We start from the raw sequence: 57671 nt of genomic DNA, 5'->3' as shown, positions 1-57671 counted from the left end.
CCTGCAAGAGGGTGATGGTCTGAACGTGACCGCGTTGCGCTCACGCGACCGCCCTCGCCAGCGCCTGCTGGTGCGCACATTGTGTCAGCAGGCGGGCTTGCCCACGCCGCCGCGAGAGCGTTTGGAAACCCTGCTTGATCAACTGATGGCCGGGCGCGACGCTCAGGTGCGCGTCACTTGGCCGGGGGCCGAAGCCCGGGTGTGGCGAGAGCGATTGTTTGTGATGCCGCCGTTAGAGAGCCCGCTACCCTGGCAAATCACCTGGAACGGTCAGCCGGGCATCGATACGCCGCTGGGTCCGCTTGCGCTGACGCTCGATACCGACCAGCCGGTGACGCTGCGCTGGCGCCAGGGAGGCGAGGTGATTCGACTGCCAAAGCGAGGCCGCCGGGCGGTAAAGCGGCTGTTGCAAGAAGCCCACTTGCCGCCCTGGCAGCGCGAGTGGATAGTCATGGTGATGCAAGAAGATGAATGTCTGGGCGTGATTCAGCCGCCCGCCACCATCTTGTGGCGGGCGGACGGCGTCAGGTTGGGCTAATGGGTTGCTCAACAAGATGCAGGCTGAACCCCGCCGTCTCCATGTAGCCTTGTTCCTGTTCCAGATCTGTGCTCAACAGTGTTGGCTCGTCGCTTTCAGGCAGCGTGATCGTCAATTGATCACCGTTGGCGCTTACCTCGGGGAGCGGCGGGGCGTGTTCAGGCCGTGAATGGTTGAACAACACCGCCAGCCGCAGTAGGCGCGCCAGCTTGGCGCTTTGTGCCTGCTGGCTTTTAGGCATCGCCTGCCACTCTTTTAGGGGGAATTTGCGCCGGTGGGCGCGGACTAAAAACGCCAGCAGTTGCTGTTCCGGGCGGGAAAAGCCGGCCAGATCCGAATGTTCAATCAGGTAAGCGCCGTGGCGGTGAAACTGGCTGTGGGAAATGGCCAGGCCAATTTCGTGTACGTGACTCGCCCAGCGTAAATAACGTCTGAGTGAGTCGTTCAGCGACCAGTCACCTTGGAGGGCATCAAATAATCGACTGGCGGTATCCGCCACGTTGTCTGCCTGCCGGTTATCCACGTCATAGGTGCGCTTTAGCACGTCGAGGCTTTTCGAGCGGGTATCTTCGGCGCTATTACGCCCCGCCATGTCATACAGCACTCCCTCGCGCAGGGCGCCGTCGGCAAAGCGCATCTGCTCAAGGTCGAAGGCTTCGAAAATAGCGCTCAATATGGCGATCCCGGCAGGAAACACCTTGGCGCGGTCAGACTTCAAACCGTCGAGCTCGACCTTATCGAGCCGTTTGCACTTGATAAGCCGTTCGCGCAGCTTTTTCAGGCCGCTGCGGGTAATCAGGCCCTCCTGAGTCGTGTCGCCATAGGCGAAGAGCACGCTGGCCGCTGCCTTGATCGTGCCGCTGGAGCCCACCGGGTCGTCCCAGCCCAGGCGCTGATAAGGTCGCTGAATATTGGCCAGCTCCGAAAGTGCCGCCAGCTCGGCACGGCGCATGCGCTTTTCGCTGAGCTCGCCTTCGGGGAAAAAGCGCCGCGAAAAGGTCACGCAGCCCATGCGCAGACTCTCCAGCGCTCTGGGCTCAAAGGCCTCGCCGATGATGAACTCGGTGGACCCACCGCCGATATCGACAATCAAGCGACGACCGTTTTCCGCCAGGGCATGGGCAGCACCCAGGTAGATCAGGCGGGCTTCTTCGCGGCCGGCAATTATCTCGATGGGGTGACCAAGCTGGGCCTCGGCGCGTTCGATAAAGGCCTGGCTGTTATGCGCATCGCGCAGCGCATTGGTTCCCACAATACGCAAATGTTGCTGGGTAATACCGGTAAGGAACGGTGCAAACCGTCCCAAACAATCCAACGCCCGTTGAATGGCGGCCTCACTGAGCTGGCCCTCCTCATCCAAACCGGCGGCAAGCTGGACCTTTTCGCCGAGGCGTGCCACGACTTGAAGGCGCTCATTCTGGTAGTTGGCCACCAGCAGATGAAAGCTGTTCGACCCCATGTCGATGGCCGCTAAACGTTGTGGTGCCCCGTTGTCGGCCGCTGCGTCAGCGGCATCAGTGGGGAGCGAAATGTCCTTGGGCATGAGCTATCCTTCGTGTTGACTGACCCAAGGTTGCGGTGGGCTTTATTTATTGTCAATTGCCAAAAGCTTGCGTTTGACGCGGGGGTTGACTAACATCGAGCTACTGGCTTGATACGACCGGATTTACCCATATATTACCCAGGTCGCCCCAGGCATCATTTAGCGCTGTAACTGGCGCAATTGCGCGGTGAAGCTTTTGACTATCGCGTCCAATGATGTCGGCCAGATGTCCAAGTCGTCAGATAGCCCGCTGGCCCAGCCGTTCCTGTGCTGACCAGACTTATCAGCACTAGCACCCTCGAACTGAGCCACCATTGATCATGTGGTTAACAAGTCTCAGTCTAGCCCCTTTATTCGAGTGAGTGCCTTCTTCGGGGTCTGAACGCATCACACGGCGCCTAGCCATATAATCAAGAGCTACGCCTCCTGTCCTATTTAGGCGCTTAGCGCCCAGCTTTCATGAGCAACTTTCTAATCACACCGATGAATCTCACTGAACTCAAGCAAAAAACCGTTCCCGAGCTGCTCGATATCGCCCGTGAAATGGGTATCGATAACTTGGCCCGTTCGCGCAAGCAGGACATCATCTTCGCCATCCTCAAGAAGCACGCCAAAAGCGGCGAGGATATCTACGGCGATGGGGTGCTGGAAATTCTTCAGGATGGCTTTGGCTTTTTGCGCAGCGCCGACAGCTCTTATCTCGCTGGGCCGGACGATATCTATGTCTCGCCCTCGCAAATCCGTCGCTTTAATCTGCGTAAAGGCGACTCCATCTCGGGCAAGATCCGGCCGCCCAAAGAGGGCGAGCGTTATTTTGCGCTGCTCAAGGTCAGCCAGATCAACTTTGACCGCCCGGAAAACGCCAAGCACAAGATTCTCTTCGAGAACCTGACGCCGCTGTTTCCGGACGATCGCCTGCGCATGGAAATCGGTAATGGTTCCACCGAGGATCTGACCTCGCGGATCATCGACCTGACAGCGCCGATCGGCAAAGGTCAGCGTGGCCTGCTGGTGTCACCCCCCAAAGCGGGTAAGACACTGATGTTGCAGAACATCGCCACCTCGATCACGCGCAATAACCCCGAATGTCATTTGATCGTCCTGTTGATCGATGAGCGCCCCGAGGAAGTGACCGAGATGTCGCGCACCGTGCGTGGCGAAGTGGTCGCCTCAACCTTCGATGAGCCGCCCGCCCGACATGTGCAGGTGGCCGAGATGGTCATCGAGAAAGCCAAGCGGCTGGTCGAGCACAAAAAGGACGTGGTGATTCTGCTTGATTCCATCACCCGCCTGGCGCGTGCTTACAACACCGTGGTGCCAAGCTCGGGTAAAGTGCTGACCGGCGGTGTGGATGCTCACGCGCTCGAGAAGCCCAAACGCTTCTTCGGTGCGGCGCGTAATATCGAAGAGGGCGGCAGCCTGACGATTATTGCCACGGCCCTGGTAGATACCGGTTCGAAAATGGACGAAGTCATTTTCGAGGAGTTCAAGGGCACCGGTAACATGGAAGCGCACCTGGACCGTAAACTGGCTGAAAAACGCGTCTTCCCGGCGATCAATATCCGTCGCAGCGGCACGCGTCGTGAAGACCTGCTGGCCTCCGAAGAAGAGATGCAGCGCATGTGGATATTGCGCAAGCTGTTGAATCCTATGGAGGACACCGCTGCCACCGAGTTCCTGATTGACCGCTTGAAAGATACCAAGACCAATCTGGAGTTTTTTGACGCGATGAAGCGCCGCTAAGGTTTCCTCAAACAGGCCTAGCGGCATGATGGCCAGCCAGGGAGTGTGCATTGAAGTACCATGATTTGCGCGAGTTCATCACGGCTCTTGAGGCCCAAGGCGAACTGAAGCGAATTACCGCTGAAGTTGATCCCTATCTGGAAATTACCGAAATCTGCGACCGCACGCTGCGTGCCGGTGGCCCGGCGCTGCTGTTCGAAAACGTCAAGGGTCACGACATGCCGCTGCTGGGCAACTTGTTCGGCACGCCCAAACGGGTAGCGCTGGGCATGGGGCAGGAGTCGGTCGAGGCGCTGCGCGAAGTTGGCAAGCTGCTGGCCTTTTTGAAAGAGCCCGACCCACCCAAGGGACTTAAAGACGCCTGGAGCAAGCTGCCCATCTTCAAGCAGGTGCTCAGCATGGGCCCCAAGCAGGTCAAGCGCGCGCCGGTGCAGGAGATTGTGTTCGAGGGAGATGAGGTCGACCTGGGTCGTCTGCCCATCCAGCACTGCTGGCCTGGCGACGCAGCGCCGCTGGTGACCTGGCCGTTGGTGATCACCCAGGGGCCGCATAAAAAGCGCCAGAACCTGGGGATCTACCGCCAGCAGAAGATCGCCAAAAATCGCCTGATCATGCGCTGGCTATCCCATCGCGGCGGAGCGCTGGATTTTCAGGAATTTCAAAAGGCGCACCCGGGCGAGCCGTTCCCTGTGGCGGTCGCCCTCGGCGCCGACCCGGCGACCATCCTGGGCGCAGTGACCCCGGTACCCGATACACTGTCCGAGTATGCCTTTGCCGGGTTGTTGCGTGGTTCGCGCACCGAGCTGGTGAAATGTGGTCACGCCGAACTGGACGTGCCTGCCTCGGCGGAAATTATCCTCGAAGGCTTCATCTATCCTGACGATATGGCGCCCGAAGGCCCCTACGGGGATCACACCGGGTATTATAACGAGGTCGACCACTTCCCGGTGTTTACCGTGACGCGCATGACCATGCGCCGTGACGCAATCTATCATTCGACCTACACCGGCAGGCCACCTGACGAGCCCGCCATCCTGGGCGTGGCGCTCAACGAAGTGTTTGTGCCCATTCTGCACAAGCAATTCCCTGAAATTATCGACTTCTACCTGCCCCCTGAAGGCTGTTCCTATCGCATGGCGGTGGTCACCATGAAGAAACAGTACCCCGGCCACGCCAAGCGCGTGATGATGGGGGTATGGAGTTTTTTACGCCAGTTCATGTACACCAAGTTTGTTATCGTGCTGGATGATGATGTGGACGCGCGTAATTGGGAAGATGTCATGTGGGCCATCACCACGCGTATGGATCCGGCCCGTGATACCGTCATGGTGGAAAACACCCCGATCGATTATCTCGATTTTGCGTCTCCCGTGTCGGGGCTGGGGTCGAAAATGGGCCTGGACGCCACCAACAAGTGGCCGGGGGAAACCGATCGTGAGTGGGGCACGCCCATCGTGATGGATGAAGATATCAAGGCCCGGGTCGATGCGCGTTGGGAAAGCCTGGGTATCGATATTCCCTTGCCGTCACCGCGCAAAGGCAGCAGCGCTTAGCCAGTATCCCGACTGATTTTTAACCAAAGAGGCTTTCATGAGTGCAAGGATGTTGACTTGCCAGGTCACGGCCGTCGAGGACCTCAATCCCGACGTATTCGGTGTCACCCTTGAAGGGCGCGCCGAGGCCATGCAGCACGCGCCAGGACAATATTTAGAGCTCAAGCTCGATGAGTCGACCTGGGTACCCTTTTCGATCGCCAGCGCCGAGCGTGGCGACGGTATCCTGGAGTTGCACATTCAGCACTGGCCTGAGCGAGAAAACTCGGCGCGTCTGCGGGAGCTTTTGCAGGTCGCCAATCAACTGACCGTGCGGCTCCCCGGTGGGGATTGCGTTCTGGATGCCCAAAGCACGCGCCCGCTATGGTTGATTGCGGCAGGTACCGGCTTCGCGCAAATGAAGGCAATCATTGAAGCATCGCTGAAAACCCAGCCTGAGCGCCGGATCTCGCTGTGGTGGGCGGTGCGTGAGCATCGCGATCTTTACGCCGAGGTGCTGGCCTGCGACTGGGCACAGCGTTATCCCAATGTCGACTTTCAGGCCGTCACCGAGTTTCCGCTGACGGAACCGATGGCCCCCGGCGAGCGCATTAGCCACCATCAGGGGCGTATAGACCTGGCGCTTGAACAGGCATCCATGACGCCCAGCGAATGGGACGTCTATATTTCCGGCTCGCCCGGTATGGTGTATGCCTGCATGGACGTGCTGGAGCGCAAGGGACTCGCTGAGGACCGGGTGTTCTCAGACGTGTTCTCCTACGCACCGCGCAACCAATAGCCCTTGGCGACGAGTTGCTATTCGCGGCGCATGCAGGCAAGATAAGTTCATAGATTGCAACATTCGGCCCGCATCCGGCCAATATTTCCATCGGGACGCTTTATGTCATCATCACGCGCTACATTAACGACTGATCGCCTGCCAGGAATGGCGGGTGGAAGCTGCGTGCAAGGCGTCCTTGGTTATGGCTATTGGTTTAGCGACGGTGTGCCGATGGCCGACGCCTAACGTCGCGCCTGCAGGCACACCCCAAGGGTTGCCTGCCGACTGCAAAGAAGCCCCGGCTGGTAACCCCACCGGGGCTTCTTGCGTTTCGAGCGTTCTTTCTTGTTCACAGGTATTTCATTAAGGAGCTGACCCATGACCTATCGCGATTTTGTCCACACCATGGTGAACCGCTATCCCGGCTACCGCTATGGCTGGCGATTTAGCGACGCGCGGTCGGTGACAGCTGCCACCTCCGACTGTGCCCTGGCAGGTGGCGCGCTGGATACACGATGTCATGGTCGATGTCAGACCCCTACGGAGAGTTAACCCAATGAACGCCACTGCAAGCTCGATGCTCAATACTGCTGCTACCTCTACTGCCATAAGCGAGTCCGCCGCGATGCTGCCGACGCCTCTCGAATTACGTCGCGACCTGCCGCTCGATGGCGCCCTTGACGAACAAATTGCCGACCAGCGCCGCGCTGTGCAGCGTATTCTTGCCGGTCAGGACGACCGTCTGCTGGTGGTTGTCGGCCCCTGCTCGGTGCATGACCCCGCTGCCGCGCTCGAGTACGCTGACCGCCTGGCCGCCTTGAGTGACGAGGTAAGCGACTACCTCCTGCCGGTGATGCGGGTGTATGTCGAAAAACCGCGTACTACCGTCGGCTGGAAAGGGCTGGCGTACGACCCGCATCTGGATGGCCGAGGCGATATGGCACAGGGGCTAGCGCTTTCCCGTGAGCTGATGCAGGGCGTGGCAAGGCGGGGCTTACCCGTCGCGACGGAACTGCTCCAGCCCATGCTGGCACCTTATCTACAGGATGTCCTCAGTTGGGTTGCCATCGGCGCGCGTACCACGGAATCGCAGCTGCACCGTGAGCTTGCCAGTGACCTGGCAGCGGCAGTCGGCTTCAAGAACGCCACGAGTGGCGATGTCCAGGTAGCGATCGACGCCATGCAGGCGGCAGCGCATTCGCATCAGCGGTTTGCCCTTGATGACGAGGGCCGTCCGGTCATGCAGCAAACGGCAGGCAACCCGCATACCCATGTGGTGCTGCGTGGCGGCCATGGCGAACCCAATTACCAGGCCCACCATGTACGTAAGGCGGTTAACACACTGCGTGAAGCCAGGCAGAACCCGCGTTTGATGGTTGACTGCAGCCATGCCAATGCGCGTAAGGACCACCGTCGCCAAAGCGAAGTCATGCTTGATGTGCTCGCCCAGCGCCAAGCGGGTGAGGCCAATCTGGTCGCGCTCATGCTGGAAAGCCATCTGTTTGAAGGCAAGCAGCCGTTAAAGCCTGGTGCCATGCGTTACGGCGTATCGGTTACCGATGCCTGTGTGGGCTGGGAAACCACCGAGCACCTGCTGAAAACCGCCGCGGAGCGGTTGGCATAGGTCCCTAACACAATGACTTGTTTGCCCTGGCCAGCCCCGTATCATGGGTGGATGTCACTCTTTTCCCGTTTGTGAGGTTGGCCATGGTGTTTACCCTAGAGCCCTACGATTCCCATACCTATCGCCGCAAGGCGCGTATGATCACTTTCATCATGGTCGGGCAACTGCTGATTTTTGGCCTGCTGTTTGCCATGCTGCTGACCGCCACCTTTGGTCAGAGTTTAGGGCTGAACGTATTAGGCGGCATACTGGGGCTGCTGGCCACCAGTGCCATGTTTGCAGCGCTGCGCGACCGGCCGTGGATGCAGGAAGTAGGCTATGTATGGCAGCTCAAGCAGCACCTGTCGCGGATCAACAGCCATCTGCCGGCACTACGTCAGGCGATGCAGGAAGATAACCGCACGGCGCTGGATATTCTGGCGTTTTATCATCAAGGGTTGGCGCAACTGGCCGAGTTCAATGGTCGTGCGCCCAGTGATGACGACGAACGCCAGCGAGTTAACGAGCGGCGCGAGGCTCTTGCCTTGCCACTCCAGGTCGAGCAGTTTGATCCTCAGGATTTACATGCCTTTAAACGCGGCTAATTTATCTATCCGTTACGTCAGGAGTGTACCGTCATGATGACACCGTCACGGTTTTTTGTATTAGGTTGTGCTTTTGTAGCGATCAGCGGTTGTGCTGCCATGGAGTCGCCTACGAGCGCCGAAAGGACGAAAGACAATGCTGGCGGGGATGCCAAAGCCCCCTTGTTCCCGTCAGCCCTGTTTTCCGGTCAGGCCGAACAGTTCGACGCCTGGCACTGTCGCCCGGCGAATCAGGATTTAATCACGGCGGTCGATGGTGACGTGCTACGGCTCTGGTCCTTGCACGGGGCCTGGCGCTTGCCGCAAGCGGTTGTCGCCAGTGGCGCCCGCTACCAAGATGGCGAGATCAGCTTCTGGAACCGCGGTGAACAGGCGCTGGTAGAAACGCCGCGCGGTCAACTCAAGTGTGACCTGGCCGCCCGACGGGAGGCTTCGACCCGTAGGGACCATCCCGGTGTCATGTTCCGTGGTCAGGGCAACGAGCCCGGCTGGACGGTCGAACTTGCCCATGACGCGCCCAAACTTACACTATCGACCGACTACGGCGAGAACGTTGAAACGCTGCCCTACATGGTCAGCGTGATGGATAACGACGCTGGGCGTGTAGTGCTTGAGAACGCCAATGCCGACGACTTTTTCCGGGTGCGTATTGAAGCCGGTGCCTGCTTCGACGGCATGAGCGGTCATCCTTTCCCGGCGCGGGTAACGCTCACCATGGATGGTGAGCAGTACAGTGGGTGTGGTCAGGGGATCGCACCGTCAGCCTAAGGGTTGTTGGATGACGCGCAAGGCAGTGCAAGAGGCTCGGGCTGCCATTTGGGCATGACAAAGGTAGTGGCGCAGAGCGCATCGCGATTGCCCACTGCGCGAGCTGCCAGGCGTGACAGCGTTGTGGCGTCTAGGTCTCGCTCGCTGGCAATTTCCACGCTGATGGCGACCGGCTGCCAGGCATTGTTCTGGCGGGTGGCGAGGCTGAAGTTGAACGGATGATACCCGGGAAAACCCAACCGAAGATCGGTGGCCAGCAGGGTGAGCTGACCATCTATGGAGCGCATCTCGTAGCGTAAAAACGGTCCGGCAAACCACGCCAGGCGCTGACCCGCCCGGCTATCAAGCGCAACGCTTTCCAGCGTCGCGCCCCGGCGCAGCGGTTCAAGTGTCGGGGGCGCGGCGCGATCAAAAACGCTCACCAGACTTTCATGGTAGCGATCACCGTCAACCACAGTGGCACGCCACAACAGAATATTGAACGGTGTCGGCTGTACCAGGATCGGCGCATCCTCAAGCCCCTGCTCAGCGAGTACGGGGGCAAGCCGATGCTCAACGGTCAGCTTTGCGCTGAAAGCCAGTAACAGGTAAATGCAGGATAGTCCCAGTCCCCAGGCGCACCAGTGCCGTACCCGGCGGGTAAGCAGGGCGATGACAAGGCAGGCGAGCAGAGTGAGCGAGTAAAAGGGGTCAATAATGAAGACAATCGGCCAGGCCACCGGTGGGGACTCAAGTGGCCAAAAAAGCTGCGTACCATAGGTGGTCAAGGCATCCAGAAGCGGGTGAGTGATCAGGACCAGACCGAAGAAAGCGCTCCATCGAGCAAGCGGTATATCGCTGGCGGGCGCAACGCGAGCACTGACGAGTGCCAGTAAACCGGCAAGTCCCGTGAGTACAAAAAGCGAATGACTGAAGCCGCGGTGCTCGGTGACGTTGGCGACTGCATCGCCGTAGTCGATCATCACATCGAGGTCGGGCAGGGTGCCTAGCAGAGCGCCGAGGATAACCGCTTTGCAGCCTAGCCGACGCCCTAAAACGGCGCCCCCAACGGTTGCACCCAGCGCTGCCTGTGTGACTGAATCCAAGGGTGTTTCTCCGTTATCATGTTGGTGTTACAAGCGTACTGTTAAAAGCAATATCTGTATAGATATTGTATAATTCATGGCGCTGATTCGTGGATTATGCCTAGCGCACATTGGCAGCCGCAAAAATGCGGTTGGAATGCTAAGCTGGGTGCGTTTGCATTAATTTCGTCACACGACGCAACAAGGAGAGATGGCATGCAATACCTGCACACAATGGTACGCGTCAGTGATCTTGACGCATCGCTGCACTTCTACTGTGAGCTGCTGGGACTCAAGGAAGTCCGTCGTAAAGAAAACGATAAGGGCCGTTTTACGCTGGTGTTTCTTGCCGCGCCGGAGGATGAAGCACGCTCTTCACGCCTCACCGCGCCGGAAATTGAACTGACTTACAACTGGGACCCCGAAGAATATACCGGCGGCCGCAACTTTGGTCACCTGGCCTACCGTGTGGACGATATCTATGCGCTTTGTCAGAAGCTCCAGGACAATGGGGTGACCATCAATCGCCCGCCCCGCGATGGCCACATGGCGTTCGTCAAGTCGCCGGACGGTATCTCGGTTGAGCTGTTGCAAAAAGGCGATGCGCTGGCACCGCAAGAGCCTTGGGCCTCCATGGAAAATACCGGCAGCTGGTAATTGAGCGATAAGGACAGATCATCATGACCATCAAAAACTGGCGGTTACTGCCATGGCTTGCTTCGGCAGCGCTATTGCTGAGTGCCTGTAGCAGCGCGCCGGGGCCAAGTTCCGCGCCAGACCCGGAACCAGGCGGAGACTCACTTTCCGGACCGGTCATCGAGCAGCGCTGGAACCTGCTACTGGTTGGCACCAACGAGCGGTTGTCGATGCCTGACACCCCGTTCTTTGAAATTAGCCGTGACGGTAGCGTGCGTGGCCACGATGGCTGCAATCGTTTTACCGGTGAAGCCACACTGGGTGGCAACCAGCGTATCGAGTTCAGCGAGCTGGCCACTACCCGTATGGCCTGTCCGCAAATGGGCGATGCAGAGAAGGTGACCGATATGCTGGAGACCGCTTATCGTTACCTGATCGACCATGACCGGCTGGTATTTTTCGGTCCGGACAGTCGCGTGCTGGGCGGCTGGCGCGAATCGAACTGATTTAATCAGTCCTCAAAAGGCGGGTTGAAGCGGGCGATAAAGCGCGCATCAATCCGCTTCTTCCAGTGCCATACCCACCTCCCGGAAACGCCCATGGCGCCCCGGCTGGCAATAGCCCGGCCACCACCGGTGCCGATCAGCGCCAGCACACGTTTGGGTGGCTGCCAGGCTGACAAGGTTTCTCCGCGGCATGCCGCACGCAGGTTACCTGCCAGGCGTGATCCCATACGTACTGCATAAACGCCCGCGTTGGGTAACGGCGGATCAAAGGCGGTGCAGTCGCCGGCCGCCAAGATGGTCGGGTGGCCGACCACTGCCAGGGTCTTTTCCACCTGAATAAACCCCTGCGTATCCAGCGGCAGTCGGGTATCAGAAAGCCAGCGGTGGCCGACAGCCCCGGTGGCCCAGAGCACGATATCCGCCTCGATGTGTTTGCCTTCGTGAGTCACTACGCCGCCGTCCACCAGCGCTTCGCCGCGTACGCGGGAGTGAATCCGAATGCCTGTCTTGGCTAACGCCCGTTGCATCAGCCAGCGTGGCAAGCGCCCAGCCTCGGGGAGCAGCTTTGGCGACGCGCTGAGCAGATGACCCTGCCAGCTAACGTCCGGGCGCTGATGGCGGAGTTGTTCCATCACGCTCATCAAGGTTTCGCAGCCCGCCGCGCCGCCGCCTACGCATACCACCCGCTGGCTTGCGCCGGGGGGCAGCTGTTCGACATCATCGCGCAATGACTGCCAGCGGTAATGGAGTGAGCTGAGCGGGCGCATGGCCAGCAGCTGGGGTAGGTGTTGGCCATGCTGCTCGGGGAGTGTCAGCGTCGACCCCACATTGAGCGAGGCTACGTCAAAGTGCAGTACATCGCCGTTGGCCAGGGTGACCTGACGTGCCGACGTGTCCAACGTCACCGCAGGAGAGTCGATAAAACGTGCCCCGGCCCGCTGGCAAAGTGCTGCCACGTCAATCTGTGTCTCGCGCAGTGTACATTCGCCAGCCAGCCAGGCCGGTACGCTACCGGAATAGGCCGCCAGCGGACTGTCGCTGACCACGGTGATGGCGAGCTTGGCTTCTGGCTGTTTGGCAAAGGCTTCCAGCACAAAGGCGTGGGCATGCCCCGCACCGATCAGTAAAAGATGCTGCATGCCAATGGCCCTCAAAACGCGAGTGTATTGAAACGATATGTTGTCTTAACAGATCATAACCTGATTTTTACCCGCTGTTTTAGCAAGATACATGCCCTTATCCACTCGCTCTAACAATTGACGGGGGTTCTCATCTGTTCGAATGGTCGTAAGCCCTGCACTGATGGTCACGGAATCCGGAATCGCAAACGAGTGTTGTTCGATATGACGGCGGAGTCGTTTGGCGATGCAAATCCCTTCGTTCAGTGTCACGTCAGCAATTATCACGATAAACTCTTCTCCGCCCCATCGGCCCAGGTGGTCGTTGCTGCGCAACGTTTGGGTCGCTAAACGTGCGATTTCTCGAAGTATGTCGTCTCCCGTGGGGTGGCCATAGGTATCGTTGATACGTTTGAAGTCATCAATATCAAACATCAACACCGCACAGGTCGCGTTGGAAGCGCACAATTCTTCAATAACGAACTCGGTATAGTAGCGATTCCAGCATCGAGTGAGCAGGTCGGTGTGAGCAAGGCTTTCCAGTCGCTGATTGGTTTTGCGCAACTGGCGGTTAACGTGTACGACGTCCAGGGCCGTAATCGCAACGGCCAGGTCATCGGCGAGCTCCAGCACCATGGACGCTTCAATCGGCAACCAGAAAGTGAGCTGGGCGATAGAGGTGACGTCACCGGGCGTCACCATGGCGTGTTGTCGGAAAATCAACAACCAACCCAGGTGGTTACTGGCCAGGTTTAAAGGGGCGGCAAGCCCTCCCTGGCAATCACCGTCTAATTCGATCGTGCTGTCCTGATCGGTTGTCGTATCCAGGTACCCCAGTTGCTGAAAAATCTGCTGGCGATCTGGGCATTCCCCGAAATAATAAAGCTCGCCCTTGTGGGTCAAGGCGATACCGCTTGCTTGAAAGATGTCACACCAGCCGTGACCATGACGCTGTAAAAAATCGGCAAGGCTCGTTAGCCGTTTTATGTCACGAGACAGTAGACGGCGGCGAGCTTTGAGCCCAAGCTGACGCTCGGCCATGTGTTTTGCCTTCAGCAGGTGCAGCCGCTGAGCGGCGATATCGATAAGGACGGTAACCCACTGCAAGGCGTCTTCCGGTGGGGCAGTCGGGAGTCCTATGTAACCCCAGACGTCATGCTCGCCTTTTAATTCATAATGGTGATAGTGAGACGTCCGTAATTCATCCTGTGAGCGAAAGGTAAGCAGTTGCCCGTGAGACGTCATGGTACTGGCTGCGAGGTAACAATAGGTCAGGCGAAGCTCTCCTGAATCTAATCGTCGGTAAAGCGCGATGGGTTGGTGGTCCGCCAACTCATGGAGCGTTTTAGTAAGCCTTTCAAAAAGCTCCTGAGGCGTTTTCGATGAGCTGATGAGGTCTAATGCGAGACATAGATCATCGTATGTACTGCCTGGTTTATTGGCTGGTATAGAAGGTACGCCACTCATACGGAATGACTCCTAAAGCACGGTGCCCCCCCTAACCGCCAGGTCGTGCCTTGGTATGGGTGAAACGATGGGCTGGAATTGAAGTAACGATTCAATCAAAAGGTTAACCGTTATTCAACTATTATTGAATAATCGCTTCACATTGGCGGCATGAATGAAAAACAGATGTTCGCCGAGCGATTGAAAAACGCCATGCAAGCTGCCGGGTACGATGTACGCTCCTCTGTTCTGGAGCGTGAATTCAACCTGCGCTATTGGGGAAAGCCGATTACGTATCAGGCGGTCAGACGCTGGCTGCGCGGCGATTCCATTCCCAGCCAGGAAAAACTTCAGGTATTGGCGCATTGGCTGGCCATTGATCCTCACCAATTACGCTATGGAGCTGGGGGACAAGCGTCCATCAAGGAGCCGTCTGGCGTTTGGGAGACCTCTTCCAGCAACGAAGAGCGGCGCTTATTAGCGTTATATCGCCGCTTGCCCTCCGAGCAACGTAAGGTCGTTCTAGAAGTGATGGATACGTTTGCGAAAGCCTATTCAACGACAGATAGCCCGACTAAATAGGTGGTGTCTTGAGCGATCTTCCGCTACGACTCACCGCGTCGCCAGTTGAAGTAGCGCTTTAACAAACTGAGCACCCGTTCGGGTTTGTGGGCGTTCTTCCACACGCCCGCCGTCGCCTTGGCGGCTTCGCCCAGGGTCGGGTAAGGGTGGATGGTGCCCAACAGCTTGTTTAGACCCAGGCCGTGTTTCATGGCGAGGGTGAACTCACCCACCCATTCGCCGGCATTTTCGGCCACGATGGTCGCGCCAAGAATCCTGTCTTTGCCCGGCACGGTGAGCACCTTGATAAACCCCTGGGTGGCGCCTTCGGCAATCGCCCGGTCACTGTCTGCCATGGCGTAGCGGGTTACCTCGAAGGCGATATTTTTCTCCCTGGCTTCCTTCTCGTTGAGGCCGACTCGCGCCACTTCGGGCTGGACGTAGGTGACGGCGGGCATAAAGCGGTAATCCACGGCAAAGCTTTTCAACTCGCCAAACAGCGCGTTTACCGCTGCGTGCCAGGCCTGGTGAGCGGCCGCGTGAGTCAACTGGTAGGGCCCGGCGAGATCCCCGCAGGCCCAGATATTCGGCAGTCGGGTTTGCAGTCGCTCGTTAAGCTCCAGTGTACCGGTAGGGGTTGTGGAGACGCCCAGTGCCTCAAGGCCCAGCCCTTCAATGTTGGCTTGGCGGCCGACACTCACCAGCAGATAGTCAAAGGCCAGTATCGAGCGCTCTCCCTGATGCTCCACGGCAAGCTGGTAGCCTGACGTGTCGTTGAGAACTTCCAGTGCCTTGGTGTCCGTCATCACCGTCACCCCTTCGTCCGTCAGGGTGTTTTCGACGGCTTCGCCGACCTCCTGGTCCTCCCGACCCAGCAACTGGTGCATGCCTTCTACCAGCGTGACCTGGCTGCCCAGGCGGGCGAAGCTCTGGCTAAGTTCACAGCCGATAGCGCCGCCACCGAGTACCACCAGGCGTTTAGGCAGTTCTGTCAGTGACCATAGGTTTTCAGAGGTGAGTACGGGCGCGTGCTCAATGCCCGGTAGCGGCGGCACCTTGGGGCGGGCGCCGGTGGCCAGCACGATATGGCGGGCAGTAACGGTTTGAGCACCGATTTGAACTTCCCAGGGCGACGTCAGAGTGGCGTGGTCCTGATACACCTCAACGCCCAGATCGGTGTAGCGCTCGACGCTGTCGTGGGGTTCGATATCGCGAATCGCCTGATGCACATGCCCCATGACCTTGGCGAAATCAATCTGCGGTTCGCTTGACGTCACGCCAAAGCGTGGTGCGGTGCGAATCTCGTGGGCGGCGCAGGCGGCCCGAATCAGTGCCTTGGACGGTACGCAGCCAGTATTCAGGCAGTCGCCACCCATCTTGTGTTTTTCAACCAATGCCACCCTGGCGTTGACGGCGCTGGCGATATAGCTGGTCACCAGGCCGGCCGAGCCGCCGCCAATCACGACAATGTCGTAGTCAAAATGCGCTGGCCGATTGAACTCTTTGTAGGCTTTTCGCTTCTGTACCAGCAGGACAATGCGCCGCGCGATCCAGGGAAAAATCGCCAGGAGCGCAAAGGACGCCAGCAGCGTTGGTGAAATAATGCCGCCGAGGCTCTCAAGCTCCCCCAACTGGCCGCCGGCATTGACGTAAATGGCAGTGCCGGGAAGCATGGCGACCTGGCTCACCCAATAAAACGTCACGGTCTTGATGCGCGTCAGGCCCATCACCAGGTTGATCATGAAAAACGGGAACACTGGCACCAGACGCAGGGTGAAAAGGTACAGGGCACCGTCCCGCTCGACCCCGCGGTTCACCGATTCGAACTGACGCGGAAAGCGCTTTTCAATCGCCTGGCGGAATAAAAAGCGCGACAGCAAAAACGCCAGCGTAGCGCCCAATGTGCTGGCAAAGGAGATGATCAATAGCCCCCAGCCGAGCCCGAACAGCGTGCCACCCAGTAGTGTCAGCAGGGTTGCCCCGGGCAGCGACAGCGCGGTCATCACCACATACACGGCGAAAAAGATGCCCGCTACCTGCCAGGGGGATTGACTGAACGCCGCCTGAAAGTCGCTCTGGTAGGCTTTGAGGGTATCGAGGGTGAACCACTGGTGGGCACCGGTCAGAAAGAAAGCCCCGATGGCCACGATCAGTAAGGCTGCCATCAGTATACGTTGTCGGGTCACGGTCATCTCCAGGAAAGCGTTTCAGGGTAGAGGTCAGTGGGCGTGCAGCGTGTTTCCTTACACTGGCGCGCGGGTAGCTTGCCAGCGCTGCCAGTCTTCCGGTCGGTCAACGTCCCATACGGTGGCGGGGTAACTGGCGTGAAGGCCGAGTGCTTCAATCCGTTGCCGGGTCGCGCTAAGCACCCTGTCATTGCCCCAGGGAATCAACTCAAACAGCCCCGGATAGTCGCGGTGGGTGCCGATCAGCCCATAGCCGCCGTCCTCGGCGGGCAGCATGACCACGTCATGCGTGTGGAGCTGCTGCGCACAGGCCGTGATCAGATCGCTGGTGATGCTCGGGCAGTCACTGCCCATCACCATGGCGGGGCCTGACGCGCTGTTCAGTGCGTGACGGATGCGTGTCCCTAAATTGCCCTCCGGCTGGGGGGCGAGCGTCACGCCAAAGTGTTCGTAAAGCTCGCCAAACAGTGGGTGAGTATGGTCGAGTGCCGTCCACAGCGTGATGTGGTCAGCAGATAGTGCTTTGCAGGCATTGGCCACACAGTGGCGGACCAGTTGCGCATGGGCATCCGCGGCACCCTCTGGGCCGAGCAACGGCGCCAGGCGTGTTTTAGCCCGCCCTGGCAGCGGCGCCTTGGCCAGCAGGTGCAGGTGGAGCGTTTCACCGGGCATCGCGATACTCCCTGGCCAGTTGGGTGGCGCTAACGCCGCGCCAGTAGCGATAGCGCAGCCGCCACATCAGGCGGATGGTCGACCAGGCACCGTGTTGGTCCCAGCGCCTGCCTGAGCTTATCACTTTGCTGCGTAGACAGGCAGGATGCGACAGCTGTTTGAGCCGTTTAGACAGCTCAATGTCTTCCATCAGCGGTTGATCGGGAAAACCGCCGACTGCCGTGAAGGTGCTCGCGCGCACAAAAATGCCTTGGTCGCCGGTGGCGATGCCAGTGAGCCGAGAACGCAGATTCATCATCGTGCTTACCACGGGCAGCCAGCGGCTGCGGCCTGAGAGGTTGATGGCGAAGTGTCCCCAGGCATGGCGGCCAAGCGCCTGGGTTATCTGCTCAACGGCGTTCCCGGGCAGTTGAGTATCTGCATGCAGGAACAGTAACGCCGGGGCGCTGGCATGCTGTGCGCCGAGATTCATTTGCCGCGCCCGCCCCGGTTGACTGGCTATCACTCTATTCGCCAGCGGCCGGGCGATGTGAACGCTTGCGTCGCTACTGCCGCCATCGACGACGATGACTTCAACACCTTGGTCGCCAAGCGATGACAGTGCCGTTAAATGGTCCGCCAAAGAGGCTCCCTCGTTGAGCACCGGGATGACGATGCTGAGGCGAGCGGTTGGGTCAGCCGAGTTCAATGATCGGCCCTCCCGCGGCGTCGGCATCGGCGTGGTCGTGGGTGACCAGCAGCGCGGGGAGGCCTGCGTCGCGCAATTGGCGGAATACCAACGAGCGCATTTCCTGGCGCAGGGCCATATCCAGCTTGGAAAATGGTTCGTCGAGCAGCACCGCGTGTGGCTGTGAGAGCAGCAGGCGCATCAAGGCCACGCGGGCTTGCTGACCGCCGGAAAGCGTTGCCGGGTCGCGCTCCTCATAGCCTGCGAGCCCCACCTGGTGAAGCGCCTGGGCCACCTTCGGCTGTTTGTTGGCGGTGTGTTGGGGAATGCCAAAGTGCAGATTGCCGCCCACGCTGAGGTGAGGAAACAGCAGTGGATCCTGAAATAACAGCCCGAGTCCGCGTTTTTCGGCAGGCAGGGTGTCCAGCCTTGTGTCGGCCAGAAAGATTTGCCCCTGGGCTTTGAAGGCAGGCGATATGAATCCTGCCAGGTAGGCCAGCAGGGTTGATTTACCCGAGCCGGAGGGGCCCATGACGGTGAGCACCTCGCCGGGGGCAATGGTCCGATCGATGGCCAGCAGCCTTTCGCCATTCAGGGTGATCTGTACCTGCTGAATGTGCAGCGTCGGGTTCAGTGTCATGCAACTCCTCGCATCTGGCGACGTTTGGCCCAGGCCAGGCGCGGTATCAGCAGCGCCAGACTAAAGCCGATAAAGGGGAGTAGTGCCTGGAGCAGCGCGAGGACGGCGATCAGCCGTCGGTTGCCCCCGGATGCCATGGCCACCGCTTCGGTGGTAATGGTGGGGACACGCCCGCCGCCGAGTAGCAGTGTGGGTAAGTATTGGCCGATACTCACGGCCAAACTGACCGCGCAGGCGGTGAGCAGTGGCGCCAGCAGCAGCGGCAGGCGTACCTGCCAAAAAGCCCGCCAAGGCGAGGCCCCCAGCGAATGGGCAACCTGCAGCCAGCGAGGGTCCAGGCGTCGATAGGCTTCGGAGAGTGACAGGTAGAGATAAGGCGCTACAAAAAGTAAATGGGCGGCCACCACTAGCGTTCGTTGCGGGCGAACGTTAATGCTTTCCGCCGCGACCACCAAGCCAAACAGAAAGGCGACCTGGGGAATGATCAGCGGTAGATACAGCAGCCACTGGGAGCGGCTGGCCGGACGACGCTGGCGCACCTCATTCTCAAGGACAGCCACCACCAGCGCAGCGGCAATCAGTGTCGCCGCCAGCCCCACGCTTAAGGTATTCAACAGTGGCGTTGCCAGGCTGGGGAGAAGACGTTGCCAATGATCGAGCGTAAAGGTGCCGGGCAAGGCATCAGGAAAACGCCAGAAACCGGCCACTGAAAAGATCACCAGCCCCCCGATCGCGCTGATGGCCAAGAGTGTCGTGGTCGCCAGCAATAGTCGGCCACCCATGGCGATCACTACCGACCCCGTACTTCTTGCGCCATTGACCAGCCAGCCTTGACTAACCCGCTTGACACACTGCTCGCCGAGCCACCAGGTCAACAGCGCGGCCAGGGTGACGCCAAGCTGAAGCACGGCGCCGGCAGACGCCATGAAACGACGGTTCAGATCGGGGTCATTGAACCAGCTCAGAATCGAGACGCTCAGTGTAGGCGGTAAGGTCGGGCCAAGAATCATGGCCATATCAACCACCGACGTGGCGTAGGCAATCACCGCGTAAACGGGCAACCGAATCAGCGGGTAGAGCGCCGGGAAGACACTTTTCAGCCAGGCAATACTCGGGGCGTAACCCAGTGAGCGCGACAGCATGACACGCTGATCGGGTTGAAGCTGAGGCAGTGCGGCAAGACACATCAGCAGTAGAAAGGGGACTTCCTTGAGCACCAGCCCGGCCATCAATGTAAGCCCTATGGCGTCGTTGACGATGAGCCAGTCGGGAGGCCGCTCCCAGCCCGTCAGCCCGGGAGAGAGAAAACGTGCCAATAACCCGGAGGGCGCGATAAGGAAGGCAAGGCCAAACGCCACGGCCGCATGAGGGATCGCCAGCAAGGGTGAAACCAGCCGCCGGATGCCGCGATCAAGCCAGGTGCCGCGGCTGGCAGCCAGAAAAAGCACCACCACCACCAGTGCCATGAGGGTGCTCAGCAATCCGCTGGCAAAGCTCACCGCTATCGAACGACCAAGCCCGGGTTGGGCGAACAGGCTTTGCCAGGGGGCCATGCTCACGGTGTTGCCGCCCAATGCAGGCAGATAGCCAAAGGCGGGCAGCAATACCATCAACAGGCCTGCCCCAACGGGCAGGACCAGTAGGGCAATAAGCAGCGTCGGGGCCAGGCGCAGCATCGCCTAGTTCACGCCATAACGCTCAAGCCAAGCGTCCTGCAGCGCGGTCATCCAGCTTGGGTGCGGCTCGGGCAGCGTCTTGGACAGCGCATCGGCCGGCAGTTCTGAAGGATGCCGCTCGCCCTGTTCAAACAGCGCCTGGGCATCGGCCTCCAAGCGGTCGATATCCAGCACGCTACGGTCGCCCCACATCGAAAGCGACTGCTTCTGCGCCTGGGCTTCCGGCGATAGCAGGAAGTTGGCGAGTACCATGGCGCCGGCCTTGTGCGGCGAGTTGTAGGGAATGGCAACAAAGTGGACGTTGCCCAGAGTGCCGCCTTCCAGCACGTAACTGCGCACACTCTCCGGCAGTTCGTACTCCATGACCGCGACGGCCGCATCGGTGGGGTAGAAGGAAAATGCCAGACTCAACTCGCCATCGCTCATCAGGGTGCGCAGGTTGGGGCCAGAGTCCGGGAAAGTACGTCCGCTGCGCCACAGGTGCGGGTGCAGCTCATCCAGGTAGGCCCACAACGGAGCCGTCACACGCTCGAAATCGGCGTCTTCCACGGGCTGGTAGAGGGCATCATCCTGGTCTGTGAGCTCGATCAGTGCCTGTTTCAAAAAGGTGCTGCCGGTGAAGTCAGGGATGCGTGGATAGCTGAACTGGCCAGGGTTGGCTTTAGCCCACTCAAGCAGTGCCGACATGTTCTGAGGCGGGGTATCGGTTAGGGCGCTGTCGTAATAGAAGGTGATCTGCGCCTTGCCCCAGGGCGACTCATACCCCTCGGTGGGCAGGGTGAAATCGGTCACCACTTCGGGGTTGTCGTTGGCGTTGGTGAGCGCAAAATTCGGCAGTGCCTCGGCAAAGGGACCGAACAGCAGATCGTTCTCGCGCATTGCGGCAAAGTTTTCGCCATTAATCCAGATCAGGTCGATGCTGCCCTCGTCATCGTTGCCCGCCTGCTTTTCAGCCAGCACCCGCGACACCGCACTGCTGGTGTCATCCAGTTTTACGTGAGCCACTTCAACATTGAACTGCGCCTGCATTTGCTCGGCCACCCAGTCGATATAGCGGTTGGTGCGTGAATCACCGCCCCAGGCGTTCCAGTAAACCGTTTGGCCTTCAGCTTCATCCAGCACGGCTGGCCAGTCGCTGGGGGCTGGCGCCGCCACCGCGGGAAGTGTCAGCGCCAGCAAGGGGGCGATCAGGGAGTATCGGCGTTTTAGCATGGGGTACCTCTGTCAAAATGAGCGGGCATTACTCAATCGCTGTCAATTAAAGTGTTGCGCGCAGGCGCTGCAGTTCGTCCTGAACGTGATCGATGATCGGCGGTGACAGGTAGTGTTCGACTCGATCGCGTACGTGATCAATGACCGCGCTGTCGGTAAGCTCCGCCGACCAGTCTTCGCCGCGCTGCTGGGCGTCCTTGGCGCGCAGGTGCTGGGCACGCCACTTGGCGCACCAGGTCAGCGACCACAGCCAGGTCGCTCGCCGGCAGGCAACTAAGGTTTCGGCGCTGGGTGATGTGCCCATGGCGGCCTGCCAGCGACGGTAAAACCCGACGACCTCATCCAATGACAGCACCGCCTGGCTATTCAGGTCCCAGGTAGTGGAGGTGTAGAGGCTGGTATGGGCCAGATCGATGCCCGGCAGACCATAGCGGCACTTCTCTAAATCCACCAGTACCGCGCGCCCCTGAGCATCGATCAGAAAGTTGCCCGGATGGGTATCAAAGCTGATCAGGCAGCGTTCGGCATCGGGAAGCGCCACCGGCAGAGCCGCCAGTTCATCTCGAATGCGCGCAACGACTTCAGCGCTCAAGTCGGCCTGTTCGAGCCATTCAGACTGGCGAGCCACTTCCTCGCGCATGGCTCGCCACGGGTCTGCTGGCGCTAGCAGTGGGGCAGGCGGGTCCGGCAGTGGCAGTCTGTGCAGGCTGGCAAGGGTTTCAGCGATGCGGGGTAAATCCTGCGGCAGTTGGGCCAGCTGACCTGCGATAGCATCCACCAGCAGGCCGCCGCGCGGCAAGCGATCGCTTACTTCCAGAAGGCCATGTAAACCGGGTACATGGCCACCCTGGCTGGCTCGCTGGTAGCAGGCGGCTTCGTAAGCCAGATTGTCGGCAGGGCCAAGGTTCATCTGGCTTTGCTTGGGAAGCCGTGCCACCCAGTCCGCCCCCTCACGGTGTAGCCACACGTGATCATGGGCAAGCCCCGTATCCGCCATCGGGGATAGCGATTGATAGCTGATATTGGCCTCTTGCAGCACTGCTTCCAGGGACTGCAGGCGCGCCTGTAAAGGTGTCGGCATGGCGTCATCCGTGTTGAGCAAGTCATCGTTGCCACTAAGTGGTTGTTCTAACGCCAACCTTACACGGTTTATGGTTAAAAATGATGCAGGCACGGCGGAAAGGCGCGGTCATGCCGCCCGGGTGGAATATCAGCAGCCCTAGTTTTGCATGGGAATATCATCTTTCCAGCGAAAGCCGACGCCACCAGCTTTCCATACGCCGTCGCGATTGAAGGGGTGCGGGCCGGATAAGTTGATGTACTGCGGCAATTCGAAGTGCGGCGCCAGATTCTGCCTGGCCTTGATCGTCACGCGGTCCATGATTCTCAGCCCCTGCTCTTCTGCCGACATATGCGCTTCAGGCGCTGCCCGATGGGCCAGCGCCCAGTTATCAATATACAGAAGGTCGCCTGTGTCGTAGTGGTAGCGTATGCCGTAACCCTTTTCGAATGACGCATTCAGCAGATCGTTATAGTCGTTGAAAAGCTGCTTCATCTCGTCTTCGTTGAGCAAGCGAAGTTGCTCGGTGGAGGCGGGTGTCTGCTGCAGCTCATCAATGGCGACACCGTCTTCCGGTAGCCGCTCCAGCACCGCGCCGGTCATTCCCAGATGCAGCCATACGCTCTTGCGCCCAGAAATAGGATGTTTGTGGACGACGGGGTGACTCACGCCTGATGCCGAGTTGACAGACACCAGCCGTTCCCAGAAGGCCTGCTTGTCCTCGGGCAGAACATCAAAGGCGGCCCCTTGGTGGGCAAAGTGCGTGCCGCCGCCCTGCTCTGGGGCGCGCGCCATGTAGTAGGCGGAGTGGGAAAACGTCGCGGCTTCGAAACTACCATCGTTATGCCACTGTGGGCCTACGCCCAGGATGCCGTAGCGGTTGTCATTGGAGCAGCGGAAGATATCCCGGTTCATGCCAGGCGTCGCCGGGTGGACGCCATGAGTGGAGTGGATTTCACCCGCGCCCCACCATTTGCTCGCGTTGACCAACTCATCGGCCGAGAGATCTGCCTGGTGCTTAAACACGATGAAGCCACGGTTCGCCATTTCCACTTCCAGCGCCTCGATGACAGGCGCTGGGAGTCGGTGACGTACGTCAGCACCGTAAATTTCGACGCCAAGCGGCTCCAGCTGTTTGACCGTCAGGCCGGCTTCTTCAAACAGCGCGACACGGTCAGGGTCGAGCGGTGGTATGGTCGGTGGCGTGTTGCTGAACTTGTCGGAGGGTGTTCGCATGATGACGTGACCTCAATGGGTGAATTTTCTTCACTCAGCGAATGTCCGTGACAGGGTCCTGAGCGGCAGGAACAAACGGTCCAATGATATTGGTCAGGTTATGCTGCGTTTTGTTCCTGGTCCAATCTGTGTGCTACCGGTAGGGAAAAGCCCAACCGCTCCCTTTTCGGTGCCGCCAAGGGGGCGGGCGTTATAACCACCCATTTTGCAATCGCATATCACCTTCATTCCTGTGTCATCAGGGCCTCATGAAACAGGGCTTCGACGCGCTTCTGGGTACGCGCATACCAAGCCTCGTCCTTGGTCACTGCCCTTTGGGCGTTGATGGGGTGGGTGGGAATATGCAGGCGCATGTCCAGTCCAGTGTCGCGGTGGGTAGTGACCTGCATCGCGGCAGAGTGTCGCGCTGGGCCATAGGGAATATGCCGGGCCAGCGCCACTTGGCGCTCGCTGGTGGTGGCGAAACGGATAAACGCTCGGGCCGTCTCGGGGTTCGGGGCGCCGCGGGGGATCACCCATGTCTCGTGCTCCTGGAGCTGGCCGTCCCAGAGAATCTCGATAGGCAGATCGCGCTCCACCATGGCCGCGAAGAAGCGGCCATTGTAGCCTGACGCCATGACCACCTTGCCCTCTTCGAGCAGGCGCACCGGGGTGTCGCCGGCTTCCCACCAGTGGATATTGTCGATGCCTTGCAGCCGGGCGAAGGCCAGATCCAGGCCACGGCGGGTACTGAGCAGGCGGTAAAGTTCTTCCCGGGGGACCCGGTAGGAGAGCAGCGCCCACTCCAGATTAGCCGCCGGCGTGCGTTGCAAGGCCCGAGGGCCAGGGAAGCGCTGTTGATCGAAGAGATCGGCGATGCGAGTGGGGCGCTCTCCGGGGAACGCATCACGGCGATAGGCCACGACAGTGGCAAAAATTGAATGGCTGATAAAACAGTGCCCCAGGGCACCAGAGAAGAAATCCTGGGGTGCCGGGGTACCGTCCGGCGCGGGGGCCGCCAGTTCGGTGGGTAGCGGCTCCAGCAGCCCTTCCTCGCAGGCTGCCATGGCCTCGCTGCGGGTCATATCGATGACGTCCCAGGGGACATCGTTGTCCGCAACGGCCTGGCGCAGTTTCGTCAGGCCGCCGTTATAGCTATCCACGGCCACCGGTACGTCGTGAGCCTCCGTGAAAGGGGTGAAGAGGGCGCGGCGCTGGGCTTGCTCGTAGGCACCGCCCCAGCTCAGAACGGTCAGCGGGTTGGCGGCGTCAGGCACGTCCGCCCGGATGGGAGATGTCAGGGCAAGCAGCCCGGTCAGGAGTCCTGGGATCCATCGTCTAGCCAGCACCGTGTTCCTCCCGTCGCAGGGCGTCGCTGTGATGCAAGAAGGCTCGAGCAATACTCGACTCATAGGCCACCCCAAGGAAGCGCCGTTCGTTATCGACAACGGCGATGGCCTCACCGGTGACCTTCTCCAATTGATGCATTGCGTCCCAAAGTGATGCGTGAGGATCCAGCACGGGGCGAGGCGTCTCGGGACAGTCGGCCAGGGTTGTCGCCTCGCTGCCTGCGCGGAGGGTCTCCAGGCTCGCCAACGTCACGCAGCCTTGATAGCGACCACGGTCGTCCACCCGGTAGGCTTCGCCATGACCTGCTGTGCTCAGGCACGAGATAGCCGCGTCCAGTGGGGTCGCAGGGGCCAGGGTGACGGCATCGTGGCTGATCAACTCGGTCAATCGGGTTTCTTGGAGCACGGCGCGACTGCGCCCCGCGGAGAGGTCCAGGCCACGGCGGGCCAGTTGAATATCGAAGAGCGAGCGGCCGAACAACTGGGCGGCCAGTGGATTGGCGAGCGTGACGCTGGCCAGGGCGGCGGTGGTCAAGGCATAGCTGCCGGTAAGTTCGAAGACGATCAGCAGAGTGGTAAGAGGCGCGCCGAGTACCGGAGCGGTGACCGCGACCATGCCGCACACGGCATAGAAGATGAACGTCTCCTGGCCGCCGCCCAGCTCGGCGACCAGGGTTCCGACCAGGGCGCCAAAAAGAGTACCGATCACCAGCGCTGGGCTGAAGACGCCACCGGCGAAGCCCAGCCCCAGACACAAAGCCGTCGCGGCCAGCTTGAGCAGCAGGACCATCAGCAGCTCGCCGCCGCCGTAGGCCCCCGGCAAGGTGGCGAAGCGCAGGGATTCCTGGCCCATGCCCAGGATATCGGGTACCCACAGCGCGGTTAAGCCGAGCAAAGCCCCGGCCAGTGCGGGATGCAGGCTGGCAGGTAACGGTAGCCGCTTAGCTAGCTGCCCCATGGCAAGAATGGCATGCATATAGGCGCCCGCCACCAGGGCGCCCAGGCCACCCAGGGCCAGGAAAAGAGCGAATTCCCAGGGTTGGGGTACGCCAGGCTCGGTGATATGGAACAGCGCCCCTTGATCCAGCAACTGGGTGGCCAGCACATAGCCGACGATGGCGGCGGCGGCCACGGGAGCGAAGGCGCGCAGGGCATAGTGGCGAAGTACGACTTCGTGGGCGAAGACAATGCCTGCCAGGGGCGCATTGAAGGCGGCCGCAATGGCAGCAGCCACCCCGCAAGCGATCGTGATATTGTCTTCTGAGCGCCCCAGGTGCAGCAAGCGTGTGATCAGCGAGCCGAGCGTCGCGCCGAGATGGACCAGCGGCCCGTACTGACCCACCGAAGCACCGGCGCCCAACGACACCAGGCTGCTTAACCCCGATAGCGCACCCGCCTTGGCAGGCAGGCGACCCCGGCGGGTCTGGACAGCAGCGATGGCGTCAGTAGGTGTGTGGGGACGGCCCCCGGGAAGACCGCGATGTAGTTGACCAACGAGCAGCCCGCCCAGGGTCGGTATCAGCAGGGTGGCCAGGATCACAAGCGTGGTGTTAGCCGCCATCATCTGGCCCCGCGGGGAGATCAACAACAGGTCGTTGAGCCATAACACCGCATTGACGAAACCGACGGCGACCAGCGCCGCCACGCCCCCGACGAGACTGCCCAATAGTACCAGACCAAGAAAACGCAACACCGCCAGGGGGTGTCGGGCCGAAACGCTGTCTTTGCTGGGCGAGTCCATCTCCCAGTTATAGGCGCTATCGGGTCGCCGGGCAAGGTAGCACGGGCGCCATGCGGTAAGAGCTGACTGGCGCCGCGTGGCTTACAGCGCTGAGATTTTAGCCCGCTGCTCTTCCAGCAGCTGCTTGGCGGCCTGGAAGTCGGCGAGCTTGCCGCGTTCTTTTTCCACCACTGATTCCGGGGCTTTGGCGATAAAGCCTTCGTTGTCGAGTTTCTTCTCGATGCCGCCGATCAGCTTGTCCTGTTTTTCAATTTCCTTGGCCAGGCGTTTGAGCTCAGCGTCTTTGTCGATCAAGTCCGCCATTGGCACGAGTACTTCCATGTCGCCGACCAGCTGTGTGGCCGATAGCGGCGCATCATCGGGATTTTCAAGCCAGGTGGCGCTTTCCAGCTTGGCAAGCTTGGCGAGGAAGTGGCGGTAGTCTTCAAGCCGCTCGGCATCTTCCGGCTTGCCCTTGGTGAGTAGTACGTCGAGCGGCTTGCCGGGGGCGATGTTCATCTCGGCGCGGATGTTACGCACGGCGATGATCACGCCTTTCAGCCATTCGATGTCGCGGGTCGCCTGCTCGTCGATTTTGCTGTCGTCGGCTTGCGGCCAGGCCTGCAGCATTAAGGACGCGTCGTCGCCGACGTAAGTGCCTGCCAGCGGTGCGACACGTTGCCAGATCTCTTCGGTGATGTAGGGCATCATCGGGTGGGCGAGGCGCAGAACGGTTTCCAGCACCCGCACCAAGGTACGGCGTGTACCTCGCTTTGCCTCGGCACTGGCATTTTCGTCCCACAGTACCGGCTTGGATAGCTCCAGGTACCAGTCGCAGTATTCGTTCCAGACGAACTCGTACAACGCCTGGGAGGCGTGGTCAAAGCGGTATTCCTCCATCGCCCTGGTGACCTGGGCCTCGGTTTTCTGCAGTTGGGAAATAATCCAGCGGTCGGCCAGAGAAAGCTCGACATCGTTGACGCCTTCTCCTTCCAGTGAGGTGCCGCAGTCTTCGCCTTCGGCGTTCATCAGCACGTAGCGCGAGGCGTTCCACAACTTGTTGCAGAAGTTGCGGTAGCCGTCCAGGCGGTTCATGTCGAACTTGATATCCCGCCCGGTAGTGGCCTGGGAGAGGAACGTAAAGCGCAGCGCATCGGTACCGTGGGCTTCAATGCCGTCCTTGAATTCGTCGCGGGTCGCCTTGGCAATCGCCTTGGCTTTTTGCGGCTGCATCATGTTGCCGGTACGTTTTTCGAGTAGCGCGTCCAGGCTGATCCCGTCGATCAGGTCGATGGGATCCAGCACGTTGCCCTTGGATTTGGACATCTTCTGACCCTGGCCGTCGCGCACCAGGCCGTGTACATAGACTGTCTTGAAGGGGACTTCGCCGGTGAACTTGAGCGTCATCATGATCATCCGGGCGACCCAGAAGAAGATGATGTCAAAGCCCGTGACCAGCACGCTGGTCGGGTGGAAGGTTTCAAGCTCCGGTGTCTGTTCCGGCCACCCCAGGGTGCCGAAGGTCCACAGGCCGGAGCTGAACCAGGTGTCGAGGACGTCTTCGTCCTGGGTGAGCTCAATATCATCGCCCAGGCCGTGCTTCTCGCGGACTTCGGCTTCCGTGCGGGCTACGTAGACATTGCCCTCCTCGTCGTACCAGGCCGGAATGCGGTGACCCCACCACAACTGGCGGGAAATACACCAATCCTGCAGGTCGCGCATCCAGGCAAAGTACATGTTTTCGTAGTTCTTGGGCACGAACTGGATATCGCCGTTTTCCACCGCCTCGATGGCGGGTTTGGCGAGGGACTCGACAGCCACAAACCATTGGTCGGTGAGCAGCGGCTCGATCACGTCACCCGAGCGGTCGCCGTAGGGCATGGTGTTGTTGACGGCTTCCACCTGTTCCAGCAGGCCCAGCGCGTCCATGTCCGCGACGATCAGCTTGCGCGCTTCAAAGCGGTCCAGCCCGGCGTATTTGGCGGGCAGGCTGGCGTCTTCGTCAGGCTGCGGCTGGCCTTTCAGGTCATAGATCTCGGCGCGCTCAAGGATGGTGGCATCCTGGCTGAAGACGTTGATCAGCAGGTGATCCTGGCGCTTGCCGACTTCGTAGTCGTTGAAGTCGTGTGCCGGGGTGATCTTGACGCAGCCCGAGCCTTTTTCCATGTCGGCATGCTCGTCGGCGACGATGGGAATCCGACGGCCGACCAGCGGCAGCTCGATAAACTTGCCGACCAGCGAAGCATAGCGCGTGTCTTCCGGATTCACCGCCACGCCGGTATCCCCCAGCAGGGTCTCCGGGCGGGTGGTGGCGACCACAAGGTAGTCCTTGCCGTCAGCGGTTTTGACGCCGTCGGCCAGCGGGTAGCGGAAGTGCCAGAAGCTGCCCTGCTGCTCCTTGTTTTCCACTTCAAGGTCGGAAATCGCCGTGTGCAGGGTGGGATCCCAGTTGACCAGACGCTTGCCGCGATAAACCAGGCCTTCTTCATGAAGGCGCACGAAGACTTCCTGTACGGCCTTGTAGAAGCCGTCATCCATGGTGAAGCGCTCGCGGGACCAGTCAACGCTGGCGCCCATGCGGCGCAGCTGGCGGGTAATATGGTCGCCGGATTCCTCTTTCCACTCCCAGACCTTATCGATAAACGCCTCGCGGCCCAGGTCGTGGCGGGTTTTTCCTTCTTCGGCGGCAATTTTGCGTTCCACCAGCATTTGCGTGGCAATACCGGCGTGGTCGGTGCCTACCTGCCACAGGGTGTTGTTGCCCTGCATCCGCTTCCAGCGCGTCAGGGTATCCATGATGGTGTCCTGGAACGCGTGGCCCATGTGCAGACTGCCGGTCACATTGGGCGGTGGAATCATGATCGAAAACGGGGTTCCGCGGCCGGTCGGCGCGAAACGGTTGTCGGCTTCCCAACGCTCGTACCAGCGAGTTTCGATCTGTTCAGGTTGGTAGGTCTTTTCCATGGATTGGCTCACCGCAACGATGCTCCCCGCCGGGAAGCATGGAATTCATAAATGGGATCGAAAAAATGGCGTCAAGTATAGCGCGATTAAGGGTAGGGCGTCAGGCCCTGACCGAGTGACGATTCAGTCCGCGCATGGCGATCAACCCAAGTACCGGCCCCGGCAGCAGCCACCAGATCACTGCAAGGCCTTGGTCCGACCATAGGGCGGTGACCAGCGCAATCGAGGGTATTGTCAGCCCAAAGCCAATGGCGTTCATCATGGCGAGCGCCGCGCCTAGCCGCTCGGGTGGCGCGGTAGCGCTGGCCAGGGCGGAAAACTGTGCAGAATCGGCGATCACGCTAAAGCCCCAGAGAAGTAAAAGGGCGATCAGCAAAAGCGGTGGCGCCCCGCCGATCAGCGGATAGAGCAGGCATAAGGCGCCCGACGTGGCAAGTGCCACAAACGCGACTCGAGCGCTACCGTAATGGCGGCTCCAGCGGCCGGCCAGCACGCAGCCGGGCAGGCCGATGGCAATGATCAAAAAGCTGATCCAGGACTGGGCGCTGGTGGCCGCATTAAGGCGTTCCAGCTCGCGTGTGACCAAAAACGGCACCAGCGCCCACAGTGCATACAGTTCCCAGCAGTGGCCGAAGTAGCCCAGCGCCGCGGCCCGGAAGTCTTTGTGCTTAAACGCGGCCAGCCCCGCCCAAGGGCGCCCGCCGGTGGTCTTGGCAGGCAGGTGCGGGCCAACGCCCAGTCGATAAATCAGCAGTGCGGCGGCCAGGGCCAGCAGCGACGCCAGCAGCAGCGGCCATTGCCAGGGCAGGTGCAGGGTCAGCCCACGCAGCAGGTGCGGCGAGGCAATGCCCAGGGTCAACATGCCCACGAGCCAGCCGAGCGCCGCCCCGGCGTGACTGGGCGTCCAGCTAACTACCAGCTTCATGCCCAGCGGGTAGATGCCCGCCAGGCAAAGCCCCGTCGCGAAACGCGCGAACCCGGCGAGTGTGACGTTATCTGCCACGCCGATAAAGGCGGCGTTAACCAGTGCCCCGAGAACCGCCGAGATGGCAAACAGGTGGCTGGCGCGAACGCGGTCGGCCAACCCCGAGGTGGCAATGGCCAGGGTGCCGGTAATAAACCCGGCCTGTACGGCAATGGTGAGGAGTCCGAGATCGCCTTCACTCAGGCCGACGGACTCCTGCAGCGCCAAACCAACGCCGTTAACGCTGAACCACAGCGAGGTGCCGAATAGTTGGGCAATAACGATCGTAACAAGCGGGTAGCGCGTGAGCACGTTTGCGTCTCCAGGAGTGTACAGGGCGTGGCAGGCCCCGCTTATGGTAATCAACAATTCGTTGTTACGACGAATTTTTTGAAAACAGCAGTGTCGGAATGCGAGAGTAGAACAAGGCCCGTCAGGATTGAGTCGGGTAGTCATTCATTTTGTACGCAATTGGAGTTTTTGATGCAGGTAGCCAAGCTTTTCGCGCCGGCAGTCGCCGCACTGGTGTTCAGTGCTCCCGCCATGGCCCAGCAAATGGGTGGTGGTACCCCCAGTATCGATGACCAGGTTAACCAGCTCGATGAAATGCTGGATCTGGATGACGCGCAAAAGGAAGAACTCAGCGGCCTTTTGACCCAGATGCAAGATGAAAGCAGTGCCAAGCAGCAGGAAGCCCGAGAGCTGCAACGGCAACTCAGCGAGCATGTCCAGCCCGATTACGATGAAGCGGCTATTCGCGCGGATGCTGAGCGTCTTGGTGACCTGACGGCCGAGATGACCGCTGACAGCGTCATCATGCAGTCTCAGATCGAAGACGTGTTCACCCAGGAACAGCGCGACCAACTGGATGAGGCCATGGCCCAGCGGCGGCAGCAGATGCAACAGATGCAGGAGCAGATGCAACAGCAGGGAGGCTAAGGCGAAGACGCAGTGATAGAGACTGTCTTTTCCATTGATGACCCCGCCACGTGCGGGGTCACTCGTTTGTGGCAGATGATTTCAACGAACTCACCCTAACTTATGCGGTACGACCTTATGGCCGAGTTCTTTATAGCGCTGCCAGCAGGCGCGCTTGGCGACCAGTACTTGCTGGTGCTGGTTAATGATTTCGGCAATGCGGGTGTAGCGTTCTATGCCCTCGGGAATATCCGGGTGCAGGTTCAGCAGGGCGGTCTCTGCCGAAGGCACCGGTAACTGCTGCCAGCCGAGCGTGATCGGCACGCTGGCGGCCATGTCGCTGTCTTCCAGCGCGTGGGGCAGGTAGGCGTCGTCGCGAAACCCCCACAGGGCCTCGTCGGCCTGTTCAGCCAGGGCCTTATCCTCGCAGTGCAGATGCAGGCGATAGCCTTTACGCCAGATGGTCTCGGCCAGCTTGCAGGCAAACTGGAGGCGGGCATCCAGCGTGGTGTCCGGCAGGATATAAAAGTCGATACGCGCCATGGCGGATTCCTGGCAGGGCGTCTCAAGGCAGCGCCGCCGCAGGCAATGCCGCGGCGACGCAATAAGGCTGGGGGTTATGCCAGCTTAGTGAGCCAGCCGTACTGGTCTTCGCTACGGCCGTATTGCAGATCCAGCAGTTTGGTGCGAATGCGCTTGGCGACCTCGTTGCTGCCGCCAGCCGTAAGACGAATACGCTCATTTTCGCTGACCAGCTCGCCCACCGGTGTGATGACTGCCGCCGTGCCGCAGGCAAAAACTTCGGTAATCTCGCCTGAGGCCGCCCCCTCACGCCACTCGTCGATGCTGATAGGGCGTTCTTCAGGGCTCAGGCCTTCGTCTTTGGCCAGGGTGAGCACCGAGTTGCGCGTGACGCCCTCGAGAATGGTGTCGGTCAGGCGAGGCGTCACCAGGCGACCGTCCTTGAAGACGAAAAACAGGTTCATGCCGCCCAGTTCCTCGATCCACTTGCTTTCTGCGGCATCCAGAAACGCCACCTGGCCGCAGCCGTTGGCGGCGGCTTCCTTTTGCGCTGCCAGTGAGGCCGCGTAGTTGCCGCCACACTTGGCAAAGCCGGTGCCGCCGGGCGCGGCGCGCTTGTAATGGGAAGACAGCCAGATGGAAACGGGTTCAATGCCGCCTTTGAAATAGGCGGCGGCCGGTGAGGCAATCACGTAGTAATCCACCTCATGGGCAGGGCGTACGCCCAGGAAAGCTTCCGTGGCAATCATGAAGGGACGCAGGTAGAGGCTGCACTCATCGGCATTGCTTGAGGGCGTGGGCACCCAGGCGTGATCCTGGGCGAGCAGGGCTTTCAGCGAGCCAATAAAGTCCTCGTCGGAAAGCTCTGGCAGCGCCAAACGCCGCGCGCTGCGACGAAAGCGCTCGGCGTTCTTCTCGGGGCGGAACGTCCAGACCGAGCCGTCGGCGTGACGATAAGCCTTGATGCCCTCGAAAATCTCCTGGCCGTAGTGCAGTACCGAAGCGGCGGGGTCAAGCGTCAAGGGGCCGTAAGGACGCACCTGGTGACCGTGCCAGTCGGCATCGATCGTCCAGCGAACGTGGGCCATGTGGTCGGTGAAGTACTGGCCAAAACCGGGGCTTTCCAGAATGCTGTCGCGAATCTCGTCGTCTGTCAGCTGATTGGACGGCAACACATCAAAACGGGTATCAGAACTTGCAGTGGGCACGGCTGTGGGTCTCCGCTAGCAATACGCCTTGTCGGGCGAATACTGTATCAGTAAGAGGTATTAAAACAGGCGCACAGAGTCAGGCCCAGTACGCCTTGATGTGTTCAGGTTTAACGGTTGTGGCGCTTAAAGGCAACCGCTGGTTGTCTAGTCGTCGCCATTTTCAACCTGGACGTCGTTTTCCCGGTCCAGAAGGTACTGGGTGAGCAGGCCGACGGGGCGGCCGGTGGCACCTTTCTGCTTGCCGGAGTGCCAGGCGGTGCCGGCAATGTCCAGGTGTGCCCAGGGGAAACGGTCGGCAAAACGCGACAGGAAACACGCCGCGGTAATCGTGCCCGCAGGGCGGCCACCGATATTGGCCAGGTCGGCGAAGTTGGAGTCGAGCTGTTCCTGATATTCATCCCACAGCGGTAGGTGCCAGGCACGATCCCAGGCGCCTTCGCCTGCATCCAGCAGGTCAAGGGCGAGGTCATCATCATTGGAGAGCAGACCGGTGGCATGATGGCCCAGCGCGATGATGGCTGCACCTGTGAGCGTGGCAATATCGACCACGCTTGCCGGCTTGAAGCGCTCGGCATAGGTCAGCGCGTCGCACAGCACCAGACGGCCTTCGGCGTCGGTATTGAGCACCTCAACGGTCAGCCCCTTGAGCGTGGTAATGATATCGCCGGGTTTGGTGGCGGCGCCGTCCGGCATGTTTTCCGCTGCGGCGACGATAAACACCAGATTCAGCTTGGGCTTGATCGTGAGGAGCGCTTTGACCGTGCCAAAGACGCTGGCCGCCCCGCCCATGTCGAACTTCATCTCGTCCATGCCTTCGCCAGCCTTGAGCGAAATGCCGCCTGTGTCGAAGGTGATACCCTTGCCGATCAAGACATGGGGGGCTTCTTCCGCATTGTCGGCCCCTTTATAGTGCATGACGATCAGGCGACTTGGCTCTCGACTGCCACGACCGACCGATAGCAGGGCGCCCGCGCCCAATTCGGCAAGCGCCTCTTCGTCCAGAATATCGACGGCCAAAGCGCCTTGGGATTCGCGTCCAAGCTGTTCCGCCTGGTCGGCCAAGTAGCTCGGCGTGCAGACATTTCCCGGCAGATTGCCTAGCGTACGCGTATAGTTGATGCCCTGACCGATGGCGCTACCCTGGTGGGCGCCCTGTCGAGCCCCTTCGGCATCGGCGGCATTGCTGATCATCAGGTTCAATTGCGTCAGGCTTGCCGCTGGCGCCGGGTTGCGCTTGAACTGATCAAACCGGTAGTTCGCGCGTTCGATACTTTCGAGCACTTTGCGCGCTTTCCAGCCCGTATCGCGATCGGCAAGCGGCACTTCGGTCAGCATGACGCTGGCATTATCGATGGGAAGTTTGATCAGCGCCGCCATGGCAGCATCCAGCGCCTTCAGATACGCCGTTTCATGACATTTTTCGCGTTCGCCAAGGCCAACAATCAGCAGGCGCTCGGCACCCAGACCTGGGGCATACGGCAATAGCTGAACGTTTGCGAGGCTGGCATCAATGTCGCCACTGGCGACAAGCTGGCCGATCAACTGTTCGCTGGCATCGTCGAGTTTGGCAACGGCGGGTAATAAGTCGCTACTTTTGTGGTCAGGTACCTTGTAAACAGGAACGACCAGGCAGGCCGTTTCTATTTTGGCAGGGTTAGCCGTTTGAACGGAAAATTCCATGACGTCTCCAACAAGACAAGCATCGAGGTATTCAGGATAATGTCCCAGTGTACCCAAGCACTGCAGGTGTTGCATAACATCCTGCACGACTAGCCGGAGAGCGCGTTGATCTTATTTCGCTATTTAACACGAGAAGTTCTGGTCACCATGTCCGCTGTAGCGGGCATTTTGTTGTTGGTGATCATGGGCAGCCGCTTTATCCGCTATTTTTCCGACGCCGCGGAGGGAGACTTTCCGGTCAATATCCTGGGTAGCTTGATGGTCTATCACCTGCCGGGGTTCATGGAGCTTATCCTGCCGCTTTCGTTTTTTCTGGGCATATTGCTGGCTTATGGCCAGTTGTACATGAACAGCGAAATTACCGTTATGGTGGCCTGTGGCATGAGCCCCAAGCGGCTTCTCAAGGTGACGTTATTGCCCGCTTCGGCGGTGGCGATAGTGGTAGGTGTTTGCAGCCTGTGGCTGACACCGGCGGGGGCCCTCCAGACCGCTGCCATCATAGAAGAACAGGAAAGCCGCTTGGACGTTTCAGTCCTGGCCCCCGGCCGCTTTCAGGAGTTTGGAGGTGGGCGTACCGCCTATATCAGCGGTTTCAATGATGATGGAAGCGAAATGCAGGATGTGTTGGTTCATGAACAGCGTCAGCCTGGTGATGATGCCGAACACAACTATGTCACGCGTGCAGTGTCGGGTTATCAGGAAACGCGGATGGATACCGGTAGCCGCTTTCTGGTGCTTAATGACGGTGAGCGTTACGGCGTGACCCCGGGGCAGCGAAACGCCGAACGCTTGACGTTTGAGCGCTACACGTTGCGGCTTGGCCTGAGTCGCGACCGCCAGGAACTGGATTCGCTGGAGTACGCCACGACGTTGGCACTTTGGCAGGATGACAATGATCGTGCCCAGGCCCAATGGCAGTGGCGGGCGGGGTTGCCGCTGATGGTCTTCATTCTGGCGATCATGGCGCAGCCGCTCTCGCGGGTTAACCCCCGACAGGGGCGGTTTGCCAAGTTGCTTCCCGCGGTCTTTTTATACGTTGCGTACCTGAGCTTATTGCTGGCGGCTGTCGATGCGGTGGGTAGCGGGGCGTGGTCCACTAGCGTGGGCATATGGCCCGTCCATGGGCTGTTTCTAGCCTTGGGGCTCTTGCTGATCTGGCACTCGCAACGCAAGGGGATGCGCTGATGATCGTTGATCGACTCGACCGCTATATTGCTCGCAATGTGCTGGCGGCCATTGTGGTGGTGCAGTTTGTTCTGCTCGGATTGGATATCACCATCGCCTACATCGACGATCTGGGTGATGTGCAGGAAGGCTATTCGGCACTGGATGCACTGTTCTATCTACTGATGCGGACTCCCTGGCGGTTTTACCAATATGCGCCGGTCGCGGTGCTGATAGGTGCGCTGATCGGCCTGGGCAGCATGGCGTCAAGTAATGAACTGACCGTGATGCGAGCGGCGGGCCGTTCACTGGGACGTATTGTCTGGAGCGTGATGAAGCCTGTGCTGGTCGTCGTCGTGGTCGTACTGATGGTGGCCGAGTATGTCAGCCCGCGCACCGAACAATATGCCGAAGCGTGGCGGCTTGAACAGCTTCAGGGTGAGGGGGCCATGTTAACCAGCCGCAGCGGCTGGCAGGTCGAAGGAGACAGTGTTTACCGCTTCGGGGCTATCCGGGCTGACAATGTGGTGCTCGACCTGACGCGTTACCGGTTTGACGAGGAACGTCTCGTCGAAGCGACCCATGCGCAACGCGCTATCTGGGACGATGGCGGGTGGCAACTGGAAGATGTCGCCACCACGCAGATTTTTGATGACCACACCGAGTCTGAGCAAGCTCAAACCTTGCGCTGGGAAACCGACTTCACCCCGCTTCAGCTGGAGCGCCTGTTGCGTTCGGTAGAGAGTCAGGCACCCAGCGAACTTTGGGCTTACGCGCGCTTCCTTGAAGAGCAAGGTATGCAGGCGGACCAGCCGTTGCTGTATTTCTGGCAAAAAATGTTAATGCCGCTGACCATGGGGTCGCTGGTCTTGATTGCCGCTTCGTTCGTGTTTGGTCCGCTGCGCACCGTGGCGGCGGGCACGCGGGTGTTTTACGGCGTGGTGACCGGGCTGGTCTTTAAATACGTTCAGGACTTGCTGGCACCGGCCTCGACACTCTTTGGTTTCTCCCCTGTTTGGGCAGTACTGGTCCCGACGCTGGCGTGCGCCGTGGTGGGAGTGTACTTCCTGCGGCGCAACGGTTAATCCAGATGCCGAGGAGTCCCATGACCAAGCGACGTTTTCCGCAACCGGCCAATACCCGGCCCGCGGGATTGCCATCGCGCCTGGGCGCGATGCTCTACGATGGCTTGTTGGTGACAGCCATCTGGATCGCCGTGACTGTCGCTCACTTGGTGTTTTTCAGGTTCGTGCTAGGTCAGAAGGCAGAAGAGATTGGCATCCAGGGCGTCGATATTTGGAGTTTGCGGCTTTTGCTGGTGCTGATCACGACGCTGTTTTTTGTTTTCTTCTGGCAGCGCGGAGGCATGACGCTGGGCATGCAGGCGTGGCGGCTGCGTGTGCAAACCCTCGATGGAGAGAGCATTTCACTCAAGCAAAGTCTGGTGCGCTGCCTCATGGCCTGGCTTTCCCTGGCAGCGCTGGGAATAGGTTACTGGTGGGTGTTGTTTGATAGCCAGTGCCGCAGCTGGCCAGACATCGCTTCTGGCACCCAGACCGTGAAATTGCCCAAGCATTAATTTTTCTTTGCAAGTGGATGAAATGTCGTTCCCGACAATCAGTTACATGCACCCTCACGTTACTTAAGACGAATCGATACCAAAGGTCATGCATTTTTACTTGCAAAGATGTATGCGACTCATTTACATTCACCTTATGAACTTTATGAGGTGCAGCCATGTACGTGTGTGTGTGCAAGGGAGTAACTGACCATCAGATCCGCCAGCAGGTGAGCGACGGCGCGCGTAGCTGGCAGGAAGTCCGTGAAGCAACCGGCTGTGCCACCCAATGCGGCAAGTGCGCATGCTTCGCCAAGTCGGTGACCCGCGAAGCGGTTCATGAGGCGCGCCTGGAAGCCAATGCTGGCTTGGCATATGCCGTTTGACGCGAATCACTATTGTTAGGGTTATCTTTAGCAAATATATGATTTGCTTGAATTTTTAGTCCTCATCTCTATACTCCCAGTAAGGCTGGGAGTACGCCTTTTATGGTCAATACTCCTCCATTAACGTAACTGCTTGATAGAGCCTGCTAAACTATCAGCATTACAGCAAAAAGGTGACGTCATGAAAGGTGATCCGAAAGTAATTGAGCATCTCAATATTGCACTTGGCAACGAGCTGGTGGCCATCAATCAGTACTTTTTGCATGCCAAGATGTACAAGGACTGGGGCCTGCAAGCGCTGGCCAAGTGGGAATACGACGAATCCATCGAAGAGATGCAGCACGCCGATAAACTTATCGAGCGTATCCTGTTCCTTGAAGGCATTCCCAACCTGCAGGATCTCGGCAAGCTGTATATCGGCGAAAATGTCAAAGAGATGCTCGAAAGCGATCTGAAGATCGAGCACGATGGCCGCAACGATTACATCGAAGCCATTACCTATTGCGAGAGCGTTAAAGATTACGTTACCCGCGATTTGCTGCGCGACCTGCTCGCCGACGAAGAAGATCATATCGACCACATCGAAACCGAGCTTGGCTTGATCGACAAGGTGGGTATTCAGAATTATATGCAGCGCCAGATGCAGATGGCAGGCGACGAGTAATCGCTTGAGTTGAACCAGCTTAACAGCTGAGCCAATCGCACAACGCAAAACGGGCAGCCATCATTGGCTGCCCGTTTTGTTTTTGGCTGTCTCTAAGCGTTATTCACTGTCGTCAGAGGCTTCTACGATGCCACAGCCCACGCGGCTTCCGCCGCCACCCAGTGCTTCAGGGTCATCCGAATAGTTATCGCCGCCTTCGTGAATCATGATGCTGCGGCCTTTTACATCCTCGACACTCAAGCGCGGCGCGAGGACAGGTAGAGTGGCGTTGCCGTCTTCATCGACGATAAGCACGGGTAAATCGCCCAGGTGGCCGTCGTCGTAGGGCCCTTTGTGGCTGCCTGTTTCTTCCGGGTCATAATGGCCCCCGGCATAAAGCCCCGCGGTCATGTGCCCGCTGTCGTTTTCCTGAGCCTCGCAGCTTGGGTTCTGGTGTACATGAAAGCCATGGGGGCCAGTCTCCAGATCGCTGAGGTCAGGCGTCAACAGCAGGCCATGTTCAGTGTCTTCCAGCGTGATGCTGCCGATGGACTCGCCGACGCCTTCGGCGCTGATTTTATGCATTCCTACATCCATGCTGTTGTTAGCCTGAGCAGCAGAGACGAGCAGTAGAGAGGCGGAAAGACCGCCGATTATTGCTGCATGACGCATGATGATGTCTCCTTTCCTTGTCCATGGAAATTTCGCGATAAGGTACTTCCTTAAAGTAGCTGCATGAGGGCTAAACTGCCAATCGTTCGTCCCGCGCTTTTCCCATCGCGTGGGTGACAACGCCGCGCCAAGCCGCGACAATGGCACTCTGCCATAGTGACTCGTTATGATTACCCAGGAGCGTTATGACGCCACTCAACATCCTCTATCAGGATGAGCATCTGGTTGCGGTACATAAGCCGTCAGGGCTTTTAGTCCACCGTTCGGCGCTGGCGCGTGGAGAAACTGAATTTCTCCTTCAACGGCTGCGTAATCAGCTTGGCAAACGCGTCTACCCGGTGCATCGGTTAGACCGGCCCACCTCAGGCGTGATGGTGTTTGGTTTATCCTCAGAGGTCGCTGCTCTGCTCAGCGACGCCTTTAGCGAACGTCAGGTCGAAAAGCGCTACCTGGCCGTGGTGCGCGGTAAAGCCCCGGAAAGTGAGCGCTTGGATTACCCGCTCCGGGAAGAGGATGGCACGCGCCCCAAGGCGGAAATGCCCGCGATGCCAGCGATGACGGATATTCGCCGCCTGGACAGTGCTGAGCTACCTGTCCAGGTCGACCGCTACCCCGTGGCGCGCTACTCGCTGGTCGAGGCGCGGCCACTGACCGGGCGGCGCCATCAGATTCGCCGCCATCTTTCGCGGCGTGGCTACCCCATCATTGGTGATGCCAAACATGGCAAAAGTGTCCACAATCGCTTTTTTGCCGAACAGCTAAGTGCTCCCCGGTTACTGCTGGCCGCGACCTATCTGGCGTTTGACCATCCGCTGTTCGACAAGCGCATTCAGCTTAGCTGTGCCCTGGATGACACCATGAGCACGCTGCTTGATTACCTGGGCTGGTCTGGCCACTTGCCCCTGGACAGCGTGCGGACGCCGCCTGTCGGCACGCCATCCGCCCTTTTAACATGAGCCTGGGAGATATTATGTCGTCTGCGGACTACGATTTTCGCTTCGGCGGGATTCGCCGCCTCTATGGTCAGCGTGCCGCGGATGTATTTCGCCATGCCCACGTGGTGGTCGTCGGCGTCGGTGGGGTAGGTAGCTGGACAGTCGAGGCGCTGGCGCGCTCGGGCATTGGCAAGCTGACGCTGATCGACCTGGATGATGTCTGTGTCTCCAACGTCAACCGGCAGCTTCACGCGCTGGATGGCACCATCGGCAAGCCCAAGGTCGACGTACTGGCTGAGCGCTGCCGCCTGATTGCCCCCGAGATTGAGATTGTCGCTGATACCGCCTTCGTCACGCCCGCCAATCTTGCCGAGCGCGTCCCCGATGACGCTGATCATGTGGTGGATGCCATCGACAGCGTGATCGCCAAGGCCGCGCTCATCGCCTGGTGCAAACGGCGCAAAATTCCGATTACCGTGACGGGGGCGGCGGGTGGGCAAACCGACCCGACACGCATTCAAGTGTCGGATTTAACCCGCACCGAGCACGATCCGCTTCTATCAAAGGTCCGCTCGCGGCTGCGCCGGGACTACGGCTTCTCCCGCAACCCCAAACGGCGTTTCTCGGTGGAATGCGTCTACTCCGATGAACAGCTCATCTACCCCAGCGGCGACGGCGAAGTCTGCCTGCAAAAGCCCGGTAGCGGTGACGCCACGCGGTTGGACTGCGCTTCAGGCTTTGGCGCCGCCACTTTTTTAACCGGCACTTTTGGTTTTGTTGCTGCCTCAAAAGTGCTTGAGCGACTTGCCAAAAAAGCCAACCAGCCAGCGACTCAAAAGGAAGCTTTATGACCGCTCCCGTCCCCGGTATTTACCGCCATTACAAAGGCAGCCTTTACGAAGTGCTCGGGACTGCCCAGCACAGCGAAAGTGAAGAGCCGCTGGTTGTGTATCGTGCCCTGTATGGCGACTACGGTCTCTGGGTGCGCCCGCTTGAGATGTTTATGGAGACAGTCAGCAAAGAGGGCCAGACCCAGCCCCGTTTTGCGCTGGAAAAAGCGTTTTCGTGAGTGCTATTGCTTATATTCTTTAATCAGCTATCTTTATAACCTTTATTGAATGGCGTCAACATTGAGGATATAAGCATGAAGACCTTCGCGCTTTCCCAGCACAAGGGAGAAGGCACGCCGGATGTCGCCGGTTTTTTTGATCCACGCACCTTCAGCGTTCAGTACGTAGTGAGCGACCCTGCTACCCAGCAGTGCGCGATTATTGACCCGGTGCTGGATTACGATGAGAAGTCTGGCGCGACGGCGACCTTTAATGCGGACGAGTTACTGGCTTATATAGAGCAAGCAGGGCTTTCGGTCGCCTGGATTCTGGATACCCATCCCCACGCTGACCACTTCTCGGCGGCCCACTATTTACAAGAAAAAACCGGCGCGCCCACCGCCATTGGCCAGCACGTCACTCAAGTGCAGGCGCTGTGGAAGGATATCTATCACTGGCCGGAAATGCCCACCGACGGCCGTCAGTGGGACACGCTGTTTGCGGAAGGCGACACGTTTAAAATCGGTAAGCTGGACGCCCGCGTGCTGTATTCGCCAGGCCACACACTGGCCTCGATTACTTATGTGGTCGGCGATACGGCTTTCGTTCATGACACCCTTTTTCAGCCTGATTTTGGTACCGCCAGGGCGGACTTTCCCGGTGGAAGTGCCAAAGCGCTATGGGATTCCATCCAGCAGATTCTCTCCCTGCCCGACCATACTCGCTTGTTCACCGGCCACGATTATATGCCTGATGATCGAGAGCCCCAGTGGCAAAGCAGCGTCGCCGAACAGCGGGCGCACAACCCGCACTTGGTGGGCAAAAGCCAGGATGACTACATTGCGCTGCGCCAAAAACGTGACAGCGAGCTCCCCATGCCCAAGCTGATTCTCCACGCGCTACAGGTCAATACCCAAGGCGGTCGCCTCCCGGAACCAGAGGCCAACGGCAAGCGCTACCTGAAAATTCCGCTGGATGCACTGGAAGGTGCGGCCTGGGAGTAACGCCCACGGATAGTCTGATGGGTACGTTTTACGGTAGGCTGTTGGCCAACTGTTTTACTTTTCCGCCAAGGAACGGTCATGCCCCCGATATCGCCGCAACAAACGCTCAAGGACGTCTTCGGCTTTGACGACTTTCGCGGTGGCCAGCAGGCGGTAGTGTCAAGGGTGCTGGATGGGTACTCCACGGCGGCGATTTTTGCCACCGGTGCAGGGAAGTCGCTCTGCTATCAGTTGCCAGCGATTCACCTTCCGCACTTGACCCTGGTGGTGTCGCCGCTGCTGGCGCTAATGCAGGATCAGCTTTCCTTTCTGGCCCGTCATGGTGTGGCCGCAGCGAGTATTGATTCCACCCAAGACCGTGACACCACCCGTGACGTCATGGAGCGAGCCAAAAGCGGCGAGCTGAAAATCCTCATGGTCTCGGTGGAGCGGCTCAAGAACGAGCGTTTTCGGCACTTTCTACGCCAGGTGCGTATTTCGCTTATGGTGGTCGACGAAGCCCACTGCCTCTCTGAATGGGGGCATAACTTCCGCCCCGATTACCTCAAACTGCCGGACTACCAGCGTGAGTTTGCCATTCCCCAGGTGCTGTTGCTCACCGCCACGGCAACGCCCGCCGTTATCGCCGATATGCGTGAGAAGTTTGCCATCGCGCCGGATAACGTCATCACCACCGGCTTCTACCGTCCCAATCTTGAGTTGCTGGTGGCACCTGCCCTGGAGGATCGCCAGCAGCAGTTGATTGAGTGGCTGACACCGCAGATGCAACCGGGCTTTGAGGCGCCGACGATTATCTATGTCACCCTGCAGCAAACTGCAGAGCAGGTGGCGAAAGCGCTGACGGCTCAAGGCATTGCCGCCCAGGCATATCATGCAGGGCTCGATTCGCAGCGGCGGGATGAGATTCAGGGGCAGTTCATGCGCGGGGAATCGCCCTGCATCGTGGCCACCATTGCCTTTGGCATGGGCATCGACAAGGGCAATATCCGCAACGTCGTTCACTATGACCTGCCCAAATCCATCGAAAACTACAGCCAGGAGATCGGCCGGGCGGGGCGCGACGGCCGGCCTTCCACCTGCCTCACCATGGCGGGACGCGATGGCTTGCGGGTGCTGGAAAATTTCGTTTATGGCGATACCCCCGAATACGCCGGCATTGTCCGCTTGCTGGAAGAGATCGCGGCAGCAGGTGGCCAGCCCGACCGCCAGTGGGAAGTGTTGCTTTTCACGCTTTCCCGCGACACCAATATCCGTTCGCTGCCATTGAAAACTCTATTAGTGCGGTTGGAAATGCACGGCATTATCGCCCCGCGCTTTGCGTTTCTCGCCGAGTATCGGCTGCGCTATCACATCGAACCCGCGGAACTGGTGAGCCGCTTTGAGGGCGAGCGCGCGGCCTTTGTGCGCCTTATTGTCGATAACATCCCCATCGCCCGGACCTGGGGAACGGTGGATTTTGAGCGCCTGCACAGTGCGGGGCAGGCCCAGCAGATTGACGCCTCCCGTGCCCGCGTGATTGCTGCGCTTGAGTACTTTCAGGATAAAGGCTGGCTGACCCTGGAAGGCAAGCGGATGACCGACGTGTACGAGGTGCTTCAGCCGAATTTTGCCATTGATGCGCTGGCGAGTCAGTTAATTGACGAATGCCGACATCGGGAACGAATTGAGATTGAGCGGCTACAGGCCATGCTGGCGCTGTTTGAATCGGAAAGTTGTCTGACGCGGCGGCTGGCCGAACACTTTGGCGATAGCACTTTTGAAGCACCACCCGAGACCGAGCAGGGCCGCTGCGGGCACTGCTCGGTGTGTTACGGCCACCCCGTGCGACTGCCGGATGCGCCGCCGCTGCCCGCGCTAAGCGATGCTGATTTTGCGCGCTATGCCAGGCCGCTGATTGAGCGCCACACCGAACAGTTTAGTCAGCCGCCTAATGCGCAGCGGCTGGCGCACTTTCTGTGCGGCCTCACCATGCCGATATTCACACCGCTCAAAGCTCGTGGCCTTAACGGCTTCGCGGTTTTCGAACAGCGGCCCTACCCGGACGTGCGCCAGTGGGCTGAAAGGCATTTAGGCAATGCCGACCACTAACGACATGTCATTCCCAAGCAGGGAAGGGGTCGGGTAGCGTCTTCCACGCTTCCATGCCTTCGAGCAACTCTGCTTCACTCAGCAGGCAATCATCCAGCGCTGCGCGCATTTTGGCTTGATCCAGACTCTGGCCGATAAATACCAGTTCCTGGCGCATGTCGCCAAACGGTTCTTGCCACTTGTCCATAATAAACTGTCGTGTTTCTGGGTCGTCCGGCCATTGGTCTTCAGGAATGGCTTTCCAGAATACGCCGGCCATACCGTGGTGGGCGATACCGCCTGCCTGGCTCCACTGGCCCGCGTAGCGCGGGCGGGTCGCCAGCCAGAAGAAGCCTTTCGAGCGTAGCAGGCCGTTACCGAACCACTCCTGATTCAGCAGGTCGTGAAATTTTTGGGGATGGAAGGGGCGGCGGGCATGGTAGGCAAAGCTGACGATGCCGTACTCTTCGGTTTCGGGCACGTGCTCACCGCGCATCTCTTTCAGCCAGCCGGGTGCCAGTTGTGCGCGCTCAAAGTTAAACTTGTCGGTGTCGAGCACCTTATCCAGCGGCACGTCGCCCTGAGTAATCGGCACCAGTTCAGCATCGGGGTTCAGCGAGCGCAGAATGGCTTTTAGAGCGTCCAGCTCTTTGTCGCTAATCAGATCGGTCTTGCTGATCAGCAAGACGTCGCAAAACTCAACTTGATCGACCAGCAGGTCGGCCACGTTGCGTTCATCCTCTTCACCCAAACTTTCGCCTGCTTCGGACAGGCTTTGCGCTTCGCGGTACTGCTCCAGAAAATTTGCCCCGTCGACCACAGTGACCAGCGTATCCAGCCGCGCTAGGTGGGAAAGGCTCTGGCCGCTTTCATCTTCGAACGTGAAGGTTTCCGCCACGGGCAACGGCTCGGAAATGCCGGTGGACTCAACCACTAGATAATCGAACTTGCCTTCCCGGGCCAGTTGGCTGACCTCTTCCAGCAAGTCTTCACGCAGGGTGCAGCAGATGCAGCCATTGCTCATCTCGACCAGCCGTTCCTCACTGCGATTAAGCGCCACCTCGACATCCAGCGTCGACTGGCCAGGGCCGCCGCGCACCAGCGCGCCGTCGATATTGACCTCGCTCATATCGTTGACGATGACCGCCACACGGCGACCTTCACGGTTGGCAAGAATATGATTGAGCACGGTGGTTTTGCCAGCACCCAGAAAACCCGAGAGCACTGTCACGGGTAAAGGAGAAAGCGCAGTCATTACCAGGTCACCTCTAAATGATAGTATGTTATGTAATAATATAACAAAAAAGAGGTGGCAACAGAAAGATATGTTTCTCTGGCGTCTACATGAAGCTCTTCATGAGCAGCAATCAGCGCTTATATTGCGTTGGGCAGTAGCCGCGTAGGACATCCGGTGAGCGCAGAGCGGTATGTTTCGTCGCGCGGCCGGTGACCCGTTTGCGCCAGAGGCGAAATGAAGCCGGTTTCAGCTGGTGGCGCATTACCTCGATTACATCGGGTTCGGCAAGACCATAGAGCGTTGCAATGGCTTCAAATGGCGTGCGGTCTTCCCAGGCCATTTCGATGATGCGTGACTGTTCATCGTCAGGTAGGCGGCGAAACCGTTTGACGGCAGCTTTGGGCATGGCGATACCTTTTTGAGTTTAGGGAAAATGTAAGTGCGTACACGCGACGAGTGGCGGCGTTTTATGGCGATCCAGCGCAGAACCTGGAAAAGAGCGTCAGCCCGTATGGTAGGCGAGGGTGTTGGATGGCACCAGTCCAACCGGGCGACATAGCGTCGCAATATAAGGTGTCATTCGGGTTTGGCGGCCAACAGGGCACGAAACAAGCCGTTCATCAGGACCGGTTCGTCGTGGCGGATCTGGAATCCGGCCTGGGTAAGCAACGGCTCTGCTTGGCGGGTAATATCGGTTGCGAGTGCAGACGTCACTATATTGACAAGACGTCGACTAGCACCTGCTGGCTGGCCGTCAGGCTGGAACTTGTCCATCACGCATAACTGACCGCCAGGCCTGAGTACGCGGTAAGCTTCAGCCAGACCTTGCTGGGGGTTGGGCATGACAGCGAGCAGTAAATGCATGATCACAACGTCGAAATGCTCGTCCGGATAGGTTAGCGCTTCAGCATCCATTACGTGGCAAGTGACATCGCGCTGATAGCGATGAGCACGAGTCTTGGCGCGCGTGACCATGGCGGGTGTCAGGTCGGTTAAATGAATCTCCAGCTCACGAGGTATAAAAGGAAGGTCTAACCCAGTGCCAGCCCCCACCAGCAAGACGCGCATTCCAGGTTCCCAGTCCACCTGACCCAGCGCCACCCGCCGAGGCCTGCGAAAAGCACGACTCGCAATGGCATCGTATAGTGGCGCATAGGCGGTATAGCGTATACGGTTCCAAACGGTGGTGTTGAGCATCAATGCCCTCACTGGCATGCAGCGTTGATCAATCATCTATAGCACGAATGAGTAAAGGTCACCAACAAGGGTGGGGCTTCGGGAAGGCTCGATCTTGCTTTAATTTTATGAGGTCATTGTTTAAAGGCTGATGGTCAGTTTGTTTTTTTAATATAGTTTTATGAAGCTTTTCTTATTTTTAATCGGCTTTAATTTATTTTTTATGATTAAAACGGTTGGTTAGATTCTCGAGAATATCGAGTAACAGCTGGCGGTCACTTGTATCGAGTGGTGCCAGAAGTTGCTTTACCCGACTGGACTGGTCGTCCAGGTGAAAGCTGGCTTGCCCTAATAACAATGCGGCCTCGCAGTTGAAGATTTCTGCCAGTTCCAGCAGCCGAACGATGTTGGGGATCACCCTGCCACGCTCTATCCGCGACACGGCCTCATTGCCAATGCCCAAGCGTTCAGCCACTTCTTCCTGGGTAAGTTGACTGCGAATCCGCTGCTTGGCAATTGCTCTGCCAATGTTGCTAGCTAGCCGTTTCTGTTCAGTTTTGTTCACAGTGCCCTCCGTATAGACCTAAATGGTTGAGGATCAACCTATTGACATGAAGGACTGTTTGGGTTGAATATCAACTTTTTAGGTTGATGTACAGCAGGATAGAGAGTTTTTGATAGCAACGTCTGCAGGGGAAATAGGCAGATGAAAAATTTAATTTCTTTGATCATTTAATTAAAAGTAAGTTGGGTGTTTTTAGTTGGTTTTTTAGGGGTGAGTTGAAGCTATTTTCGCGTTTTCATAAATGGACGTAGTTGATTAGGTGGGCCTTAGCTGATGCCAAATTAAAGGCAGATTTAGACGCACAGCGGGTGTAGGCCCTGCCGTTGGAAGCGGCGGGTCGTGGTTTATAACGTAATACATGAAATTATTTACTCTACTAGCGAATGGTTCAGGGATGATCACACCGCAGCCTTATACAGCCTTTGGCGAGCAGACGTGGCGTACCTGTCGGATTTCAAGGCGTTAATATCATGTCTTCTACTAAGGCTCCAGTGGTTTTTGGGCAGTTGGCTGACAGCTTGACCTCTGTCAGTGAAAACGGTTTTTTTTATCACTTGGTAAAAGCGCTCTCGGACATCCTGTGCGTTGACCATGTGCTATTGGCACGCTTTGATTCTGAGCGTGGTATCGCAACCCCTTTGGCCTTCTGGACCCATGGGGCGCCCAGCGAGCTGGATACGTACGCTGTAAAGGACACACCCTGCGAACAGGTCGTTATGCTAACCCGCTGGCGCACCCTGTCGGGTGTAAGCGACCACTTCCCTAATGACGCACGGCTGGGTGAGCTATCGGCGGAAGGCTATTGGGGCATGGCGCTACAAGCACCCGACGGCACCTGCATGGGGGTGCTTGCCATCATGCACTCGTCACCTCTGGTGCTGCCTGCCTACGCTGAAGAGATCTTGCGAGTCATCGCGATACTGGGGGGAACCGAACTTGCCCGCCAACTCACCCAGGATAATGTTCAAGCACGGTTACGCAGAAAGAAAAGAGCACTGCAGCTAATGAATCGGCGTCACGATTTATTAATGCATACCGGTAGCGAACAACATTTGTTGCAGTCAGCGTGCAGCTTGGCGGTGGGCATCGGCGGGTACGCTGGCGCCTGGGTTACCGCGTTTACGCCTGATGCGGGATCAGAGGAGGTTTTATCCATAGAGGCGATGGCGGATGAAGACGGTGAGGCCGCTTCCTGGTTGAGCCCCGCTCAGCTCTTTATTTCACGTTACTGCAAAGGGCTGGCCGAGAGAGCGCTGCAGCTTAATCGTCCTGTCGTCATTGAGCGCCCCAATGATGAAACATTGCCTTTGGGGGTTAATCAGGCCCTCAGCGTGCTGGGAGCCGAACAGGTGGTTGCCTTGCCGCTTCAGTATGCCGATAAGCAGTACGGTGTAATGACGCTTTATCATCGACAGTCTGACAGGCTGAACGTCGAAGAAATGCAGTTGCTGGAAGAACTGGTCGATGAACTATCATTAGGGATCTATAGCCGTCGGCAAAAACAAGCGGAAGCACGTATCCAGCATGCGGTCACCAGAATTGCGACGGCCGTCTCCGCCAGTAGCGGCGAGGCGTTTCTTCATCAACTCACGGTACACATGGCCGAGGCCTTATCGGCAGAAGTCGGGTTTATTGCGCTGCTGGATGAGCAAGATACTGATTTCGCTTGTACATTAACGCTGTACGTAGAAGGCCAGCTTCAGGATAATTTTACCTACTACCTGCCTGGGGTGCCTTGCCACAAGGTGATGGTCGAACAGGAATGCATTGTTCATAAAGATGCTGCCTTCATGCTTCCCGGTGAAACGAAGGGGGCGCTGAGTTGGGTAAATGGGTATGTAGGGAGGCGCTTGGATAATAGCCATGGTCAACCCATGGGGCTTGTTGGCGTGATGTTCAAAGAGCCGCTGGCCGAGGTGGAGATTGTACGTAATGTGCTGCAGATATTTGCAGCCCGTGCTGCGTCAGAGCTGGAGCGCCAGGAAGATGAAAGCCGTATAAGGCAACTGGCCTTTAATGACACGGGTACCCAATTACCCAACCGAGCGGCTTTCATGCGCCACTTAAAGCATGTGCTCACCGATATACCGGCTCCGGGCCTGGCACTGTTAATTCTGGACCTTAATCATTTCAAAGAGATCAATGACACCGCCGGGCACGATTTGGGGGATCTAGTCCTTAAAGAAGTGGCCAGTCGCTTGGCGGCATCATTGACGCACAACGAGTATCTGGCACGGTTGGGCGGAGATGAGTTTGTTGTGGTCTGCCCTGCTCGCGATGAAGCCGAAGCCCTGGCAAATGCACGGCGATTGTGCAAGTGCATCGAGGATCCTTTCAGCATCTACCAGCAATCCTTCGAACTCACGGTCAGTGTCGGCATCTCGCTCTCCCCTCGGCATGCAACAACGCCTTTGGACCTTCTTAAGGATGCCGACATTGCCATCTACCAAGCCAAGCGCCAAAAGCTGCCTGTTTGTGTCTTTGAACCGTGGATGGAGTGCGAAGTCGCTGAGCAGTTGCAGATAGCCAAACGGCTGTCCAATGCCATTACAGAAAAACAACTGCGTCTGCATTTTCAGCCACAGGTCGACCTTCGGAATGGAAAGTTAATCGGCGCTGAGGCGTTATGCCGTTGGCACGATGAGGAACTTGGTGTCGTGTCACCTGGCAAGTTTATTCCCATTGCCGAAGACCGCGGCATGATGGTGGCGCTGGGCAACTGGGTTATAGAAGAAGCCTGTCGGCATCTGGCGCAATGGCACCAACAGGGCCTGTGGCTACCGGGGCAGTTGGCGATCAACATTGCGGCCGACCAGTTTGAAGACGGTGATCTGGTAAGGTCACTATTGGACTACTGCCAGCAGTTTCAGGTGGAAGCCTCAATGCTCAGCCTGGAAATCACCGAAAGCGGTATCATGGTGAATCCCGAAAAGGCCATAGCCATGACCAAAACCCTGAAAGGAAAAGGGTTGGGATTGGCGATTGATGACTTTGGTACAGGGTATTCGTCGTTGGCCTATTTAAAGCGTTTTGCCGCCGATAAAATCAAGATTGATATTTCATTCGTTCGCGACATGCTCACCAGCGACAATGACCGCGTTATAGTCGAGACAATTATTGCCATGGCCACCACCTTGGGGCTCGCAACGATCGCGGAAGGTATTGAACATGCCTCCCAGGCGGAAGCACTGCTGGCGATGGGGTGTACCCAGGCGCAAGGCTACTATTTTGATCGGCCGCTACCCGCCGACCAGTTTGCTGAACGCTGGCTTGTGGGCGCTCAGCGTTTGTGAGGGACATTCACCAAACTGTTGCTTGTAGTCATGGGCGAACTGACCCAGATGCCAGAACCCCCAATAAGTGGCAATCTCGGTCACCGACTGATCAGGGGCTGCGGCCCGCAATGCCCGTCGAACCCGGTTGAGCCGGGTAAGGCGCAGAAACTGCAGCGGGCTGACGCCAAGAATGGTGGTAAAGCTGTATTGCAGCGTGCGCCTGCTGACATGGGTCAGTTCGCACAGTGCCTCCATGGTGACCGGTCCTTCCAGATGTTCGTCGACGTAACGCTTAACGCGGTCGACGACTTCTTTTCGATGCGCATAGCTGGGTGGTGCTTCCTGGCAAGGCTTTTCCGCCTGCAGTAATTCAAGCAGAGCCATCAAAAAAATATCTCGATGCAGTCGTTCGGCAATGGTGCCTTTCGGGTTAACCACTAACTTTTCCAGCAAAAACGTAACGGCACTCAGCGTGTCATGCGCCACATGGCGGCGTGGTACTTGCTGCCATCGTTCATCCAGCCTAATACCCTGTTGCGCTGCGGCGGCGTTCAGCGTGGGCAAGTCAACCACCAAACCATAAATATCAAACGCATCTGGGGTGACGAGTTCAAAGTCGTGGCCGCCTGGTCGACACATGACCTCATCGACATTCAGCGCTTGTCCGTTAATGCGTGATCCTTGTGTTAATGGCGGTATGCCAATCCACAGCGAGTTGGGCCACACGCAGCAGTCTTGACGCAGCGCTTGGCCGGTGTGCTCTTTAAACACCTGCATACCGGTCAGCTCGATTTCATCCAGCCGACCGTAGAATCGGCCAGGGCTTAACTGGTCGTATTGCTGTTGCCAGCGCGTCAGGTTGTTGGCGTGCTCATCAGCATCAAACGCTTCCTGAATGCATCTTTTTGGTGCATGAGCGCTGCCAGACACGTCCATGATCAACTCCTTTGTGGCTGCTTAAGGACGTTAATTGCCCTGTTTTTTACGTACCTGTTTGTTTTTGTTTGGATTATCGAGAGTGTGGTGAGTTTGCCAAAACTCGATACTTCCCATTAAGGGTTAGCGCTAAGGTAGAAACAAGCAAGTATTGTACCTTGGCGCTTTTTTATAGCGCCTCATTCCGCCAAAAGGAACGCTTTATGGCACAAGCCTATCACTCCACGGTGGGGAGCCGCAGCTACCGCTTTGCAAGCCTGGCCGAGTTGATGGCCAAAGCCACGCCGCCCCGTTCCGGTGATCGCTTGGCCGGGGTGATGGCGGAGAGTGCCGAAGAGCGCGTAGTTGCCCAAATGGTGTTGGCCGAGCTGCCACTCACCACCTTTTTGAACGAGGCGTTGGTCCCCTATGAAGAGGACGAAATCACCCGGCTGATTGTCGATGACCACAACGCCGACGCTTTCGCGCCTATCAGTCACCTGACCGTGGGCGACTTTCGCAACTGGCTGCTCTCCGACCACGCCACCAGTGAGGTACTGACAGAAGTACGCGCAGGCATTACTCCTGAAATGGCCGCCGCTGTCAGCAAGCTGATGCGCAACCAGGATCTGATTCTGGTCGCCAAAAAGTGCCGGGTCACCACGGCTTTTCGTAACACCATCGGCCTGCCGGGTCGGCTCTCGACAAGGCTCCAGCCAAACCACCCCACCGACGATGTCACCGGCATTGCCGCCAGTATTCTCGACGGGCTGCTCTACGGCAGCGGCGACGCGGTGATCGGCATCAATCCGGCCACTGATAACGTCGCCCAGAGCGTCAAGCTGATGCGCCTGATGGACGAAGTCATTCAGAAATATCAGATCCCTACCCAGTCCTGCGTGCTTACCCACGTCACCAATACGCTGGAGGCGATTGAGCAGGGTGCCCCGGTTGATTTGGTGTTTCAGTCAATAGGCGGCACCGAGGCGACTAACCGCAGCTTTGGTTTTGACTTGAGCACCCTGGCGGAAGCGGAAGCGGCGGCGCAGTCGCTTAACCGCGGCACGGTGGGGCGCAACGTGATGTATTTTGAAACCGGCCAGGGCAGCTCGCTCTCCGCCGATGCCCATCACGGGCTTGACCAGCAAACCTGCGAGGCCCGCGCCTACGCGGTGGCCCGCAAGTTTAATCCGCTGTTGGTCAATACCGTGGTGGGCTTTATCGGCCCTGAATACCTGTTCGACGGCAAGGAGATCACCCGGGCGGGGTTGGAAGACCACTTCTGCGGCAAGTTGCTGGGCGTGCCCATGGGCTGCGACGTTTGCTATACCAACCACGCCGAGGCCGACCAGAACGATATGGATAACCTGCTCACGCTGCTCGGCGTGGCGGGCTGCAACTTCATCATGGGCATCCCCGGTTCTGACGACATTATGCTCAATTACCAGACCACCTCCTTTCACGACGCGCTCTACGCGCGGCGGGTGCTGGGGCTAAAAGCGGCGCCGGAGTTCGAGCGCTGGCTTGAAGACATGCAGATTTTCCAGGATGTCAGCACCCACCGGCTCAACGACCAGTTGCCTGCCGCCTTTGCCAATAGCCTGCGCCACCTGCCACAGGAGCCGCGACATGGTTGATAAGCCGACAGCGCCCATCGTCGTCGACAACCCCTGGGAGCGCCTGAATGCGTTTACCGACGCGCGAATTGGACTGGGGCGCGCGGGTGTCAGCCTGCCGACCAGCAAGCTGCTGGCCTTTCAGCTCGCCCACGCGCAGGCCCAGGACGCCGTTCATACCCCGCTGGATGTTGATGCGCTTGCCACTGAGTTAACAACCACACCTGAGGTGTCAGAGGCGCCCATACGCTTACATAGCCATGCCCAGGATCGCGCCATGTATCTGCAGCGGCCTGACTATGGCCGCCGTCTCAACGATGAGACCCGTGCGCAATTACAGCAGACCGCCGCCTCTCAGCAGCGCTATGACCTCGCGGTAGTGATTGTCGATGGACTCTCTGCGCTGGCCGTGCAGCAGAACAGCGTGCCGTTTCTCAGCACGCTGTATCAGATGTTCAACAGCGATGTTGCGGATTGGCAGCTAGCGCCGTTGACCATTGTCGAGCAGGGGCGGGTGGCGATTGGCGATGAGATTGGTGCGCTACTGAACGCTGACGCCGTTCTGGTGATGATCGGTGAACGGCCAGGGTTAAGCTCGCCGGATAGCCTGGGATTGTATATGACCTGGGCGCCGGAACCGGGACTAAAAGATGACCGGCGTAACTGTATTTCCAACGTGCGCCCGGCGGGTTTGCAGATCGAGGAGGCCGCCCGGCGCTTCTTTCTACTTTTTAAAGAGGCCCGTCAGCTCAAGGTGTCGGGGGTTAAGTTGAAAGATCGTAGTGAAGACGATGTGCTGGAAGGTGACGCCGCATCGGGTTCAATACGCAACTTTCTGGTCGCTGATTAACGACCTTGACGAACGGCAGCAGCCGTATAACAGCAGACGTATCACAACAACGACGTAATCATTCTCCAATAACAATATGGAACGCAGTAAGCAGCACATAGCAAAGCACGCCGCTGACGACACTTTCGTTCCACACCATGAGGGCAAAACGATGACACAACCATCAGTTGATCAGGCGTATTTGGCAAAACGTCAACTGCGTAAAGGCACCGCCGGCTGGATGCTGCTGGCGGGGTTAGGGGTTTCCTATGTTATTTCCGGTGACTTTGCAGGCTGGAACTTCGGTATCGGCGAAGCGGGCTGGGGTGGTTTTGCGATTGCCGCCTGCTTGATGGCGTTGATGTATCTTGCGCTGGTGTTATCGCTTGCGGAAATGTCCGCCGCGATACCCGCAGCGGGTGGCGGTTACAGCTTTGCCCGCCAGGCCATGGGGCCGGCCGGTGGTTATCTCACCGGGCTTGCGGTATTGATCGAATACGCTCTGGCCCCGGCGGCGATCGTGATTTTCATCGGTGCCGCGGTGGAGTCATTACTGGGCATTAACGGTCCGCTGGTGTATCTGCTGTTTTACGCCGTGTTTATCGGTATTCACCTGGCCGGGGTGGGTGAAGCGCTGAAGGTCATGATGGTGATCAGCGGCTTGGCGGTGTTCGCCATCATTGCCACCGCCGTGGCGCTGATCGGCAATTTTGACGCCGCCAACCTGTTTGATATCGCCCCCACCGATGCGGCGGGCGCGAGTACCTTTATGCCGTTTGGCTGGTACGGTATCTGGGCGGCGCTGCCCTTCGGCATGTGGCTGTTCCTGGCGGTGGAAGGTGTGCCGCTGGCAGCGGAGGAAGCCAAAGACCCCGCTCGGGATATGCCCAAGGGTATTATCGGCGCGATGCTGTTTCTGCTGTTCACCGCCTTGTTGGTCGTGGTGCTGCTCGCCGGTGCGGCGGGCGCCGAGATGATCGGCCAAAGCGGGGTGCCACTGGTCGATGCCCTGAATGCAGCGGGCAACCCAATGCTTGCCACCCTGGTTAACATATTGGGACTGGCCGGTCTGATCGCTTCCTTCTTCTCGATTATCTACGGCTATAGCCGTCTGGTATTCGCGCTTTCCCGTGCAGGCTATATTCCTAAACCGCTATCGCTTACCAGCGAACGCAAAGTGCCCTATCTGGCGCTGATTGTGCCCGGTGTGTTTGGCTTCTTGGTGTCACTCAGCGGCGAAGGCGATCTGATTCTTGGCATGGCAGTGGTGGGAGCGACAATCTCTTACGCGCTGATGGCGCTGAGCCATATCATGCTGCGAGTCAAACAACCGGATCTGCCGCGGCCTTATAAAACCCCTGGCGGCGTAGTGACCTCGGGCATTGCATTGGTGCTCTCGCTGGTGGCGCTCACTGGCGTATACGCCTTCGATCCCCGCGCGTTCAACTACACCATTGTGCTCTTCATTGCCGGGGCGGCCTACTATTTCCTCTACAGTAAAAATCATCTGGTCGCGAAAACCGCGGAGGAGGAATTTGCGCTGGTATCCGCATCACCTGAGGAACTGGACGCAGACGAACCCGCACCGGTGGCTGCTGCCAAGCTGTAAGCAAACCAGCGATTAAGCTACTGTAACCAAGGCCCCTGGCGGTACGACGCCAGGGGCTTTTTCTTACTCACGAGCCGTTGAGAGGTGATCGTATGACGCTGACCTTTAATGATCCCAGTGAACAGCAGCGCTGGTACGCCGTCGATGATGGCGTGATGGGCGGCCAATCCCGGAGTCAGTTCAGTGTTGTTGATGGTGAGGGGCGCTTTCATGGCGAGGTATCGCTGGAAAACGGCGGCGGTTTTGCCTCCGTTCGCCGCGAGCCCCACGATTTTGAATCAACGCTGGCGGATGCCCGTGGCATAACGCTAACCGTGCGCGGCGATGGACGCACCTATCAACTGCGCCTTAAAAGTAACTCCCTGGGCGATGCGTCCGCTTACCGGGTTAAATTTACCCCTGCCCAGGATAGTTGGGAAACCTTTTACTTTTCATGGGAGGCTTTCGAGGCCGTCCGCCGGGGCAAGCGACTGACTGACGCACCACCTATCGCTCCCGCAGATATTACTCAGGTGGGGTTTTTAATTGCCGATCGCACCGCCGGATCCTTCTGTTTGCGATTGCAATATATGCAATCGTTATGACCCAAGCGCTGGGGTTTCCACCAAGGTCGCCTCGTATGTAGTTTGCCGTTGGGTAACGCTAGCTAAAATCGACTGGAGGCCAGCCTGTGAAACTATCTCCCGCGTATCGCCTAGCGGCCACTATTCTGCACGGCTTTGACGAGTACCGTGCGCGCTTCAAACAGATTACCTTCGACGCCAGCCGCCGCTTTCGCGAGGCGGCATGGCGCGATGCCCAGCAGGCTTCGGCGGCGCGTATCAATCTCTACGGCGAAAAGGTGGAAGATACCCTCGGGCGTTTGCGGCGTACTTTCCCTCAAGATGTACTGGTTCATTGTGAAACCTGGGGCGAAGCGCGTCACCACTATGCGGAATTGATCAGCCAGCGGCTCGATTACGAATTGGCCGAAACCTTCTTCAACTCACTTTTCTGCTCGATTTTCCAGCATCGCCACATCCGCAATGAATGGATGTTCGTGTACAGCTCGCGGGAGGATGCCGCGCATCGCTCAGGCATTGAGTTGTGCCGTCGCTGCCCGGTGAATGCTGACTGGCCAAGTGCCCTGAGGTGGGCGCTGGAAGAAGCTCCGTTCGATAACCCCTTTGCCGATCTGGAACTGGATGTCGAGCTTGGGACAGCGTTACTGGAAGCCCAACTGCCCGCGGCGATATGGCAGGCCGACGATGCTCAGGTCGAGCTTTTGAAAAGTGTGTTCTATCGCAACAAAGGGGCTTATCTGGTCGGTCGTATCCTGGGCGGCGGCGAGCAGGTGCCGCTGGTGTTGCCGATCCTCCACGGCGAGGGCTTTGGCGAGCAGCAGGGCGGCGACCCTTGCCTTCATCTGGATACGGTGCTGACGGAAACCGATGAAGTCTCGATCATCTTCTCGTTTACCCGGGCCTATTTTCAGGTGGATGTGCCGGTACCAGGGGAGTTCGTTCAGTACCTGAAACAGCTGATGCCCCACAAGCCGGCGGGAGAGCTCTACGCCGCCATCGGTTTTTTCAAGCATGGCAAGACCGAGTTTTTCCGGGCGCTCAATCAGCAGGTGGCCAAGCGCGAGGACCAGTTTATCATTGCCCCCGGGGTGCGCGGCATGGTGATGGCGGTGTTCGTGCTGCCTACCTTCCGTACGGTATTCAAGATCATCAAAGACAAGTTCGATCCGGCCAAAGACGTGACCCACGCCGTGGTGCGCGAGAAGTATCGGCTGGTCAAACGGCACGACCGGGTCGGCCGTATGGCGGATACCCAGGAGTTCTCCAACTTCATCGTGCGCAAGGATCATTTCGATCCGGCGTGCCTGG

54 protein-coding genes (2 of these 54 only partly in view) are annotated in these 57671 nt (G+C 58.6%); 29 read left to right on the top strand and 25 right to left on the bottom strand.

The features are described 5' to 3' along the window. A protein-coding gene (gene tilS, locus R3F64_RS12945; protein WP_332611841.1) for a tRNA lysidine(34) synthetase TilS crosses the window boundary here: on the top strand, positions 1-538 show its 3' portion. The gene continues 728 nt to the left of window position 1, outside the view; the window shows 538 of its 1266 coding nt (coding positions 729-1266); its start codon lies off the left edge, out of view; it ends in the stop codon at positions 536-538. Here tilS and ppx read toward each other — a convergent pair. Further along, a complete protein-coding gene (gene ppx, locus R3F64_RS12940) occupies positions 525-2081 on the bottom strand; it encodes an exopolyphosphatase (RefSeq protein ID WP_264824570.1) in 1557 nt (518 codons plus the stop codon). The genes tilS and ppx overlap by 14 nt on opposite strands. A gap of 483 nt (positions 2082-2564) precedes the next feature. On the opposite strand from ppx, the gene rho reads away from it, so the two are divergent. The 8 genes from rho to R3F64_RS12900 all read left to right on the top strand — a co-directional run bounded on the left by rho (position 2565) and on the right by R3F64_RS12900 (position 9113). Further along, on the top strand, positions 2565-3824 hold the full coding sequence (rho, locus tag R3F64_RS12935; protein ID WP_066322024.1) for a transcription termination factor Rho: 1260 nt from the start codon (positions 2565-2567) through the stop codon (positions 3822-3824). 50 nt (positions 3825-3874) lie between these two features. After that, positions 3875-5377: a 4-hydroxy-3-polyprenylbenzoate decarboxylase gene (ubiD, locus tag R3F64_RS12930; protein ID WP_332611839.1), complete on the top strand. Its 1503-nt coding sequence runs from the start codon at positions 3875-3877 to the stop codon at positions 5375-5377. A 37-nt stretch (positions 5378-5414) separates the two neighbouring features. Continuing rightward, on the top strand, positions 5415-6155 hold the full coding sequence (locus tag R3F64_RS12925) for an NAD(P)H-flavin reductase (RefSeq protein ID WP_085918357.1): 741 nt from the start codon (positions 5415-5417) through the stop codon (positions 6153-6155). A gap of 102 nt (positions 6156-6257) precedes the next feature. Further along, complete coding sequence (locus R3F64_RS12920; protein ID WP_267905860.1) at positions 6258-6383, top strand: hypothetical protein; 126 nt, start codon at positions 6258-6260, stop codon at positions 6381-6383. A gap of 132 nt (positions 6384-6515) precedes the next feature. Further along, positions 6516-6689, top strand: a complete 174-nt coding sequence (locus tag R3F64_RS12915) for a hypothetical protein (RefSeq protein ID WP_176243656.1) — start codon at positions 6516-6518, stop codon at positions 6687-6689. Between the two features lie 4 nt (positions 6690-6693). Next, positions 6694-7761 carry a 3-deoxy-7-phosphoheptulonate synthase gene (locus R3F64_RS12910; RefSeq protein ID WP_199284599.1) on the top strand — a complete coding sequence of 356 codons (1068 nt, stop codon included), beginning with the start codon at positions 6694-6696 and terminating at the stop codon, positions 7759-7761. Positions 7762-7844: 83 nt separating this feature from the next. Beyond that, entirely contained in the window at positions 7845-8345 is a 501-nt protein-coding gene (locus R3F64_RS12905; RefSeq protein WP_085918359.1) for a DUF3087 family protein, read from the top strand. 33 nt (positions 8346-8378) lie between these two features. Continuing rightward, positions 8379-9113, top strand: a complete 735-nt coding sequence (locus tag R3F64_RS12900; RefSeq protein WP_332611835.1) for an MliC family protein — start codon at positions 8379-8381, stop codon at positions 9111-9113. Here the strand turns inward: R3F64_RS12900 and R3F64_RS12895 are convergent. Continuing rightward, positions 9110-10198 carry a metal-dependent hydrolase gene (locus R3F64_RS12895; RefSeq protein ID WP_199284600.1) on the bottom strand — a complete coding sequence of 363 codons (1089 nt, stop codon included), beginning with the start codon at positions 10196-10198 and terminating at the stop codon, positions 9110-9112. The two genes, R3F64_RS12900 and R3F64_RS12895, sit on opposite strands and share 4 nt — an antisense overlap. A 195-nt stretch (positions 10199-10393) precedes the next feature. On the opposite strand from R3F64_RS12895, the gene gloA reads away from it, so the two are divergent. Both gloA and R3F64_RS12885 read left to right on the top strand, forming a co-directional pair. After that, on the top strand, positions 10394-10834 hold the full coding sequence (gloA, locus tag R3F64_RS12890; RefSeq protein WP_085918362.1) for a lactoylglutathione lyase: 441 nt from the start codon (positions 10394-10396) through the stop codon (positions 10832-10834). Positions 10835-10857: 23 nt separating this feature from the next. Next, entirely contained in the window at positions 10858-11319 is a 462-nt protein-coding gene (locus R3F64_RS12885) for an META domain-containing protein (RefSeq protein WP_199284601.1), read from the top strand. Positions 11320-11324: 5 nt separating this feature from the next. Here R3F64_RS12885 and R3F64_RS12880 read toward each other — a convergent pair whose 3' ends face one another. Then, positions 11325-12458, bottom strand: a complete 1134-nt coding sequence (locus tag R3F64_RS12880) for an FAD-dependent oxidoreductase (RefSeq protein ID WP_199284602.1) — start codon at positions 12456-12458, stop codon at positions 11325-11327. Between the two features lie 45 nt (positions 12459-12503). Further along, entirely contained in the window at positions 12504-13682 is a 1179-nt protein-coding gene (locus R3F64_RS12875) for a GGDEF domain-containing protein (RefSeq protein ID WP_332611832.1), read from the bottom strand. Between the two features lie 387 nt (positions 13683-14069). Here R3F64_RS12875 and R3F64_RS12870 point away from each other — a divergent pair, with 387 nt between their 5' ends. Further along, entirely contained in the window at positions 14070-14465 is a 396-nt protein-coding gene (locus R3F64_RS12870) for a transcriptional regulator (RefSeq protein ID WP_309783590.1), read from the top strand. Between the two features lie 23 nt (positions 14466-14488). Here the strand turns inward: R3F64_RS12870 and R3F64_RS12865 are convergent, their stop codons facing one another. From R3F64_RS12865 to R3F64_RS12810, 12 genes are all read right to left on the bottom strand, one after another. Next, positions 14489-16630, bottom strand: coding sequence for an FAD-dependent oxidoreductase (locus tag R3F64_RS12865; RefSeq protein WP_332611828.1), 2142 nt, complete (start codon positions 16628-16630; stop codon positions 14489-14491). 57 nt (positions 16631-16687) lie between these two features. Continuing rightward, on the bottom strand, positions 16688-17302 hold the full coding sequence (locus tag R3F64_RS12860) for a TIGR04282 family arsenosugar biosynthesis glycosyltransferase (protein WP_085918367.1): 615 nt from the start codon (positions 17300-17302) through the stop codon (positions 16688-16690). After that, positions 17292-17990 carry a TIGR04283 family arsenosugar biosynthesis glycosyltransferase gene (locus R3F64_RS12855; RefSeq protein WP_254902879.1) on the bottom strand — a complete coding sequence of 233 codons (699 nt, stop codon included), beginning with the start codon at positions 17988-17990 and terminating at the stop codon, positions 17292-17294. Before R3F64_RS12855 ends, R3F64_RS12860 begins: the two co-directional genes overlap by 11 nt. Then, positions 17977-18609, bottom strand: coding sequence for an ATP-binding cassette domain-containing protein (locus tag R3F64_RS12850; RefSeq protein WP_085918369.1), 633 nt, complete (start codon positions 18607-18609; stop codon positions 17977-17979). The genes R3F64_RS12855 and R3F64_RS12850 overlap by 14 nt, the downstream gene beginning before the upstream one ends. Beyond that, complete coding sequence (locus R3F64_RS12845) at positions 18606-20285, bottom strand: ABC transporter permease (protein WP_332611826.1); 1680 nt, start codon at positions 20283-20285, stop codon at positions 18606-18608. The genes R3F64_RS12850 and R3F64_RS12845 overlap by 4 nt, the downstream gene beginning before the upstream one ends. Before the next feature lie 3 nt (positions 20286-20288). Then, on the bottom strand, positions 20289-21497 hold the full coding sequence (locus R3F64_RS12840; RefSeq protein WP_199284609.1) for an ABC transporter substrate-binding protein: 1209 nt from the start codon (positions 21495-21497) through the stop codon (positions 20289-20291). Between the two features lie 46 nt (positions 21498-21543). Then, positions 21544-22578 (bottom strand): aminoglycoside phosphotransferase family protein, encoded by a 1035-nt coding sequence (locus R3F64_RS12835; protein WP_264824561.1) that lies wholly within the window; start codon positions 22576-22578, stop codon positions 21544-21546. A 138-nt stretch (positions 22579-22716) separates the two neighbouring features. Further along, complete coding sequence (locus tag R3F64_RS12830; protein WP_264824560.1) at positions 22717-23793, bottom strand: TauD/TfdA dioxygenase family protein; 1077 nt, start codon at positions 23791-23793, stop codon at positions 22717-22719. Between the two features lie 224 nt (positions 23794-24017). Continuing rightward, positions 24018-25121: an extracellular solute-binding protein gene (locus R3F64_RS12825; RefSeq protein WP_233337335.1), complete on the bottom strand. Its 1104-nt coding sequence runs from the start codon at positions 25119-25121 to the stop codon at positions 24018-24020. Continuing rightward, a complete protein-coding gene (locus R3F64_RS12820; protein WP_233337336.1) occupies positions 25111-26862 on the bottom strand; it encodes a chloride channel protein in 1752 nt (583 codons plus the stop codon). The genes R3F64_RS12825 and R3F64_RS12820 overlap by 11 nt, the downstream gene beginning before the upstream one ends. An 81-nt stretch (positions 26863-26943) precedes the next feature. Beyond that, entirely contained in the window at positions 26944-29805 is a 2862-nt protein-coding gene (locus R3F64_RS12815; protein ID WP_332611820.1) for a valine--tRNA ligase, read from the bottom strand. Positions 29806-29905: 100 nt separating this feature from the next. After that, a complete protein-coding gene (locus R3F64_RS12810) occupies positions 29906-31081 on the bottom strand; it encodes an MFS transporter (protein WP_254902880.1) in 1176 nt (391 codons plus the stop codon). A gap of 171 nt (positions 31082-31252) precedes the next feature. On the opposite strand from R3F64_RS12810, the gene R3F64_RS12805 reads away from it, so the two are divergent. Beyond that, the gene (locus R3F64_RS12805; RefSeq protein ID WP_085918378.1) at positions 31253-31708 is read left to right on the top strand and encodes a Spy/CpxP family protein refolding chaperone; all 456 of its coding nucleotides are present in this window, start codon (positions 31253-31255) and stop codon (positions 31706-31708) included. A gap of 90 nt (positions 31709-31798) precedes the next feature. Here the strand turns inward: R3F64_RS12805 and R3F64_RS12800 are convergent, their stop codons facing one another. From R3F64_RS12800 to R3F64_RS12790, 3 genes are all read right to left on the bottom strand, one after another. Next, entirely contained in the window at positions 31799-32230 is a 432-nt protein-coding gene (locus R3F64_RS12800) for a DNA polymerase III subunit chi (protein WP_085918379.1), read from the bottom strand. A gap of 74 nt (positions 32231-32304) precedes the next feature. Next, positions 32305-33417 (bottom strand): branched-chain amino acid aminotransferase, encoded by a 1113-nt coding sequence (locus tag R3F64_RS12795; RefSeq protein WP_199284615.1) that lies wholly within the window; start codon positions 33415-33417, stop codon positions 32305-32307. Positions 33418-33564: 147 nt separating this feature from the next. Continuing rightward, on the bottom strand, positions 33565-35100 hold the full coding sequence (locus R3F64_RS12790) for a leucyl aminopeptidase (protein ID WP_085918381.1): 1536 nt from the start codon (positions 35098-35100) through the stop codon (positions 33565-33567). Positions 35101-35205: 105 nt separating this feature from the next. On the opposite strand from R3F64_RS12790, the gene lptF reads away from it, so the two are divergent. The 5 genes from lptF to bfr all read left to right on the top strand — a co-directional run bounded on the left by lptF (position 35206) and on the right by bfr (position 38872). Next, a complete protein-coding gene (gene lptF, locus R3F64_RS12785) occupies positions 35206-36285 on the top strand; it encodes an LPS export ABC transporter permease LptF (RefSeq protein ID WP_085918382.1) in 1080 nt (359 codons plus the stop codon). Then, positions 36285-37349, top strand: coding sequence for an LPS export ABC transporter permease LptG (gene lptG, locus R3F64_RS12780; protein ID WP_199284616.1), 1065 nt, complete (start codon positions 36285-36287; stop codon positions 37347-37349). The genes lptF and lptG overlap by 1 nt, the downstream gene beginning before the upstream one ends. A gap of 20 nt (positions 37350-37369) precedes the next feature. After that, positions 37370-37843 (top strand): RDD family protein, encoded by a 474-nt coding sequence (locus tag R3F64_RS12775; protein WP_199284617.1) that lies wholly within the window; start codon positions 37370-37372, stop codon positions 37841-37843. A 158-nt stretch (positions 37844-38001) separates the two neighbouring features. Next, positions 38002-38208: a (2Fe-2S)-binding protein gene (locus R3F64_RS12770; RefSeq protein ID WP_085918385.1), complete on the top strand. Its 207-nt coding sequence runs from the start codon at positions 38002-38004 to the stop codon at positions 38206-38208. A gap of 181 nt (positions 38209-38389) precedes the next feature. Then, complete coding sequence (bfr, locus tag R3F64_RS12765) at positions 38390-38872, top strand: bacterioferritin (protein WP_085918386.1); 483 nt, start codon at positions 38390-38392, stop codon at positions 38870-38872. 99 nt (positions 38873-38971) lie between these two features. Here the strand turns inward: bfr and sodC are convergent, their stop codons facing one another. Then, positions 38972-39523, bottom strand: coding sequence for a superoxide dismutase family protein (gene sodC, locus R3F64_RS12760; protein ID WP_085918387.1), 552 nt, complete (start codon positions 39521-39523; stop codon positions 38972-38974). 185 nt (positions 39524-39708) lie between these two features. Between sodC and R3F64_RS12755 the strand changes: the two genes are divergently transcribed. From R3F64_RS12755 to R3F64_RS12735, 5 genes are all read left to right on the top strand, one after another. Then, on the top strand, positions 39709-40479 hold the full coding sequence (locus R3F64_RS12755; RefSeq protein WP_085918388.1) for a pseudouridine synthase: 771 nt from the start codon (positions 39709-39711) through the stop codon (positions 40477-40479). 14 nt (positions 40480-40493) lie between these two features. Next, positions 40494-41309 (top strand): tRNA cyclic N6-threonylcarbamoyladenosine(37) synthase TcdA, encoded by an 816-nt coding sequence (gene tcdA, locus R3F64_RS12750; protein ID WP_233337338.1) that lies wholly within the window; start codon positions 40494-40496, stop codon positions 41307-41309. Continuing rightward, positions 41306-41527, top strand: a complete 222-nt coding sequence (locus tag R3F64_RS12745) for a DUF1653 domain-containing protein (RefSeq protein WP_085918390.1) — start codon at positions 41306-41308, stop codon at positions 41525-41527. Before tcdA ends, R3F64_RS12745 begins: the two co-directional genes overlap by 4 nt. 75 nt (positions 41528-41602) lie before the next feature. Then, on the top strand, positions 41603-42511 hold the full coding sequence (locus R3F64_RS12740; RefSeq protein WP_085918391.1) for an MBL fold metallo-hydrolase: 909 nt from the start codon (positions 41603-41605) through the stop codon (positions 42509-42511). A 78-nt stretch (positions 42512-42589) separates the two neighbouring features. Beyond that, positions 42590-44599, top strand: a complete 2010-nt coding sequence (locus R3F64_RS12735; protein ID WP_332611808.1) for a RecQ family ATP-dependent DNA helicase — start codon at positions 42590-42592, stop codon at positions 44597-44599. Positions 44600-44606: 7 nt separating this feature from the next. Here R3F64_RS12735 and zigA read toward each other — a convergent pair whose 3' ends face one another. The 4 genes from zigA to R3F64_RS12715 form a co-directional block, all read right to left on the bottom strand. After that, positions 44607-45833 (bottom strand): zinc metallochaperone GTPase ZigA, encoded by a 1227-nt coding sequence (gene zigA / locus R3F64_RS12730; protein WP_332611806.1) that lies wholly within the window; start codon positions 45831-45833, stop codon positions 44607-44609. A gap of 112 nt (positions 45834-45945) precedes the next feature. Then, complete coding sequence (locus R3F64_RS12725) at positions 45946-46221, bottom strand: TIGR03643 family protein (RefSeq protein ID WP_085918394.1); 276 nt, start codon at positions 46219-46221, stop codon at positions 45946-45948. Between the two features lie 170 nt (positions 46222-46391). Further along, entirely contained in the window at positions 46392-47012 is a 621-nt protein-coding gene (locus R3F64_RS12720) for a class I SAM-dependent methyltransferase (RefSeq protein WP_085918395.1), read from the bottom strand. Positions 47013-47205: 193 nt separating this feature from the next. After that, positions 47206-47556, bottom strand: a complete 351-nt coding sequence (locus R3F64_RS12715) for a helix-turn-helix domain-containing protein (protein ID WP_085918396.1) — start codon at positions 47554-47556, stop codon at positions 47206-47208. Positions 47557-48026: 470 nt separating this feature from the next. Here R3F64_RS12715 and R3F64_RS12710 point away from each other — a divergent pair, with 470 nt between their 5' ends. Further along, positions 48027-50849 carry a bifunctional diguanylate cyclase/phosphodiesterase gene (locus R3F64_RS12710; RefSeq protein ID WP_254902881.1) on the top strand — a complete coding sequence of 941 codons (2823 nt, stop codon included), beginning with the start codon at positions 48027-48029 and terminating at the stop codon, positions 50847-50849. On the opposite strand, the gene R3F64_RS12705 is transcribed toward R3F64_RS12710, so the two are convergent. Continuing rightward, positions 50796-51767, bottom strand: a complete 972-nt coding sequence (locus R3F64_RS12705; protein WP_332611803.1) for a helix-turn-helix domain-containing protein — start codon at positions 51765-51767, stop codon at positions 50796-50798. The two genes, R3F64_RS12710 and R3F64_RS12705, sit on opposite strands and share 54 nt — an antisense overlap. A gap of 203 nt (positions 51768-51970) precedes the next feature. Between R3F64_RS12705 and R3F64_RS12700 the strand changes: the two genes are divergently transcribed. From R3F64_RS12700 to aceK, 5 genes are all read left to right on the top strand, one after another. Further along, positions 51971-53383, top strand: coding sequence for an ethanolamine ammonia-lyase subunit EutB (locus R3F64_RS12700; protein ID WP_085918398.1), 1413 nt, complete (start codon positions 51971-51973; stop codon positions 53381-53383). Beyond that, positions 53376-54212, top strand: a complete 837-nt coding sequence (gene eutC, locus R3F64_RS12695) for an ethanolamine ammonia-lyase subunit EutC (RefSeq protein WP_085918399.1) — start codon at positions 53376-53378, stop codon at positions 54210-54212. Before R3F64_RS12700 ends, eutC begins: the two co-directional genes overlap by 8 nt. Before the next feature lie 151 nt (positions 54213-54363). Beyond that, positions 54364-55800 (top strand): ethanolamine permease, encoded by a 1437-nt coding sequence (gene eat / locus R3F64_RS12690; protein WP_085918400.1) that lies wholly within the window; start codon positions 54364-54366, stop codon positions 55798-55800. Positions 55801-55892: 92 nt separating this feature from the next. After that, positions 55893-56384: a CIA30 family protein gene (locus tag R3F64_RS12685; RefSeq protein ID WP_332611800.1), complete on the top strand. Its 492-nt coding sequence runs from the start codon at positions 55893-55895 to the stop codon at positions 56382-56384. Between the two features lie 86 nt (positions 56385-56470). Beyond that, positions 56471-57671, top strand: partial view of a bifunctional isocitrate dehydrogenase kinase/phosphatase gene (gene aceK, locus R3F64_RS12680; RefSeq protein ID WP_199284625.1) — the 5' portion only. 551 nt of this gene lie beyond the right edge of the window; the window shows 1201 of its 1752 coding nt (coding positions 1-1201); it begins with the start codon at positions 56471-56473; the stop codon falls past the right edge of the window.

The sequence above is a fragment of the Halomonas sp. 5021 genome (genome assembly GCF_036663435.1).
Taxonomy (GTDB): domain Bacteria; phylum Pseudomonadota; class Gammaproteobacteria; order Pseudomonadales; family Halomonadaceae; genus Vreelandella; species Vreelandella janggokensis.
The sequence above is the reverse complement of the archived record's forward strand: the minus strand, read 5'-3'. Positions and strand labels throughout refer to the sequence as shown.

Coding starts and splice junctions, on each gene's coding strand:
- ppx (WP_264824570.1), bottom strand. CDS start 2,081: ATGCCCAAGGACATTTCGCTCCCCACTGATGCCGCTGACGCAGCGGCC.
- rho (WP_066322024.1), top strand. CDS start 2,565: ATGAATCTCACTGAACTCAAGCAAAAAACCGTTCCCGAGCTGCTCGAT.
- R3F64_RS12925 (WP_085918357.1), top strand. CDS start 5,415: ATGAGTGCAAGGATGTTGACTTGCCAGGTCACGGCCGTCGAGGACCTC.
- R3F64_RS12920 (WP_267905860.1), top strand. CDS start 6,258: ATGTCATCATCACGCGCTACATTAACGACTGATCGCCTGCCAGGAATG.
- R3F64_RS12915 (WP_176243656.1), top strand. CDS start 6,516: ATGACCTATCGCGATTTTGTCCACACCATGGTGAACCGCTATCCCGGC.
- R3F64_RS12910 (WP_199284599.1), top strand. CDS start 6,694: ATGAACGCCACTGCAAGCTCGATGCTCAATACTGCTGCTACCTCTACT.
- R3F64_RS12905 (WP_085918359.1), top strand. CDS start 7,845: ATGGTGTTTACCCTAGAGCCCTACGATTCCCATACCTATCGCCGCAAG.
- R3F64_RS12900 (WP_332611835.1), top strand. CDS start 8,379: ATGATGACACCGTCACGGTTTTTTGTATTAGGTTGTGCTTTTGTAGCG.
- gloA (WP_085918362.1), top strand. CDS start 10,394: ATGCAATACCTGCACACAATGGTACGCGTCAGTGATCTTGACGCATCG.
- R3F64_RS12885 (WP_199284601.1), top strand. CDS start 10,858: ATGACCATCAAAAACTGGCGGTTACTGCCATGGCTTGCTTCGGCAGCG.
- R3F64_RS12880 (WP_199284602.1), bottom strand. CDS start 12,458: ATGCAGCATCTTTTACTGATCGGTGCGGGGCATGCCCACGCCTTTGTG.
- R3F64_RS12875 (WP_332611832.1), bottom strand. CDS start 13,682: ATGACGTCTCACGGGCAACTGCTTACCTTTCGCTCACAGGATGAATTA.
- R3F64_RS12870 (WP_309783590.1), top strand. CDS start 14,070: ATGTTCGCCGAGCGATTGAAAAACGCCATGCAAGCTGCCGGGTACGAT.
- R3F64_RS12860 (WP_085918367.1), bottom strand. CDS start 17,302: ATGCCCGGTGAAACGCTCCACCTGCACCTGCTGGCCAAGGCGCCGCTG.
- R3F64_RS12850 (WP_085918369.1), bottom strand. CDS start 18,609: ATGACACTGAACCCGACGCTGCACATTCAGCAGGTACAGATCACCCTG.
- R3F64_RS12845 (WP_332611826.1), bottom strand. CDS start 20,285: ATGCTGCGCCTGGCCCCGACGCTGCTTATTGCCCTACTGGTCCTGCCC.
- R3F64_RS12840 (WP_199284609.1), bottom strand. CDS start 21,497: ATGCTAAAACGCCGATACTCCCTGATCGCCCCCTTGCTGGCGCTGACA.
- R3F64_RS12835 (WP_264824561.1), bottom strand. CDS start 22,578: ATGCCGACACCTTTACAGGCGCGCCTGCAGTCCCTGGAAGCAGTGCTG.
- R3F64_RS12830 (WP_264824560.1), bottom strand. CDS start 23,793: ATGCGAACACCCTCCGACAAGTTCAGCAACACGCCACCGACCATACCA.
- R3F64_RS12820 (WP_233337336.1), bottom strand. CDS start 26,862: ATGGACTCGCCCAGCAAAGACAGCGTTTCGGCCCGACACCCCCTGGCG.
- R3F64_RS12815 (WP_332611820.1), bottom strand. CDS start 29,805: ATGGAAAAGACCTACCAACCTGAACAGATCGAAACTCGCTGGTACGAG.
- R3F64_RS12805 (WP_085918378.1), top strand. CDS start 31,253: ATGCAGGTAGCCAAGCTTTTCGCGCCGGCAGTCGCCGCACTGGTGTTC.
- R3F64_RS12800 (WP_085918379.1), bottom strand. CDS start 32,230: ATGGCGCGTATCGACTTTTATATCCTGCCGGACACCACGCTGGATGCC.
- R3F64_RS12790 (WP_085918381.1), bottom strand. CDS start 35,100: ATGGAATTTTCCGTTCAAACGGCTAACCCTGCCAAAATAGAAACGGCC.
- lptG (WP_199284616.1), top strand. CDS start 36,285: ATGATCGTTGATCGACTCGACCGCTATATTGCTCGCAATGTGCTGGCG.
- R3F64_RS12775 (WP_199284617.1), top strand. CDS start 37,370: ATGACCAAGCGACGTTTTCCGCAACCGGCCAATACCCGGCCCGCGGGA.
- R3F64_RS12770 (WP_085918385.1), top strand. CDS start 38,002: ATGTACGTGTGTGTGTGCAAGGGAGTAACTGACCATCAGATCCGCCAG.
- bfr (WP_085918386.1), top strand. CDS start 38,390: ATGAAAGGTGATCCGAAAGTAATTGAGCATCTCAATATTGCACTTGGC.
- sodC (WP_085918387.1), bottom strand. CDS start 39,523: ATGCGTCATGCAGCAATAATCGGCGGTCTTTCCGCCTCTCTACTGCTC.
- R3F64_RS12755 (WP_085918388.1), top strand. CDS start 39,709: ATGACGCCACTCAACATCCTCTATCAGGATGAGCATCTGGTTGCGGTA.
- tcdA (WP_233337338.1), top strand. CDS start 40,494: ATGTCGTCTGCGGACTACGATTTTCGCTTCGGCGGGATTCGCCGCCTC.
- R3F64_RS12745 (WP_085918390.1), top strand. CDS start 41,306: ATGACCGCTCCCGTCCCCGGTATTTACCGCCATTACAAAGGCAGCCTT.
- R3F64_RS12740 (WP_085918391.1), top strand. CDS start 41,603: ATGAAGACCTTCGCGCTTTCCCAGCACAAGGGAGAAGGCACGCCGGAT.
- R3F64_RS12735 (WP_332611808.1), top strand. CDS start 42,590: ATGCCCCCGATATCGCCGCAACAAACGCTCAAGGACGTCTTCGGCTTT.
- zigA (WP_332611806.1), bottom strand. CDS start 45,833: ATGACTGCGCTTTCTCCTTTACCCGTGACAGTGCTCTCGGGTTTTCTG.
- R3F64_RS12725 (WP_085918394.1), bottom strand. CDS start 46,221: ATGCCCAAAGCTGCCGTCAAACGGTTTCGCCGCCTACCTGACGATGAA.
- R3F64_RS12720 (WP_085918395.1), bottom strand. CDS start 47,012: ATGCTCAACACCACCGTTTGGAACCGTATACGCTATACCGCCTATGCG.
- R3F64_RS12710 (WP_254902881.1), top strand. CDS start 48,027: ATGTCTTCTACTAAGGCTCCAGTGGTTTTTGGGCAGTTGGCTGACAGC.
- R3F64_RS12705 (WP_332611803.1), bottom strand. CDS start 51,767: ATGGACGTGTCTGGCAGCGCTCATGCACCAAAAAGATGCATTCAGGAA.
- R3F64_RS12700 (WP_085918398.1), top strand. CDS start 51,971: ATGGCACAAGCCTATCACTCCACGGTGGGGAGCCGCAGCTACCGCTTT.
- eutC (WP_085918399.1), top strand. CDS start 53,376: ATGGTTGATAAGCCGACAGCGCCCATCGTCGTCGACAACCCCTGGGAG.
- eat (WP_085918400.1), top strand. CDS start 54,364: ATGACACAACCATCAGTTGATCAGGCGTATTTGGCAAAACGTCAACTG.
- R3F64_RS12685 (WP_332611800.1), top strand. CDS start 55,893: ATGACGCTGACCTTTAATGATCCCAGTGAACAGCAGCGCTGGTACGCC.